The organism is Phenylobacterium sp. (genome assembly GCF_035309685.1).
Taxonomy (GTDB): Bacteria; Pseudomonadota; Alphaproteobacteria; order Caulobacterales; family Caulobacteraceae; genus Phenylobacterium.
The window spans coordinates 56,885-114,555 of sequence record NZ_DATGEX010000064.1; the positions used below are offsets into that span (position 1 = coordinate 56,885).

Genomic DNA, 57,671 nt, shown 5'->3' on the forward strand with positions numbered 1-57,671 from the left:
CGCCCAGCCCCTCGCGCCCGGCCGGTGCGTCCACGATGCTGAGAGCTTCGAACAGCGCCGCGGCCTCGATCGGCTTGGCCACATGGGTGTCCATGCCGGCGGCGGCATAGTCGGCCACCTGGTGGAACATGGCGTTGGCGGTCAGCGCCACGATCGGGGTCCGCGCCCGGCCGCTCTGGGTTTCCGCCGCGCGGATCGCGCGGGCCGCGGTCGGCCCATCCATCAGCGGCATCTGTACATCCATCAGGATCAGGTCCCAGGGCTCGCGCGCCCAGGCGTCCACCGCCGCCTGCCCGTCCGACACCAGCTCCGGCTCGAGGCCCACCTGCGCCAGCAGAGTCTTCAGCACCAGCTGGTTGACCGCATTGTCCTCCGCCGCCAGCACCCGCAGCGGCCGGTTGAAGACCGGCAGGACGGCGCTCCCCGCGCCGCGCGTGGCCTGGACGTCCGGCGTCGCCGCCTCGCCGGCCGCCGGCCTGCGCCCCGCGCGCAGGTTCACCGCGATGCTGATCGCCGCCTGCGCGACCGCGGCCAGCAGGGTGGCTTCGACCAGGATCTGATCGGTCCCGTGAAAGTGCGGAACGACCAGCGGCGCGACCGCCGGCGCGGCCAGGCCCGGCAAGGCTGGAACCAGCGCGCCCATCGAGCGTCCATGCAAGGTGTTCAGGTAGAGCAGGTGCGCGCCGAAGAACCCCACCGCGGCGATCTGGCAGGCCACATGGCTCGACGACCACAGGATCGCGCCGGCCGAACTCCAGGCGCAGACCGCGACCCCATAGACCGCCATGCAGACGAAAGCCTCGGAGCGGCTCAGGTCCAGCCCCCGCGCCATGGGCCGCGTCAGCTCGCGCATCGGCCACTCGATCAGCAGCACGGCTGCGACCCAGAACCCCGCCGCCGGCCAGCCCGCGCCCAGGCCCAGCACCGCCCACAGCACGGCCGCCATGGCCAGCCGCACCGGCGAGAAGAAGAAGCTCCTCGCGCCGGCCGCCCTGAACCGCTCGTCGAACCAGTCGCGCAGCATTCTCGCCTCGGAGGATCGGTCGCGCAGATTGCCCGAGGCTTCGCCAAAGCCGCGTTAATGCGGACTGCGAACGCTCGGTCGCCACCTTGGGCGGGATCAAGGTTTCGTGGATTTCAGCGTGGGGGTGGACACATCTTCAGGCAGAATGGCGCGAGCCCGGAGTTGATATATGGATCCGCGCCCCGCCCTGACGCCAGCGGCTCAATACGTCCGCATGTCGACAGATCACCAGCGCTACTCGATCGAGAACCAGACGCGGGTCATCGGGGAATACGCCGTCTCGAGGGGCTATGAAGTCGTCCAGACCTATACCGATGATGCGCGGAGCGGACTGACACTCAGAGGCCGCCCAGCGCTCTCGCAACTGCTGGCCGATGTGGTCGCCGGTGACCTGCCCTATTCGACCATCCTGGTGCAGGACATCAGCCGCTGGGGCCGATTCCAGGACCTGGATGAGTCCGCCCACTACGAGTTCATCTGCCGCTCGTCAGGCGTCGCTGTCAGATATTGTGCGGAGCCCTTCGATAACGACGGAAGCATCTACTCGTCCATCGTCAAGCAGCTGAAGCGGGTGATGGCCGCGGAGTATAGCCGCGAGCTCAGCGCCAAGGTCGCGAGAGCCATGCGACTACTGGCATCGAAGGGATATCGAATGTCAGGCTCGCCAGGGTTCGGCATCCGACGGCTGGTGCTCGACGAGTGCGACTACCCGCTGGTCACCCTGGAACAAGGCCAGCGCAAGGCCGTCCAAGGCCACCGCATAATGCTCGTGCCGGGGCCGCCAGAAGAGGTCGCCGTTGTGCGCCAAATCTTCCATCTGAGGGTCGTATGCAAGCTGAGCATGGTCGCCATCGCAGATCAGCTGAACGCCAATGGCGTCCAGAACGAATTTGGGCGCCCCTGGGGTGAGAAGGCTGTCAAGACGGTCCTCACGAACGAAAAATACATTGGAAACAATATCTTCGGATATCTGAACAAGCGATTGGGCGGAAAGGCGATACCTCAACCACCTGAGACCTGGGTCCGGTTCGACGAGGCGTTTCCGCCGATCGTCGATCGCAAGCTGTTCATGCAGGCGCGGCGGCTCATCCCGCCGCCGAAACTGCTCCTGACCGATGACGAGTTGCTGAAGCGACTGCGGGCGCTGTGGCAGCGGACAGGGATGCTCAGTCGCAAGATCATCGGTGACTGCAAGACGATCCCGAACGCCAACACCTACATCAAACGGTTTGGAAGCCTCAGCGCGACCTATCGCCTGATCGGCTACGATCACAAGCTCGCACTCCAGGCTCGCCACCGCGGGCTCACCGATCAGGAAATGCTTGAGCGCCTGGCGTGGCTACTGGCCGAACGCGGAAAGCTCTCCCACCGGATCGTCGATGGAGAGACAAGGGTGCCCGCGTCTATCACCTATGCCGAACGGTTCGGCAGCCTTTACGCTGCATTCCGGCTCATCGGCCACTTTCCGCCCTACCCGTCCGAGTCCCGGCGGCGGCTCGCGTGGAAGTACAGCGATGCGGGGATGATGGAAGGCCTTAGAGCGCTCTATGAGCGCCACAACTACCTGAGCCTGCGCCTGATCAACGCCGACCCCGCCATTCCTTGCTACAGCAACTACCAGCGTCGGTTCGGCAGTATCAAGGACCTCTATTTCTACCTCGGCGTAGGGTATCAGCCCCGTCAGATCGCATCGCGTGAGCGAGGCGCCGATGGAAAGTTCCTAGATCGCGCCAGGGACGCGAAGTTGCGCAGAAGGCGAAGGCCGCCCAGCGCATCCTAGATTTCTACCCGGTCGATATTCATGTAGAGTCAGGCGATGGCACCACCGCCGCCCAACAGGTTCGCCGCGTTCGTAGGTCAGCGAATGATTGCCCACGGCGATCTCAAGACGGTGGCCCGCGCGGCCCACGCCCACCTTTCTGAGCAGCCGACCATTCTCGACGACGCGACGGGCCGGACGGTTGACCTCAATCTTCAGGGTTCGACCGTCGACATCGAGTCCAGATTCTCGTTCCTTCCGGAGGTGCCAAAGGCGCCACGTGGCCGACCTAAGCTCGGCGTGACCAGCCGTGAAGTGACACTGCTGCCGCGACATTGGGACTGGCTCTCAGGGCAGCCCGGGGGCGCCTCGGCAGCGCTGCGCCGCTTAGTCGAACAGGCGCGGCGCACCGCGGACGACGGCTCAGAGCTCCGCGCCGCACAAGATCGAATCTACCGGGCGATGACCACGCTTTGCGGCGACCAACCAGGCTATGAGGAAGCCATTCGCGCACTATTTGGTGGGGATGGCAAAGCCGTTGATCAGCTGAGCGCGGCGTGGCCAGCCGATTTGCGAGACTACCTGCTCAGTCTTTGGAACTGAGGTGGCGACGCGCTAAGGAACTTGTTCCAGCCCGCGTTGGGCCGGCCGTCGCCAAGTTCGATGTCCCAGTGGAGGTAGAAGGGTTAGCTGAAACTGTCGGTCCCGTTGCGGCTGCGTGTGTCGCCATAGGTGACGAATGTGCCGCCGCCGGTCATCGCCCAGTTCAACGCGACGCGATCAAAGCGGAGGTAGTCCTCAGCGGATCGCTGTTGATGGGCTCGCCCCGCAGCCGATGTTAGCGATCTCTGAGCTCGAAGGAACTCCACCCAGCCGCGGCGCGGCGCGCCGACTGGAAACCTCGCGCCAATCTCATTTTTCAAAATCAACATGCTGAGCCCATCAGCTGTCGTCTTGAATGGCTCTCGCCATGCGGCGCCATTAGGCTGCCGTCCTATGACCGACGCTTTTCTCACGCCGATTCCCACTCGGCATGGCCCGATGCTCGCCCTGCCGGGCGACCAGTACGTCACCCGCTCGCTTGAGCTCTATGGCGAATATTGCCCCGAGGAATGGGCGGCGCTGGCGCTGTTGGCGAAGCCAGGTATGACCATCGTCGAGGTTGGCGCGAACATCGGCGCACACTCCATCGCCTTGGCGAGGGCCTGCGCGCCCGGTCCGATCTATCTGTTCGAGCCGCAGCAGCGAATCTTCCAAATCCTTTGCGCGAACCTTGCGCTCAATGGCGTTACCAACGCTTTCGCCTACCCCGACGCGTGCGGCGAGGCAGATGGCGTCGCGCTGGTCCCACCCATCGACTACGCGGCTTCTGGAAATTTCGGCGGCGTCTCCGTCAAGGCGGCTGAGGCCGGCGATGTCGGGATTGCTACGAGGCTTCGCACTATCGATGGTCTTGAGCTCGCCCACTGCCATCTGATCAAGGCCGACGTGGAGGGCCTTGAGGAGCAGGTGCTGCGCGGCGCGGAAAGGACAATCCGGCGATGCCGTCCGGCGCTATATGTGGAAAATGATCGAGTGGGCCGCCAGCAGGCGTTGATCGATCTCATCACGGAATATGGCTACGACCTTTACTGGCACGCCCCGCGGCTCTTCAGCCAAAGCAACTTCAACGCAATCGCAGAAAACGCCTTCGGAACGGTGGGGAGCCTGAACATGTTCTGCACGCCGTCAGAGCTTGGCACCAATGTGCGCGGCCTTGAACGCATCGATCCAGGAAACTGGAAATCGCCCGTCAAATTGGTTCGGTAGCCGGCTTCGGCGAGCAATCTGGCGCTAGGCTGGCCACCCGCTCGGGAGACATTCACCCCGTCGCGCAGCTTCGACCGCCTCGACGAGGAACCGCTCAAATTCATCGATCGCGCGATGGTCACCGAACAGCTCACGGTGCGCGGCCTCGCGCAGTCGATCGCGTAGATCCGGCAGCGCACCGCCGGCGATCGACTTGGCCAGTTCGACATAGGCCTGGCGGTCCGAGGCGACGGGTGCCCCTTCCAACGACATCTGAGTATAGGCCCCCGCGACCACCCGGCCCCGCGCGAACGCGCCCGGAAGCGTGACCGTCGCCACGCCGACGGCGGCGGAAAGATAGAACGTGTGCCCGCTGCCGAAGTACAAGGGATCGAGCAGTACGTCGAAATTTGCGAGTTGGCCCAGGAAGACCTCGCGAGGGCTGCGAGGGAGGAATACCACGCTTTCGAGCAGGATCGGGTGACGCTCCTGCCAACGCGTCCGCAGCCGATCGGTCCATCGAGCCTGTTCGGCCGCCGGCACAACAATGCGGCCGGTCCGATCCGCCGCAGCTATGGCGGCCAGCACCTCATCGAAGTCAGGATGGAACTTGAACAGAGTTTGCGGACAGCCGTAGAGGGCGCCCCGCTCCGGAAGCCCGACGGCCGCGCGCTCCGGCCTTTGGACCTTCTGTCCCTCGAAGGGCCACCCCAAGAGGCAAGGGATGCGCCGCATCCGGATCAGCCGCTCCGTATATTCCGCCTCAGCGTGCAGCGGTTCAAATCGGTCGGCCGAAAGGAAGTAGTCGATGGTCGCGAGCCCCGTCGTGTCAGGGTGTCCCCAAGCGGTAGCCTGCACAGGCGCCAGCCGGCTGAAGGCCAGTAGATAGGTCTCCGATTCCATGCCGATATCGGGGTAAAAGAGCACGTCCAGACGGAGGTCCTCGATCATGCTGCGCTTACCCGCGAGATCGCCGGGCAGCACCACGGCCGCATCGGCGCTGCCGTCGATTCGATCGCGAAATTCGTCGCGGATCGAGCAGGCGCCGTGGATAACGAACACCTCGAAGCGGCTTCGATCGAGATGCTCGATGTGACCTCGGTACAGACGCCCGATCGTGTGATCGCGAAACAGGTTTGAGATGAAACCGACCCTGATCCGCGGACCGGTCGGCGCTGTCCAACGGCGAGCGTGCTCGGCGACATGGTTGAGGTCCGGCGCAGCTATGCGCAGAGCGGCGCTCTGGTGTTCCATCAGCGCTCGATCGCCCGCGCCGTGGTAGGCGAGATAGAACGAGGCCAGTGAAAAATCCCTACCGTCATCCTCCAGGGGCCCCGCGCCCTCGAGCTCGTGGAGGTCAGCGCCATAGTGCTCTCGAGCCTGCTCAATCTGGTCTTGGGAATCGCAGATCGGCGGCAGCACTAGGCGCTGCATTGCGCCCGCAATGGTCCGATCGCCCCAGGTCAACTCTTTCGCCGTGGCTCTGGCTTCCGCCGACCGTCCTTGGTTGCGTAGGAGCGTCGCAAGATTCTGTAGAGCGCCGGGATGCGACGATTTCAGCTTCAAGGCCGAGCGCAGGCTAGCCTCTGCCTCGTCGTCCCTGCCCAGACGGACGAGCGTCGCGCCTAGATTGGCCCAGCTATCGGGCCTCGCAGGATCGAGCGAGAGCGCATCGCGGTAGGCGGCCTCCGCCTCTGCCATCCTCCCAAGCTGATTCAGCGCCACGCCCAGGTCTTCGTGGACCTGTGGCGCGTTGGGAACGAGCGCCGCGGCCCGCGCCAATTCGGCTGCAGCCTCACTCGCATCTCCCGAGCCCAAGAGCTCAGCGCCCCGGCGGTGGCGGACAGTGGCTTCCGCCTGATCGGCCACCGGCCCTTGCAGCCCCTGTTGGCGCACACGGTCAAGGACTTGCAGCGCGGCCGACGCCTGGCCAGTCTCGGCCAGAGCACGAATATAGGCCAGCCAGTTGAGGGCGCGGGACTGGTTCAAGCGGGCGGCCAAGGCGAGATAAGGCAGGGCCTCGGCCGCCCTTTGGCTATCAAGAAGAAGGACGCCGAGATTGAAAGCTGCGCGATCGTGCTCGGGCTCGGCCGTCAGGACGGCGACATAGAGCCTCTCTGCCTCGGACAGATCCTTTGCCCTGTGGCGTTGTGCTGCCTTTTCAAAGACGGCTTCCAGATCTGCGCCGCTCACACGTCCTCACCGGCATTGCCAACCCTGCGCGCCTTGCGTCTCAGCAATCCGACGAAGCGGCAAGGGCCTAACTTCCTTTCAGGATGATGCGGCCCGCACTGCCTGAGGCTGTGGTGCTGGCGGAGCCGGCTCCGCCGCGATCCGAGTCCCCCGAGTTTCCCGGAGTCGCGCCCGAGGCGGCGGTCAACACGCCGGACGTGACGTCACTCGACGAAACGTAGCCGGAACCGCCGCCTCCGGCGCTCGAGCTCGTTACGGTGAAGCTGATGTCGTCGTCCCAATAGGCGACGTTCGCGCCACCAAAGCCGCCATAGTAGCCGCCGCCGCCGCCGCCCGCTTGGCCTATAGTGCTAGTAGATGCGGCAGAACCCGCAAACTGCGCTGCGCCCGTCGTTTGCGTACCACCAGCGCCACCGGTCGTATGGCCATCGGGCGGGCTTGCGCCGGCGCTCCCCGAGGCGCCGCCGCCGGCGCCCCCGCCGCCCACTCCGGCGTAGCTGCCGTCGCCACCCCCACCCGCGCCGGCGATCAAGACGGCGGCGCCAGAGCTCTTACGAAGGCCCGTGAAGCCCCCGCCGCCGCCGCCATACCCCGGGAATTCCCAGCTGCCACTGCTGCCGCCGCCGCCGCCCGGCGCGCCGCCCGCGCCGCCTCCGGCGCCGTTGGTGCCGCCCGCGCCAACATCGATCCGATAGGCGACCCCCGCTTGAAGCTGGATCGTACCGGCCGCATAGCCGCCACCGCCGCCAGCTCCGGCATTGGAGGCGGCGCCGCCGCCCGCGCCCCAAGCCTTGGCTTGTACCGAAAAGGTGTTTTGCGGCGTGATCGTCCAGGTCCCGGAAGTCCCCAGATTCAAGGGGCCGTTCACGTCAATGTTCCAAGTAGTGACGCCGCCGACTGCGGGGCTGATCGTGAAGGTTCGGGCGGGCGTGACGGTTACGTTGACGCTTGCCGAAGCACTTCCGCCTTGGCCATCGGAAATCGAATAGTTGAAGGTGTCTGACCCACTGTAGCCGGCGCTGGGGGTATACGTGATTGAAGCGCCCGCGCCGGTGATCGCGGCCGTCCCGTGCGGGGGCACGGTCACGGTTGCGACCGTCAGAGGATCGCCATCGGCGTCCATATCATTGGTGCGCGGGTCGAAGGTGAATGCAACGCCGGCGACCGCGGTGATGTTGTCATTGGCTGCGACAGGCGCATGGTTGGTGATGACGCTTACCGCCGCCCCAGCCATGCCCCCGCGTGCATCGCGCACTGTGTAGTTGAAGCCGTCCGGCCCGATATAGCCGGCTAACGGGGTGTAGGTGATCTGCGTCCCACCGCCGCCGATGACAGCAGTGCCGTGGGTCGGCGAAGTTACCGAATATACGGTCAGTGCGTCGCCATCTGGATCGCTATCGTTGATCCTCGGGTCGAAGGTGACAGCACTGCCGCGAGCGACGATAACGTCGTTGACGGCGACCGGCATGCTATTGCGCGTGAAGGTCCCGTTGGCGGTGAAGGTGTGGATTGTATAGCCACCCGCCTGGGTGATCGTGCCGCCGACGGCCGTCATCGTCCCGGTCGGGTAGCGGATAATCACAACGCCGCCAGTGCCCGCACTAGATGCGACATAGTAGCTGGCCCCATGCCCTCCTATCCCGAACCCGCTATTGGACGCGCTGCCGACGCTTAGGCCCGCGTAGTAGGCGGAGGTCCCAGTGATGCCGCTCGCCAGCCCAGACCCAGCGTTGTTTGTCGTGCCCGCCGAGCCCGCGCCGCCGCCGGCGCCGGTAACGCCAGCTCCAGAGCCGGCACCGCCATCGTTCCCTTGGCCCGGGATTCCGCGACCTGCCAACGTGACCTGTCCCACAGACGATCTGGCACCGGCACCGCCGCCGGATCCGCCATCGAGTCCGCTGCCTCCATAGCTGCCGCCGCCACCCCCGCCTGAGACAGCCAATGATCCGCCGAGCGACGAACTCCCGCCGTTTCCGCTGTCGATGGTGCCGCCGGCGCCAACCACAACGGAGAACGACGTGACACCGTCCGTCAGGGTGAAGGACCCGGTCTTCATACCACCGGCCCCGCCGCCGCCGGCGGCTTGATTGACGACCCCTGTGGCGGCATCGCCGCCGCCGCCGCCGCCGCCGCCGACCATGAGATAGTCGATCGCCGAATTGACGCGGATCGTCGCAGTGCCCGTGCCGCCCTGACCATCTGAGATGGTGTAGGTGAAACTATCCTGCCCAACGTAGCCGGAGATTGGCGTGTAGGAGACCGCCGCGCCGCCGGTGACTACCGAAGCTGTGCCGTGCGTCGGCTGCGTGACAGAGATCACCGTCAGCGGATCGCCGTCGACGTCGCTGTCGTTGGTGCGGGGGTCGAAGGACACGGCGGCAGTGGCCGCCACTGTGTCATCCACCGCGACGGGGGCGGTGTTCGGATAGACGGTGACGAAAACGCCGGCGGTCGTTGCGCCACCGTGGCCATCGCTCACCGTGTAGGTGAAGGTGTCGGGGCCGATGTAGCCGCCGGTCGGCGTATAGGTGATCGACGTTCCGCCGCTTGCAATCGTTGCGACGCCGTTCGCCGGCGCCGTGATGGCGCTGATGGTGAGTGGATTGAGCTCGATGTCGCTATCGGCAGTCCGCGGATCGAAGGTCACCGCGTGGTTCACCCGGACAGATTCGTTGGCATTGGCCGCCGTGGGTGCGGTGTTGGTGGGCGCCGTCACGGCGACCGTGATGGTGGCGCTGGCGGTCCCGCCGCGTCCGTCGCTGATCGCGTAGGTGAAGCTGTCTGTGCCCACATAGTTCGGCGTCGGGGTGTAGGTCACCGAGGCGCCGCCATTCAGCGTCGCCGTCCCGTGGGCCGCAGGCCCGATTGTTGTGATTGTCAGTGTGTCGCCGTTCGGATCGTAGTCGTTCTCCCGAGGATCGAAGGTTTTGGCCGCCAGCCAAGTCGTACTCACTGAGTCATTGTAGGCGACCGGGGCCGTGTTCGAGTTGCTGACGCCCACAAGGATCACCTCACCCGGCGCCCCCGCGGCTCCGGAGCTGGCGGCGCCGCCGCTTGCTGCCCCACCACGGTCCGGATCGGCGCCATTTGCGGGCGCCGACGCATTGCCCGCCGCCAACACAGCTGACGTCACGTCGGACGAGAGCGCATAGCCCGACCCACCGCCGCCTCCGGTGCCATCTCCCTGCCCATCGCCACCACCACCGCCGCCGCCGTAGTAGCCGCCGCCGCCACCACCCGCCGCCCCGCCGCCGTTGCCGGCCATGAAAGGGCTTCCGCCGCTCGTCTGCGTCCCTGCCGTCCCACCGGCGTAGTAGGGGAAATTCGGGTTGTTGATGAGACCCAAGCTCCCACCGGGCTGCCCGCTCAATCCGCCACCCGCGCCACCGCCAGCGCTCCCGCCGCCGCCGCCGCCGCCTGCGATCAGAACTGCAGCGTTGGAGAGACTCTTGCGGAGGCCGGAGAAGCCGCCACCCCCGCCGCCGAAGGATTGATTTTGGTAGACTCCGCCGGAGCCGCCGCCAGGCGCACCCCCTGATTGGATTGTCGCCACGCCGCCGCCAATCCCGACATCCAGGCGATAGGCCACATTGGCCTGGAACTGCACTAGGCCGCCGGCGTATCCGCCCCCGCCACCGGCCGAATTCGTCCAACCCGCGCCGCCGGCGCCCCAAGCCTTGGCCTGCGCCACGAAATTCGCCTGCGGCGTCAAGGTCCAGGTCCCGGCGGTCGGCAGGCTCAGCGTTCCGTCGATGTCTAGATTCCAGGTGGTCTTGCCGTTGACGGCGGGACTGATCGTGAAGACGCGCACCTCGGGCGCGACGGTGACATGGACTGTGGCTGTGGCCGTTCCGTCCTGACCATCGCTGATCGTGTAGGTGAAGCTGTCTGCCCCGGTGAAGCCGGGATTGGCGGTGTAAGTGACCGTCCCATCCGGATTCAGATGGGTCAGACTGTTGGGCGAGGTCCCCAAAAACGTGATGCTGAGCGCATCGCCTTCGGGGTCGGTATCGTTGAGCCGCGGATCGAAGGTCAACGGCCAGCCTGCAGACGCGGAGATAGCGTCATCGACAGCCGTTGGAGCGGAATTGCTGCGAACCGTCACTGAGACGGTCCCGATCGCGGTTCCGCCGCGACCGTCGCTGACGATGTAGGTGAAGCTGTCCGCGCCCAGGTACCCGGCGTTGGGCGTGTAGGTCACGCTGGTTCCATCAGCCGCCGCGGAGGCGACACCATTGGCTGGAGCGCTGACCGAAAGGACAAATAGCGGATCGCCGTCCGGATCGGAGTCGTTGACGCGCGGATCGAAGGTTCGCGAGAAGCCGGGCCGGACGTTGATCACATCGTTGGCCGCGAACGGCGCACGATTGGTCGGCACCGTCACAGCGGTGGTGGCGGTGAAGGTGTGAATGGTATAGCCGCCGACTTGAGTAACCGTCCCGCCGTAGGGCCGCGCCGGTCCTTGGTAGCGAAGGATGATCACGCCCGAGCCGCCGGCGCCGCCTTCTCCCTGGATTCCGGCGCCTGCATCGTAGCCGGGCGACCCGCCGCCGCCACCGCGGTTCGGCGGCGCGCTCGGAACGTCGTAAGTCGGCGCCGATCCGCCCGCTTGGGCGCTCGAGTCGCCGGCGGCCCCGGCGTATTCAGCGTGGTAGCCCGTCACGTCCGTATAGGAGAAGGCGCCGGCGCCGCCGCCCGCGGCGTAGGTCGTGGTGGTCCCCGAAATGCTGCTGCTGATTCCGGGCCCGCCGCCTCCGCCTTGGCCCGGCGCCGTGGCTTGGTTTCCGGGCGCCTCCGGGATACTCGCGCGGCCCGGACCACCGGCCCCGCCGCCGCCGCCATATGAGCCTTGGGCGGTCAGGCTATTGGCCGTACCCGCGCCGCCGGGATAACCTTGTCCGGGCGTGCCCGCGCCTCCGGGGCCGCCCGGGCCGCCCGCGCCCGACCCACCCGCCTGGCCACCGGCCCCGCCGCCGATTGCGGTGATCAACGTGCCGACTGAGGAATTGCCGCCATTGGTCCCGCCGGCGCCGCCGGCGCCCACGGTCATGGTGTAGGTCGCTGGCGGCAACAGCATGACCCCGCTCCGCACGCCGCCGCCGCCGCCGCCGCCGCCGGTCAGCACGTTGGTTCCATAGGGATTGTAGACGCCGCCAGCGCCGCCGCCGGCGACGACCAGATACTCGACAGCGTCAGGGGAGACCGTGATGGTGACCGTGGCCTGAGCGGTCCCACCCTGTCCGTCGCTGATCTCGTAGGTGAGGCTGTCCGGCCCTGTGTAGCCGGCGGCCGGCGTGTAGATGATCGCCAAGCCCGCCTGGAGCGCAGCGGTGCCATGGCTTGGCGTCCCGATCGCGATGATGGTCAGCGGGTCGTTGTCTGGATCACTGTCATTGACCCGAGGATCGAAGGTGAAGGGTCCGCCTGCTGGCACAGTGACGACGTCGTCCACCGCGACGGGCGGCAGGTTGAGCCGATCGGTAACCGAGACGGTGGCGGTCGCTGAGCCGCCTTGGCCGTCGGAGATCGTGTAGCTGAAACTGTCAGGGCCGAGATACCCAGCCTGGTCGGTATAGGTGACGCTCGTTCCACCATTGATGGTCACGGTCCCGTGGCCCGCGGGCCCCACCGCAACAATCGTCAGCGGATCGCCGTTGGCGTCGCTGTCATTGGTCCTCGGATCGAATGTCACCGGTAGGCCGGGCCGGGCCGAGATGGCGTCAGGGTTGGCGACTGGCGGAATATCCGAGGCGACCGCGATGTGGATGACCGCGCTCGACGTCCTGCCGCTTGGATTCTGCACGGTATATTTCAGGTATTCGTCACCCGCCCAGTACTGCCAGGGCGTGTAGGTGATCGCGCCAGTGACAGGGTCTTTCGAAATCGTGTTCTGGGGTACGGCTGGTTGATCGAGGCTGATGATCTGCAGCGGCTGCCCGTAAGTATCTAGAGCGAAGTTGAGCGGGTTGAAGGTGATGGTGTGTCCAGGCGCGGTCTTCTCTTCCATTGCGACCGCAAAAGGATAGTCGGTCCCCGACTCGGTAGAGCCGGGATTGATCGCGAAATTCACCGTGCCCATGACCGTGGCGCCGGTGGCGTCTTGGGCCGTGTAGGTGAGCTGGTCTGAGCTGACCCCGCTAGCAGGGGCGGTGTAGTTCACGGTCACCGCGTCCGGCATGTAGACGACGCCGCCGCCGGCGGTCGACGTCGCGAGCGGTAAGAGGCTCAGGGGTGCGGAGCCGCCGACCACATTGTCGAGGGGATGGAAGGTCACCAATCCACCGGGAGCGAGTGTGAAACCGACGGCGGAGGCGGTCATCGGCCCGCCGCTGGGCGCTCTCGGCGGACGGGGTCCACTGAAGAAGCGGAACTCCCCAAGCCCCAATTGGCCGGACGCGGTGCGGCGGATTCGCCAGTACTGCGCCGTGATACCGCCGATGTTGATGGTCAGGTAGGCGTTGGCCTGCACAGTGCTGATGGTTGCCGCGTAGACCCAGTTGGTGCCGTCGAAATACTCGATCACCGAACTGTTGGTGTTATCCGCGCCAATGCCCGAGGCCGTGAGACTCGCGGCAGCGATGTCGATGGAGCCGACCGGCTGGGCGGACCCCAGATCGGCCTTGATCCAGGCCGCTGTCTCCGATTGCGTGACAAAGACGGTGTTCGCCGCCGCCACGCGACCGTCCGCCATACCGGTCGGCGTCAGCCCTGTCCCGAGGCCGCTGTCGGAGGAGGGCGTGAAGCTGCTGACGGCCAGCTCACGGACACCGTCCAGGCTGTTGGCGATGTCGGTCCGGTTTCCGGCCGGATCGTAGCTGTAGTAGATCGACCGCTGGGTGATCTGCTCGGTCGTGTCCTGTTTTTTGACGAGCCGACCTAGGGCGTCGTAGGCGTAGGACGTGCTGGTCTGAGCTACCGCGCCGGAGGGCGTCAGCACCAGCAGCACGGCAGCGAGCCGCAGCCATCGTCCAACACGGGACGCGATCACCCCCACTCAGCGCCCCCCAGCTTCATGGCTAAGCTTGTACTCGCGCTACAATCCGCAATGGTGGTGAAAACGCAAGGCTCATCTTTGGCGTGAGTCTCGTAATAGTTGCGGGCGCGATCGACGGCCTGGGGAGCCCGGCCCTCAACGCGCTCTATCCAGCTGCGTTTTGGGGCGACTGGAATTCTAGGCGATAGAGCCGTCCGCTGAAGCGTACATCGCCTTCTGGTAGACAAGCGGCTAGCGCGGCCAAGGCGTTGGCCTCGGCTCGCAACCGCGCCTCATTCGCGGGACCAGCCTCCCGCAAAATGCGCGGCGGCGTAGATAGTCTTCCGCGCGCGTCCAGGGTGACCTCCAGCGTGACGGGCACAGAACTGGCCCCGGCCAAACGCGTCCAACAGGGCTCCACCGCGCCCCAGAGACCTCCCGTCGAGCCGGGGGCGCCAGCGTCCGATCCATGGCCTCGACCTCGGGCGCTCGCCGACCGATTTTCGACGGGGGCGATCGACGGCGCTTTTCCGGCGCCCGCGGTCGATGACGTGGCCGATTGCCCAGCCTCGGCGCCCTGTAGTTGCCCAAGCAGTCGGCTCATGGCGGAACGATGCGGGTCGTCGGCGATCTGCACCGGCGGCTGGTCGGCGCCATATTTCGCGAACAGGGGTCGCAGGCCGTCACGCGTCGTCGACGGCGCGCGCAGACTCGACGCCGACACCACGCTGACGGCCATCGGCGGCAAGCCGCCGGCCGCAGCCGGCGCGCCCTCATCGGCGAGCAACTGACCGGACGCTGTTCCCAACAGGGCGACTGCCGCCAACAGATGCAACACCACCGAAATCGAGCCGGCCAGCATAGCGCGCCGTCGATCAGATCCGAGAGGCGCGAACCGAGGTCCCGGAACACTGGTCGGCGATAACGTCATGCGAGCGTGTAGCCAGCTGGAAACTGCAAGTTGCAGGCCCCTCTCTATATGATACCTATTCAGGCGCAACGCTGGGGGGCGGCGCTTTTGTATCCACACCCAAGGCTTTTAGGACATCTGCTTCGAACCCAGTTCCCCATTGCCCTGTTCGGTCCCGCTCCATGGCGGCGTTCGAGGGCCGGCGGCAAGGTGGCGGAGGCGGGTTACATTGTCGTGGACGCCCTGGTCGCCTTGGTCGTCATCACCTTGACGGTGAGCTTGACCTTGGCGGCGGCGCAGCAGGCCGCCCAGGCCGCGAAGCAAGCGAGAGACATCCGGCAAGCTGACGCGCTGATGCGCGATCTTCTGGTCTCAGGTCCGCGGCGCCTTGAGACGACGACAGGGACCACCGGGACCTTCACTTGGAGTCTGCAGACGCAGCTCACCGGCGCCGAGCAACCCATCTCGGTCTGTCGACGGTATGTCCAGCTAACCTCGACGGCGTCGGCGCGCCACTACTGGGCCTCCACGCTTGAGACCTGCCCGACGGCGGACGCGACATGAACGATGATGGCTACACCTTGGTCGAGACCCTGGTGGCGCTCGCCATCCTCGCGCTTGCCGTGGGTGGCGTGACCTCCGGCCTTAGCGTCTTCGAACGCCAGCAGCAGCGGGTAGCCCGTCAGGTCAGCGACACCCAGGCGCTGCGATCAGTCCAGGCGAGTCTCGAGCGGCTTCTTGCGACGCAGGGCCCCGATCGCTCTGACCAGCCGACCCAGCTGGCGGGTTCCGAGACCAGTCTGCAGTTCAACTGTGGTGGGGGGCAGCCGTGCCAAGCCCAGCTTATCGCGCCGGCCGCGCCAGCGAGCCTGGCGTTGCAGCTGAGCGACAACGGACAGGTTCGACAGCTCGCGCTCAACACCACAGGCCCAGCCCACTTCAGTTACGAGAGCGAGCTCGGCGTCAGCACGACCTGGCCGCCGCCCGGCAACGTGCGCCAGCACCTTCGGACAATCGCGATCATCCGCGATGGCGACGGGGCGCCTGCGAGCTTGGTGCGGGCGCGCCTGTGGCAGGAAGAACCCGTCACCTGCGTCTTCGATGTTGTGTCCGGGGATTGCCGCTGATGGCCAGTGCCGCATTCAAGGAATTCCCCGAAACAGAAGGTCCAGAGCCGGTGGCGCCGATGGTGTTCGTGCGCACCATCGCCGTGCCTGCCGGTCTTCCATGGGATCAAGCCCGCGCGGCTCAGCTTGAGGCGCGCCACGGCGCACCCCTGCCAATCCCCGAGGTGATGCATCGGCTGCGACGGCTCGAGACCTGGGGGCCGGGTCGGCCGGGCCGCTATGCGGTGTTCTATGTGCGACGGCGGGACTACACTGGCCCCTTCGAGACCGTCGAGGAGGTCGACGGTCAATCCGTGCGGGTGGCGTTCGGGGGGGGGGCGCGCACATCGAGTGACACGCTTCCGCGCCTCCAGCGCCTCGTATTTCTCGGTCTCGGCGCCATCGCTCTCCTGCTGGCGGTAGGTTACGCCACCGGCGAGGTCATCAACACGCGGAACCAGGCGGCGCAGCGGCTCGACCTCCTGGAACACAATGTTGCGGCCAAGTTGCGAGCCGGGCGCCGGCTGGAGGCTGACCATCTGCGGCTTCTGGCGCTGACCCAAAGTCATCCCGACGCAGCGATCCCACAGGAGGTGGTGGATGACATCGCCTGGGTGGCGCAGGCCAAGGCTCCCGACGCTCGGATCGTGGCGCTTCATTGGGACCGCGGCCTGATCGCAATTGAGGCGCGGGGGGACACCCCGCCCCTGACCTCAGGCGACCGACCGATCACGCGGGGGCCCCACCCGCGGCCCGGGCTGACCTTGTGGGGCGTTGGCCGGCCGCAGCTTCCCCTTGCAACTCAGCGCTCCGAGAATCGCCGATGAGCGTGCGCCCGCTTTCGGCCCTTGAGCTCGCGGGCGGCGCGGCCATTGCGCTCGTCTGCGCGCTCACCGGCGCCGTCGCGCTCATGAGCTTGGCCAAGCCGGGCCACTTCGACACGCGAATGGCGGCGGTGGAACGCGATGCTGGGCTCGCCGCCAAACTGCTTCGCCAACGTACCCCGACGCAAGGCCTGACGGCCGATGCAACCTGTTCGTCGGCCTTGCCGGCGGAGGCCGAACGGTTGCGCGCCCAGCTCTTCGCCTTGGCCTCTGTCTTTCCGCTGCAGAATGTCAGCATCGAGGTTACCCAGGAGCCACAGGCGCGGCTCGGGGTGTTGGCGCCGCTTCGCCTGCGCCTTTCCGGCGCTGGGTCTTACGAGGCAGCACTGACAGCTTTGGGGCGATTGGGGGCGGTGCGCCCGCTGGTGTTCATCGACTCGGTCGACCTCTCGTCAAAGACCTCCTTCGTCACCTTCAGCATCTCAGGTCGTGTGTTTTGCTCCGCCTCTCGCTAACGCCCATCGCCATCGTCGGCGGTCTCGTCGCCGGGTTCCTCGCCTGGCTCGCCGGCGGCGGTCCGTCGGCCGCCGACGCGCGGCTCGGTCCGATCGAGGATCAGGTCGCAGCGCTTCGCGCCCCCTCAATGACGGTCGCCCCGGCCCGTGCCGTGGACGTGGCCGCCCTGACCGCCGAACCGATCTTCTTCCTGACCACCGGACCCGGCGCGGTCCCGCCGCCCGCCTTGCGGCTGGACGGCCTGGTCCGCTCCCGCACGCGCATCGCGGGCTTGCTGTCGATCAACGATCACCCGGCCGAGTGGATGATGCTGGGCGAAACGCGGGATGGCATCACTTTACAGGCGGTGGGGAACTCGAAGGTCGTGGTCGACACCATCTACGGCCCGGTCGAGATTGGCCTCGGCCAGCGATTGGGCAATGACCCAGCTAGCCCCACGTCGGGGCCGACTCCGCCGGCCTCTCCCACGCCGCCTTCCGCGGCCCTATCGGCGCCAAATCCGCCGCTCACCCCTGCGCCGCAACTGGACGGTATTCCGCCCGGATTTCGCCGGCCGCCGCCGCCGGCCAGCGCCCCGAGGCGGCCATGATGCGACCGTCGCGTCGCGGGGACCGCGGCGCGCCCCGCTCATGCCTCTCAGGATTCGCAGCCGGGGCTGCGGCCGTCCTCATGCTCGCCGGAGCCGCGTCGGCGGCGCCGCCGCATCGCGAAGCTCCGATCGCCGAACCCAGGCACGGCGGCAAGGTAGGGGCCGCGGATGCCTACACCTTTGCGTTCCAAGACGCAGAGATCACCCAGGTGGTGCAGGAAGTCCTTGGCGCCACAGGCACGGCGTTCTCCATCGACCCGGCGGTCAGCGGGCGGATGTCGTTCCGCATCGAGCAGACGCTGACGCGCGAGCAACTGTTGGCCGCGTTCGAAGCCGTGCTTGAGACCAACGGCATTGCCCTGGTGCACAACGGCGACGTGCTCCTCGTCACCCCCCAGGCCAAAGCTAAATCCGCCGCGGTGATCCGCCGTCGCGATCAGGCGGCGACCTCGGCGGGCTATGAGATCGTGGCTGTTCCTCTGGCCTACGCGCAGCCGAGTGAGGTCGCCAAGGCTCTAGAGGCGATCTCCAACGCCAACGGCGTGGTCTACACGAGCGACAAGCTCGGCCTGTTGCTCTTGGGCGGCACTGGTGGCCAGCTGAAGACGACCATGGAGACGCTGAAGATCTTCGATCAGAGCGCTTTCGAAGACAGCAAGATCCGCTGGTTCGAGCTGACGCAGACGCAGGCGATGACGGTCGCCCCGGAACTCGAGCATATCATTCAAGGCGCCGGGCTCGTGGGCGTGAGCGTCGTGCCTCTGCGCAGGCTGAATGGCCTGATCATCTTCAGCCGCTCCGGAGAAGCTCTCACGGAGATGGCGAAGTGGGTGGCGCGCCTGGACACGCCGGGCAAAGAGTCGGCGACAGCCATGTGGATCTACCGGCCGAAGGCCACTTCGGCCGACGCCCTCGCCAAGACCCTCAACAGCGTCCTCGGCCTGCAAGGCGCCGTCGATACAGGCTCAAGTCGAGGTCAGTCCGGCGCGACGACATCCAACTTTCAAGGTGGCTTCAACTTCAATTCAGGTCTGCAAGGCGCGCCGCCCAGGGAGGCCGCCCAGGCTCCGCCGCCGGCGCCGTCGACTCCCGCTGTGTCTAGCGGCGCTGGGGGCGCGGGCGACGATCCCGCGCGCATTGGCGTCGATAGGGACACCAACACCCTGATCATCTTCGCGTCGTCCGGACGATGGCTGCAGATTCAGCGGATCCTCACCGAGATCGACCGCACGCCGGCTCAGATTCTGATCGAAGCTTCAATTCTGGAAGTCACGCTGAGCAAGGACTTCGAGTTCGGCGTCGACTGGTCGGTGCTGTCCAACGACACCAAGGTAAGCTCGATCAACAACGCCAACGGAACCATCGGCCCGAGCTCACCCGGGATTTCGGTGACCTTCCTCAACAACAACATCAACGCCGCCGTCCACGCCCTGGGATCGCGCACCGCCGTCGAGGTGGTCTCGGCGCCGAAGATCATCGCCCTCGATGGGCGTACCGCGCACCTGGAGGTCGGCGATCAGGTGCCGGTCGTCACCCAAGCGTCGCAGTCGACCTCGGCGGCCGGGGCGCCGGTGGTAAGTTCGGTCGATTACCGCAGCACCGGTGTCATCCTGACGGTCACGCCGCGGGTCAGCGGTGATGGGCAGCTGACCCTGGAGGTCAGCCAGGAAGTCAGCTCAGTCGCCCAGACCACCAGTTCCGGAATCGATTCTCCAACCATCCAGCAGCGCCGCTTCGAAAGTGCTTTAGTGATGCACGAGGGCAGCGTTGTCGCATTGGGCGGCCTCATCAGCTCGACGCGCAACGATGGGGACAGCGGTATCCCCTACTTGAAGGATGTTCCGCTCGTGGGGTCACTCTTCAAGTCACAGTCCCACACCCAGGACCGAAGCGAGCTGATCGTCTTGCTCACGGCCCGCATCCTCCGCGACGCGCCGGCCAGCGACAAAGCCATGGCCGACTTGGAAGGTGACATGCATGAGCTGCAGAGCCGTGGTCTCATCCCCACCCGAAAGTAGCGAGGCAGGGTTCGCCACGCCGGCGGCTCTGGTCTTTTGCCTGGCGCTCACTCTGTTGGGGTCGGCCCTGGTGCTGCGCAGCCTCGATCAGCTGACGCTGACCAAGGCCGAACTCGAGCGCTCGCGCCAGGAATACGCCCTCGACGGGGCCCATCTCCAGGCCGTCGCTGCCATTATTCGGAGCGGCGCGCCGGGGCCTTTCGCCTGGAGCCTAAGCACCGACTTCGGTTGGATGCAGATCACCGCTGAGCCCGAGGTCGACAAGCTGACCTTGAGCGCCGCCGCGGCCCTGCCAGCGACCACGCTCGCGCAGTTTGGCGTGGCTGCGCCGGCGACCCTCGCCGCGGCTCTTGCCCGGCCCGACGTGGCCTCGGGCGCGACCGCGGTCGGCGATCTCGACCCTGCGCCCCTCTGGCGGACCTGTGGCCCGAGCCTGACCTCGCCGCTCGGGCAAGAAGCGCAGTTTGCCTACGTTTCGCGCCAGGCGCCGCAGGACGGCGGGACGCCGGCCTGGCACATCGGAGAGGCGTGGAGGATCACCGCTACAACCGATGCGGGTTGGCGAGACGACAGGATCGTGAGATTTACAGGTGACGCGCGGCATCCCGCCGCGGTGGTCACGCGACGGCTATCCCGGGGGGGACTTCAGATATGCGACGGCCTGCTGGCGGCGCTTCCAAGCGCCTGAAAAAGGACGAAGGCTATACCCTCACCGAAATGATGGTCGTGCTGGCCATCATCGCGCTCTTGGTCGCGGTGCTCACGCCTGGCATCATCGGACAGCTCGGGCGTGCCCGCGCGAAGACAGCTCAAATGCAGCTCGATTCCGTCGCCTCGTCCGTCGAGATGTTCCATTCTGACGTCGGGCGTTATCCAAGTTCCGGTGAAGGTTTGCAGAGTCTTCTCGCTCAACCGGCCGGCGCCGACGGCTGGACTGGACCCTATCTCAAAAGCACTCAGCTTCTGAATGACCCCTGGGGCCGTCCCGTGCAGTACACGGTCTCGCCCGACGGCCAATCGTTCACAGTCACCAGCCTTGGACGTGACGGCGCCCCGGGCGGGACCGGGCTCGATAAGGATCTCACAGCCCCGGCCAGCCAATGACCGCGAACGGCGGCCTGCTTGCCTTGGCCGCCGTCAGCGGTCTCGCCTTGGGCAGCTATGCCGTCACCGCCGGCGTGCGCCTGAGCCGAGCCGAAACCTCCCACGCTGGACGCTCCCACTGTGATTACTGCGATGCGCCGCTGAGCTACCTGCAGACCGTTCCGGTGATTTCCTACCTGCGCGCCGGCGGCATTTGCGCGGTTTGCGGCGCGCGGATCGATCCGATTCATCTGGCGGGCGAGCTCGCGGGCGCCACAGTGCTCGTTACGGCGATTGCGACAGGCGCGCCGCTGCGCGCAGCGCTCATGGCGATCATCGGCCTATGCCTGGTGGCCGAGGTGGCGGTGGACGCCAAGGTCCAACGTCTGCCCAACCGCCTGACGTTGGCGGTGGCGCTCGGCGGCGCGACGCTTTCGGCGCTCTCTGGGTGGATGGCGCTCGGCATGGGGCTGCTCGCCGCCCTCGCCAGCGGCGCCATATTGCTGCAGCTCCGCCGAAGCTTCGCACGCCGGCGCGGTGATCCAGGCCTGGGGCTGGGCGACGTCAAGCTGATCTCGGCGCTGGCGCTGTGGCTTGGCGTTGCGACCCCGCTCATGGTGTTGGGCGCTGCGGTGTTGGGCTTGGCCGCATCGCTGTTGGTTCGCCCGGCCCGCCAGCGAACGCCCTTCGGGCCGATGATCGCGGCCTCAGGTTGGGCCCTTGGCGTGGCGCTTGAACAGGGATGGCGGCCGTGGGCGGTTTAGAGACCGGCTTTGGAGCCGCAGTCCGCCCGCGTCGCGACGCGGTGTTGCAGAAGCTGCAAGACGAGGCTGTCGTCGACGCCTCCGCCATCGCCCGCGCCGAGTTGATCGCCGCCCAGACCAAGCAGCCGGTCGAGCAGGTGCTCAACCAGATGGGCAGCCTTTCGGACGACGATCTGGTGATCGCCTACGCCGACGCCACCGGTTGCCAAGTTTGGGAGCCGCTGCAGGCGCCGGTCGAACGCGATCTGACCTTGGTTGGCGTCTCGGCGGAATTCCTGCGACGGGCGAGGGTGCTGCCCCTACGCCGCGACGGTGGCGATCTCACCTGCGCAGCCTGCGACCCGCTCGACGATGAGGCGTTTGCCGGACTGGTGTTCGCCACCGGCTGCAATCTGACCATCCTGGCGGCGCGTCCTGCAGAGTGGAAGAGGGAGTTCGAGAAGGCGTTCGCGGCGCCGCGCGACCTAAAGATCGCGCCCGATCAGAGGCGCCTTGAGCGCGAACTCGACCTCGTCACCGACAGTTCGGCGGACGGCAGCGGGGCGCGGCTGGTGGCCTCGGCCTTCGAGGCTGCGATCGCGCTGGGCGCTTCGGACATCCATTTCGAGCCGACCCGCAACGATCTGCGCGTGCGGCTGCGGGTCGACGGACGCTTGTTCGAGCACCAGGTGGTGTCGATTGACCTCGCGGCGCCGGCTGTGTCCCGGGTCAAGGTCATCGCCAACCTGAACCTCGGCGAGCGGCGCATGCCGCAAGACGGCCGCACGACCTTCATCGTCCAGGGTAAGCAGATCGATGTGCGCGTCGCGACCTCGCCTACCGTGTTCGGCGAATCTGCGGTCTTGCGAATCCTCGACCGGTCAAGCGTGCCACTTGACCTGGATGCACTAGGGCTTAGCCCGCACGTGTCGCAGGTCTTGCGCCAAGCGGCCAAGGCCGCACACGGCCTATTCCTAGTGACGGGCCCGACGGGCAGCGGCAAGACCACCACGCTCTATGCTTTGCTGGAGACCTTCCGCGATAGCGGCAAGAAGGTGCTGAGCATCGAAGATCCCGTCGAATACCATTTCGAGCACGTCTCTCAGACGCAGGTGGCGCCGCATGTCGGCCTTACCTTTGCGGCCGCCCTGCGCTCCTTTCTGCGGCAGGATCCCGACGTGATCTTGGTGGGTGAGATCCGCGATCCGGAGACGGCGGCCGTCGCGGTTCAAGCCGCGATGACCGGCCACTTCGTGCTGGCCTCGGTCCACGCCAACGATGCGGTCGGCGTCATTGCGCGACTGCGCGATATGGGCGTGGAGCCGTATCAGCTGGTGGCCGGCTTCAAGGGCGCTGTCGCGCAGCGTCTGGTGCGCCGGCTCTGCAAGCGGTGCGCTGAGGCGGCAGCGCCCTCTGACACCGAACGGCTGTTTGCAGAGTCACTTGGTGTCGGCGTGCCGGCGCAGCTTAAGCAGCCCAAGGGATGCCCGGCCTGCAAGGGCACGGGCTTCAAGGGGCGCATCCCGATCGGTGAGGCGTTTCAGGCCGACGACGTCTTGCTGCGCGCGCTGGCTGACCATGTCTCACCGCTCGGCATCCAGGAGATTGCCGGCCGCGCAGGCATGAAGAGCATGGCTGAGGATGGCTACGACAAGGCATTGGCCGGCCTCACGACCCTCGAGGAGGTGGCCACCACTCTGCATGGCTGAGAGTTCGCAGTTCCGCTACTTGGCCGTCGACGCGACAGGCCGACGGATCCGCGGCGCCCTCGACGCCGGGGACGAAGGCGTGGCGTTCGAGACGCTGCGCTCCCGCGGCCTCGCGCCGCTCTCCTTGCGGCGCGCCTCGCGACCTGCCGCGCCGGCCAAGGTCCGCTCTGCGCCAGCCCGCGAAAGCGCCGACTTCCTGGCGAGCCTGGCGGACCTGTTGCGCGCCGGAGCCGACATCCGCACCGCGCTCAACATCCTCGGCGGCCGCTCCGATCGCTCGCCGGTCAAGCCTCTGTCGAAAGCGCTGAGCGATGCGATCTCCAGCGGTGAGGCTCTCGACCGCGCCTTCGCCCAAAGCTTCAAGGGCTCGCAAAGCTTCGTGGCTTCGATGATCGCGGCCGGTGAAGCCTCCGGCGACCTGCCCGGCGGCCTTCAGCGTGCCGCAGAGATCTTCTACGCGCGCATCAAGCTGCGCGATCAGCTGATCTCGGTCCTCTCCTATCCGGCCTTCGTCCTAGTGAGCGCCATCGCCGCCGTCTTCGTCATCCTGCTGTTCATCGTGCCGACCATCGCGCCTCTGGCGCTCGACTCCGGCACCACGCCGCCGCCGGCGCTCGCCATGCTGATCGCGGCCAGCAATTTCCTCAAAGCCAATCTCACGGCGCTGGAGGTGTTGACCCTCGCTTCGGTGGTGCTGCTGGCGATGGCCGGCCGGCTGGGCCTGCTCAATGGCCCGCTGGAGGCCGCGGTGCTGGACGGACCGGCCCGGCGCACGGTCCGTGGCCTGGTGTTCGGGGGGTTCGCCATTTCGCTCGGAACCATGCTGAGCGCCGGCGCGCCCGTGACCGACGCCCTGCGCCTCGCCAACCGCGCGACCATGACGAAAGCGGCGCGCCGGCGCATCGAGCCGATGCTGCAGGCTGTGCGCCAAGGCCAACCCCTGTCGGCCGCACTGGAGACCGCCAAGGGCTTTCCACCCTCCATTGTCCGCCTGGCGGCGGTCGGCGAAGCCTCGAACGCGCTTGGCCCAATGCTGCTGCGGGGCGGCAAGTTGGAGGAGGACGCCGCCATGCGGCGGATCGAGAGCTTCGGCCGCATAGCCGGGCCCGTGTTGATCGTCGTCCTCGGTCTCTTGCTCGGCGCCCTGATGGGCAGCGTGCTCTCCGGCGTCAGCCAGCTTGGCTCATCGGCTCTCAACTAGACCCCACGAAACGCGCGAAGTTATCGCAGGCGCAATTGACGGTTGCGCAAGCTTGGCCTTAGGGTTTGTGCGCGGGTGGCCCTCGACGGGAACCGCCTGAGCGAGAAGCGTCGCGCAACCGGGGGGCCGTTCGATGTGGGGGATTCGGCAGGGCCTTTGCGCCCTGGCAACGGCGCTGTGGCTAGGTTTTGGCTTCTCGACTGCGCAGGCCCAGTTGCCGGCAATGAAACTGGTCGCGGCCGACTTGGTGTCTCCGAGCCAGGCGTGGTCATTCTATGGATCGGCCACGACGCATACCCTGGGTTTGGCGCTCGCCGCGGACCCCGGGCCCGAAATCCGTGCTGTTTCCCGCAGCCTCGGCGCGAGCGGCAATGGCAAGGACAGCTACACCCAGAATGTATTCGACTATGTGCGCAACAATATCGAGGTTGAGTTCCGCTTCGGCCTCGCCAAGGGTGCCCGCGGGGCTCTGATCGACCAGTCCGGTACGCCGTTCGACCAAGCGGATCTGATGGTTAAACTGCTGGACCAAGCCGGCGTTCCGAACGTCGCCTACAAGGTCGGTACGATCACCTTAACCGGCTTGCAATTCGGCCAGTGGACGGGCCTCGTCACCAACCCGGGCGCGGCACCCGCCGCACTCGCTGTCGATGCCCGCGCGGCCTGCCAGCTTCTCGCCGACGGCGGGATCCCTGCCATCGTCAACAACCAAACAACCTGCGCTGCGGTGACCGGCACACTCTCCACCGTGACGCTCGCCCACATCTGGGTCGCGGCGAACGGCAACCTCTATGATCCATCATTCAAGCGCCACACCCTGAAGCCCGGTCAAGACATCGCGAGCCTGATGGGATGTGGTCCTTCGTCGGCCTCGACCTGCGGAGCGGGCGTCTTGGCGCAGATGATGGTCAACGCCACCCAGCCAACGGTAAATGGCTTCGTGGGCGTGAAGGACGCCAACCAGGCGCTGGCTGTCGGCGCCGTGCAGACGTGGGCTGCAAACCTGCAACACAGGCTTGAAACCAACAATCCCGGGCAGGGACTGGACGATGTCATCGGCGGCAAACGGATCGACGCCAGCTACGCGCCGGCGGTGTCGGCGAGCCTGCCCTATCCGGCACTCGAACAGATCAACTGGAGCGATGTCAACGGGATCCCGGACAAGTACCGCTCGGTCCTCAACGTAGTGGCCGGATCTATCAATCAGACCTTCTTCAGCGACGAGATCTCGACTCGGATCGTGCGGCTGGCAGCGGGCACGCTGTACGCTGACGACAGTCTGGTCCAGTCCTGCGGCACCGGCTGCATCACATACCCGCACGGATTGTTGACGCTCCAGATCACTCTGACCGCGAGCCATCCCTACGCCTACCAGCACGGAGCATTCGCCAGCAACAGCATCACCGGCCCCATGGGCGACCTGGTCACGGTCATCCAAGGCTGGGGCGACGGCTCGCCACAGACCCAGAAGTTCTTCAGCGATCTGCAGGCTGTGGACAGCAGCCCCACCAGCCAGGGACGGGACGAGGTTCCGTTCGCGGTGAATTTTCTCGTGCAGAGGAGCATGTTCAATCGGCTGGCGGCGCAGGTCAGCGGATCTACGATCGGAACCCATAACACCATTGGCATGGTCACAGCGCAGCTCCCGCCGGAAACCCTCCCTGCGACCTCCTCTCTCGATCCCAACTACGACATGACGGCGATCAGCACCGTGAGTGTGACGCCGGCGACCTATTCCACCGCAGCGGCTTCCGCGGCCTTCGAGACATCATCCCTGGTCCAGGTCGCGATCGAAGGGTCGGTCAGCCAGCAGGCACGCCATGCCCCAGTGACGGTCTCCGCGATCGCCGCCTTCGTTGACCAGAATCGACAGCACTCGCCGTTTGTGCTGGTGCCGAGTGCATCAGTTGTCAGCTTCGGTCAGGCTCAAGGCGGCGATCCGTCCTTCTATCAGATGCTGTCAAATGGCCGGTACGACTACATGACAGCGACAGACCCGGTCCTCTACGTTTGGGGTCAGCCATTTTTGGCGGCCAGCTTCAAAATTGCCCTTAGATCGGATGCGAACGCCTACATCCTCCTTGACGGTTTTGGACTTTCGAAGGGCGCAACGACTCCGGCGCCGACCGGTGCCGACCCCGAGGCCGACATCATCAAATCAGCGCATGCGACCGAGGCCGGCCGCAGGTCCGCCGAAGCGTCGGTGAACGAAGCGACGGGTGGGCTTGCCGTGGCTCCGCCAGCGGACATTGTCACGGGCGTGGGCGACTTTCCGTTCAGTCTACCGTTCAAGCGCTTCTACAGCTCCGACAACGGCACGCTCGAAACTCTTGCGGGTCCGCAGGGCGCAGGCATCTGGCCGCAAGGCCGTATCGGCGTCTGGCGCTACTCGGGGGCCGACGAGGACAGCAATTCGCACCTCGGCGGGGGATGGACCCACAATTTCCAGATCACGGCCAGCATCGTCAGCAACCCTCAAAAGACCTTCGGTCGCGACTCCGCCCTGGACGCCTCGGCCGCGATCGCTGTGGCCTATGTGCTCAACGACCTCTTCAAGACCCCCGATCTTCAGCATCGGATGGCGGCCATGTTCGCCGCATCCTGGCTCAGCGATCAGCTTCCGGACAACGCGGTCGTAGTCTCCCTGCCGCCGACGCAGGAAGTGTTTCTAAAACTCCCTGACGGCCGCTTCAACGCGCCGCCGGGGTCGGCCGCGTCACTCGTCCAGACCAATGGGCGCGCGGGACCCTATTCGGGGCTCAACTCCGGAAGCGGGTCTTCGTGGGACTATTCGCTGATCACATTCACGCGCACGGACAAGGACGGCGCGCGGATCAACTTTAGCATCGGCTCGCTCTCTGCCCTGCTGATTCCAAGCCAGCCCACCAAATGGATCGGGGATCCGGTCTTCAAGGCCGATACCTGGGCGTTTCCAAATGGCCTTACGATCAACTTCAACTACCAGCCCGAGTCGGTGAGCTGGCTTGACGCCGCCGGTCTTGTGGCAGATGCGGGCGGCCTGGGTCCAACCTACCAGCACTACTATCTGACCAGCGTCTCCAACTCCCTTGGGCGAACCCTGACCTTCACCAATGTGCTGACGGGCGGTGCGTTCTCCAACTCGCTCTTCACCGGCAGCCTCGAAGGTTACAACGTGGGACACCGCATCACCGCGGTGACGGACGACAGTGGGCGTTCTGTCCAGTTCGCGCTGGCCGGATGCCCCCAAGTGTCACCTGGCCCCTTCGATGCTTCCGCGGTGAAGGCGCTGGCTTGCAATACTTTCACTGCCACCGATCCGATGACGTTGGTCAGCAAGTACGAATATGCCGCCGACAGCTACTCCCCTGACCCCTCGGTCATCGTGCGCCCGAACTACAAGCTTCGGCGCATCTATTCGGCCGGCGATCCTGCCAACATTCAGACCTACCCTCTGCTGTTCATCGCCTACGACGACCTCCTTCGGGTTGCGACCGAGATGGACGCCCTCAACAGGGTCACCACCCACCTATCGGGGGGCATCGCCGAGGAAATCTGGAAGCGGGCCGTGAAGATCGACGCCCGCGGCAACAGCTGGCTCAGCCTCTACGACGAAAACAACAGCGAATTCCAGTCCGTCGATCCGACCAACGCGGTGACGCAAAAATACTATGACCCGATGCGCCGCCTCACCAAGACCATCAATCCTGAACTCGACACCGCCGAGCAGGCGTATGACGTCCGCTCCAATGTCGTTTCGACATTGCGGACCCCAAAGCCGGGTTCGCCACTGATGCCCCTGAGAACGACGACCACCCTTTCGGAAGGGATAGGTGTGATCACCTGCACCAATCCCAAGACGTGCAACAAGCCGACCAGGATCACCGACGCTATAGGCGCCGTGAGCGACTACACCTGGGACGCAGGATCCGGCGAACTCACCCAAATCCTTCAGCCTGCCGATATCCACGGGGTGCGGCCGGAGCGGGACTTTACCTACACCGCCACAACCATGGGCTCGGACACGGTCCAGCTGCTGACCGCCGCGACGAAGAAAATCTCCTCGTCCCAAAGCGTCACGACCACCTACGCCTACAATTCCGCGAACAAGTTTGTGTTGGGCTCGGCCACGATCGACCCGACCGGTCTCAATCTGACCACCACGCTTGGCTTCGACTCCATAGGCAATGTTCTCCAGATCACCGACCCGCGGACCGACACCACCAACCTAGTGTGGGATTCCGACCGCCGCCTGACATACCTTATCTCGCCTGATCCAGATGGCGCTGGGCCGGCGGCTCGCACCACGCAGCACTGGACCTACGACGACGACGGGCTGTTCACCGCTGAGGAGAAGGGCACGTCCACCTCCGCCCTGGCGGCCGGCTACACGGCGCTTCTGCGGACCGAATTCGCCCACGACGCGGTCGGCAACCGTGTTCAGGAAGCTGTCCGCGATCTAGGCAGCGGCTCCATCATCGCACTCACCCAGTTGTCCTACGACCCCACGGACAACCTGGCCTGCACGGCGGTCCGCATGGACCCCACGACCTTCGGCGCCCCACCGTCAGACGCCTGCACGCCCGTCGCGGCGAACATCAACACGCCGCTCCAGGACCGGGTCACCTTCAACGGTTACAACTTCCGCGGCGAGCTCACCGAAACAGATCGGGGATATTTTGGGCAGGCCGCGACTAACCTCAAAGCGCTGGCCATTGAGTCCTTCGGATATTCGCCGAACGGTCAGCGCACCCAAATCACCGACGCCAACGGCAATCTGACCACGCTGCAATATGACGGCTTCGACCGCCTCGCGAGTCAGATCTATCCCGTGCTCGCCCGGGGAGCTCGCGCCTCAAACGCCGCCGATCATGAGGACTTCAGCTACGACGGCAACGGCAACAGACTCTCGTTCCGCCGCCGCAATGGCCAGAGCCTGACCTACGTCTTCGACAACCTGAACCGCGTGATCGAGAAGCATCTCGAAGCCGATGCGCCTCATGACGTCTACTACGACTACGACCTTGCCGGGCGGATGACCTCTGCGCGTTTCGCGGGCCCTGCGGGCTTGGGCACGATCCTGACCTACGATCTCGCGGGCCGCTTGACCCAGGACCAGACCTTCGGCCGCAGCGTGACCTCAACTCTAGACCCCGCCGGGAATAGGATCGCGGTAACGCTCTTCGACGGCTTTTCGACGCTCTACGACTACGACGCCGCCAACCGCCTCGTCGGGCTGCGTGAGCCGGCTCAGGCCGCCTGCCCGGCGACGTCCGGCGGTGGGGCGGTGGGCCTCGTGTGCATCTTCTACGATCCGCTGGGACGCCGTGCTCACATGGACCGCGGCAACGGCGGCTACGCGGACTACGCCTATGATGGCGCCGGACGGCTGAGCGCGCTGACACAAGCTGGCACCGATACCCAGAAGGTGTCGCTGCAGACCGTCAGCTTCAGTCCCGCCTCCCAAGCGACCTCGTTGGTCCAGCAAAGCGACGCCTACACCTGGGTTGGCCGCCCACCCATGTTGCCCAGTCGCACGTTCGACGGCTTGAACAGGGACGCCACCTATACGGTCCTCAGCGGATACAGCGCGAATGGCAACTTGACGGGCGATGGGGCTCGCGCGCTGACCTATGATCTCGAAAACCGCCTCATCAGCGTTGGTCCAGCGCCAGGCCAAAGTGGCGTGTCGATGGCGCTCACCTACGACCCGCTGGGACGACTCTCGCAGACCACAGCGACCACCGGCAGCTCAAGCACCGTCACGAACTTCCTCTACGACGGCGACCGGTTGCTGGGCGAATATGACAACCTCAACCATGCGGTACGCCACTATGTCCACGGAGGCGGAATCGACGAACCCCTCGTTTGGTACGAGGGATTGGACGAGACTTCGCCGAAGTCCTGGCTGCACGCCGACCGACAGGGCTCGATCATCGCGACCTCGAACGCCACCGGTGCTGTCACGACCTACAGCTTCGGCCCCTACGGAGAGACGAGCTCCTGGGGCCCGATGCGGTTTGCCTACACGGGCCAGATCGCCCTGCCTGAGGCCCAGCTCTACCACGACAAAGCCCGCGTCTATGACCCGATGATGGGTCGGTTCCTGCAAACCGACCCCATCGGCCAGCAGGACGATCCGAACCTGTATACCTATGTGAAGGACGACCCGACGAATCGGACTGATCCAAGCGGAACTGAGTCCGCTCAGACAACACTTCAAACCCTTGCCTCAATCGATGCTGACCAGCGAGAGCATCCCGATCCACAGCGAGCTCGCACAGAGCTCATCGCGACAGGAGTCGTCTTTGGTGGGGCGGGTGGCTGCGCTGCTGGTGGCTGTGAGGCCATAACGGGACGAGTTGTTTTCGCTGCGGCGCGGCAAATTGCGAAGGAAGTGGCCAAAAGGGAGGGGTGGGCTCCTCCCAAAAAGAGCGATTCGGGCGGAGTCAAAGTCGGTGACGGCAAAGGCAATCAGATTCGAGTCGAAAGAAAAGGAGCTGAAGGAGGAGGTCCAGAAGTGAAGGAGACGCGGGGTGGAACTGTTCGCGATGCCAAGGGGAATCCCGTGCAGGGAGATCGACCCTCACATGCACCGGAGGCGCACATTCCTGCGATTGACTGGATCAAGCAGAAGCTGTTTGGGTCATAAGCCATGATACTGAAAGCAGTTGAGACGAGAAGAGAGATCGCATGTCGATTGAGGGATGTTGTTTCTCTTCCCGATGCATCTATGGATCAGAGCGATTCTTATGATACGTGCGATTTCTTTCGAGACGACTTGGCGTTTGATCCGCCCTACGAATCAATGGTGGGTCTTGTCATTTTTCTCGACGAAGTAGAGCAATTTGCAGCGTTTATGGCTCTGCTCAACGAGGCCTGCACACGCTCACGTCTAGGCGAGCCCGGCGAGGAGTTGATACGCAATTTGCAGGTCGCGTCCCGCGAACTCCTAAGAACAATGATCGGTAACGGACAAACCGGATTTGGAGTGACCCCCTGTAGCGAGACAGGGAAATAAGGGACAGTTCTCTTTTGGAGAACGGATGTCCAAGCAGGAACGACAAAGGTTCAGCCGCGAGTTCAGGCTCTCGGCGGTGAGCCCGCTGAAGGCCGGTGAGAGCCGCAGTGCGCTGGCGCTGGAGGTGGGCGTCAAGCGGACGATCCTCTACCGGGGATTACGGTGACACTGTATGAAATGGCAGGCATCCTGAATCGTTCGGAGGTCTTCGGTCCCAAGATATCCGATGGCCCATCTTGCCCGCGTCGTCATCCCCGGTCCGCCGCACGACGCGACCCAGCGGGGCAACCACCGTGAAGCGGCCTTCTTCGGCGATGACGACTACCAAGCCTATCTGGACCTGATCTCGGGCGCGTCGGGGATTCGCGCGCTGGCGGCAGCGCCCCGCCCGCTCCAGTGTGCTTTGGTGCTATCGCCGGCCCGCCGATCACAGCCAAAGAAAGCACGCCCCCTGTTTGGAGCGTGCTTCCGGTCCGCGGGCCGCTATGCGGCGGAAAGATCTTCAAAGATCTGTGCCGCGCCCAGGCGGTAGTGCGTCAGCACGAGCGCGGCGGCGCTGAACAACGCCATCCACCGATCCTCCGGCAGCCATGCGCCCCGACGTCGCGGGAGGCGATGGGCAAGCGCAGGTATCTGGCGCGCCACCGCCGCAGCGATCTCAAGACGCGTGCGCGCGCCGACCTCGGAAAAGCAGTGCTGAACATCGGCACGCGCGAAATGGACCACTTCGATTCCGCGATTCAGCGCGGACGCGATGATCGCCTTCTGCAAGGCGACGACTCGCGAGCCCAGGATGCAAAACGTGCGTCCACCGCAACATCGCTAATTCAAGCGCCGGGACATGGATCAAAATCTCACCCCGCCCAAGAGCGCCCCAGACTCCCCCGAGATTCTCGGCGGCGGCGGACTGTAACCGCCTCGATGTCGACGCCCTGGCGAAGCCGGACGCCTTGCCCTACCCCACCGTCATCGCCCGTCGCGCCGTCGGCTGGCGCGAACGCGAGACCGACGACGGGATCGCCGCAGGTCCGCGGCCCGCCGGGCCCTTCAGTGCAGACTAGCGCTTTTCCACTGTTCTGAGCCGCCCGAACCCCATCCCGTTGGCTGCGGGCCGCCCCTCCCGCGGCCAGCGTCGACGGTCAGCCTTCCAGGTTGCGGTCAGACATATTGCAACCTCCCTACTTTGCTGCGAAGGTTCGCTCGCAACTGCGCACGGGGGTGCAAGTGGCGTTCCGGATTCTCTCGCTCGACGGCGGCGGTGTGTGGGCGCTGATCCAGGTCCGCGCGCTCATTCAGCTCTATTCCCCCGCAACGACAGGCCATGAGGTCCTCGCCGATTTCGATCTGGCGACGGCCAACTCAGGAGGCTCGATCACACTTGGAGGCCTCTTGGAGGACCTCCCGCTTTCCACGGTGCTGGGCTACTTCGAAACCGAGGCCCTTCGCCGCTCGATCTTCCAGCCCACCACAAAAGCGCTGATCGGCCTCATTAGCGGGCTGACCAGCTTCGGGCCGAAGTTCAGCGCGAAAGCCAAGCTGTCCGCGCTCCAGGCGCTGATGCCGAAGACGGGCGCACAGCCGCTCAGTCTGGTGGCGTCTGGGCTGCGCCGGGCCGGCGCGGCCAACGACCTGCATGTGCTCATCACCTCTTTCGACTTCGACCGCAACGGCGCCTGTTTTTTCCGTTCCGCGCAGGCGGGAAGCGCGGCTTGGGGCGTCGGGGCGGCGAGCGACGTGCCGCTGGCGCAGGCCATCCACGCCTCTTCCAATGCGCCGGTGAACTACTTTGACGAGCCCGCCTATATCGGCGACGGCCGGTATTGGGATGGCGCAGTCGCCGGCTGCAACAATCCGGTCCTGGCCGGGGTCACCGAGGCGATCACCCTTGGGGTTTCGCCGGCCGACATCGTCGCTCTCAGCATTGGGACCGGCATCACCCATCTGCCGGGACCGCCTGCTCAGCAACCGGCCTCCGGGCTCTTCGCGGCGCGAAGTGAGCAGGGTTTCCCCATCGACGTCGCGAAGCTCGCCGGCTGCATCACCGACGATCCTCCCGACATCGCGTCATTCCTCGCCCATGTCATGACCGGCGGCGGCGGTCCCGCGCCCGCCGACAGCCGCATCGTCCGCATGAATCCGATGATCAGTCCCACGCTTGACGCAAACCAGAATTGGTCGCCGCCGGGGGATTGGACGATGGATCAATTCGTCTACCTCACCAACATCAGCATGGCGGCTCTCCCTCAGCCAGACGTGGACTACATCTCATCCTTCACCGCCTGGTGGTTGGCGGACAAGGTCTACAACCAGCCGATGCGGATGCAGACGGACACCCTCAGCCCCGAACTTGGCTACCGCACCTTCAGCGGGGCGTGGGCCGCGTGGAACGCGTGCAAGGCGCTCGGATGACCGTCTATGGAAGCTTTGGGAGGGCTCGCCATGCTGCGTAAGCTCCGACACGGACTGGGCGCGCGGCGCTGGCTTCTTGTCGCAATGGCGGTCGTGACCGCCGCCGTTTTGACCGGCGCCGCCTCCAGCATGGCTCAGACGCCAGCCACCCCAGCGGCGAAGCTCGCCGCCGCGCAAGACCCCGGTGTCGTGACGCCAAAACAGGGTGAAGGCGACAAGTCGAAGCCGTCTGCGGCGACGCCAGATTGCAGTTCAGCATCTTATAATGACCTGCTGGGCCAGACGACGGCCGTGGCCAAGGGCTTCGTGGTGCCGGCGTCTGGAATTCTGCCGTCGCAGGCGGCGACCATGTTCACCTACCTGCACCCAAAGGACGCCGCTTCCGACCATCTTGAATTCCGCGCCTTCCTAGCGCCGCAAGGCGAAAAGAACGCGAAGTCCTCGGAAATTCCCCTCCTACAGGTCGTCCACCCAGTGGCTGATCCGAGCGATGATGCGAAGGGCGCCGGGGCGACGGCCGACAACGCCTACGGGCTTAAGGTGAAGATCAACGATGGCGACTCCCTCAAGCTGATCGACCATCATTGGCTGTTCGTCGTGGCGTGCCAGAAGCTCCCGGCGACAAGCGCAGGCGCCACAGCGACCAACCGCCTGGTGTCGTTCGCCGCCCTGCCCGTGCGCGTAAGCGACAAGACCGGTGCGGGATTGACGGCATTTGGCATCATGGTCGTCGTCTATTGCATCGCCGCGCTGCTCCGGTTCTTGGCGGGACAAACGACTCGCGCCGCGAAAGCTCAATTATCGGAGCGGTTTTCGGGTGCGGGCGCTCGGCCGGTCCGCGTGAGCAACCAGGGGGTCCAAATCCCATGGTGGCAGTGCTTCGATCCGGTGGTTTTGAGCGCCGACATCTTCAGCCGAGCCAGCCTCTCCCAGCTGCAGGTCCTGATCTTCCTAATGCTCGTGGGCTATGGCGTCAGCTATTCGCTGCTGCGGACGGGCACGCTGAGCGAACTCTCGCCCTCGATCGTTTTCCTCCTTGGAATTCCCGCAGCGGGGGCCCTGGGCAATACAGCGGTCAACACCACGCGCGATCGATTCACCGCCGACAACTGGGCTTGGCTGGTCAGCCATCATGTCCTCACCGTCGACGATCCGGGGACCGACAAGCCGAAGTGGCGCGACGTCCTGACGACCGGATCAAAGGTCGATCTTTACAAGCTTCAGGCCTTCACGTTCAGCATCATCGTCGGCGTGGCGATGATCTACTCGGGATTCACTAACCTTGAGAGCTTCAAAGTCCCCGACACCTTGCTGCAGATCCTCGGCCTGTCCCAGGTGGTCTTCGTGGGCGGCCGGCTGACACAGCCCACCAGCGTCGGCGACGCGGACAGCCTGGTCACCGAACTCCGCAAACGAGCGGGCGACTTAAAGGTCGCCGCAACGACGGGCGTCGATGTGGACTCGAACGGCAAGCCGCTGGGCGTCCCTAGCCCGGGCGCCGGGCTCAACGTCGTGGCCTCGATGGCTGACGCCCAGAAATTCGCCCCGAACGCCGCCACTCGCTACGCGGAACTCGCCAATGAAGTCACGATCCTGCTGAAGGGTCTGACCTATCGCGACGTGGTGACCGATCGATTGGAAGACCCCTTCACTTGGGGCCAACCGACGCTCTCCGCGCCGGCCGCGACACCGCCCGGCGCGCCGCCTCCCGCGCCGGCTCCAGTCGCACCGCCGGCGGCTCCGGCCGCGGCACAGGGCCCCGCGAAAGCACCGTAACTGCCGAGACTGCAGCCCTCGGCCGACCTAGTCGCGGCGAGTCTCGCCCTTTGGACTGATCCGGCGCTGGCCTGCGCCCCACCGTCGGAGCTGAGATGGATATCGAGTTCCACTACTACATGACCTACCTGATCGCGGCGCGGGCCGGCTTCAGCGCAGGGCAAGCCGAGACCCTGGCGCATGCGGCGCAGAGCGTCGACGACAATCACATCAAGTACCAGATCACTGGCGCCCCAAATGGCGGGTACAACAACTACATCAGCCAATCGATGAACATTCTGAAGCCGACGACGCAACTGCTTCGGATCTATCCGATCTTCCATTTCATTCCTGGGGATCCGGACGCCCCGAGCGCGCAACGATCTGACGGCCAGCAAGACCTCTGGGTGACGACGCCAGACAGCGCGGTCGCTCGCCAAATGATCGACGAGGCCCTTGCATCAGACGATCTCTACCGGATCGGCGTCGCAGCGCACGGATACGTCGACACCTGGGCGCATCAGAACTTCGTCGGCCGCCGCGCCGCGTTCAACGACATGCCCGACGGGGGTCTGGTGGGCGCGTTCTTGAGCGTTGGACACGGGGCGGCCGGCCACCAGCCCGACCACCCGGCGCTGGTTTGGCAGGATCGTCGGCTGAGCGCGCCCGACGTGGATAATCGTCTGCGCTTCCTCGATGCCGCAGAAGCCCTCTTCAGGCGCCTGGCGCGGCACATCAACAACGCCGCCGACGATGCCTTCCTGACCTCAGAGGCCGCCATCCTGCGCCAACATCTCGATGCCGATATTGGACCGTCCGATCCGACAACCGACGACACTCTCAGGGCTGCCCGCATAGCCCGTTATCAGGCCCGCGCATTGCAGCCAGCCTATGGAGGCGCAGCGCTCCCCGACTATGACGAAGATGCTTGGTTCAACTCTGCAGTCTTAGAGCGCGACGCGACGCTGCGCCAACGCGCCGACCGGCTGTTGGGCATGATGGCCGACTATGTGGACCAATCTGACGCCCTCCCCTGCGCGTGGCGCGATCCAGCTACTTATAGCCAGAGCGACTGGTTCCGCTTCGTGGAAGCGGTGAAGGCCCACCAGAATGCCTGTTGGGCGTTACTTGAATCCGAAGGCCTGCCTGGGCTCGATGCTCCCGGCATGTGACGGCGCTGGGAGAGGAATTCAGACGCGGGGAGGCCTGAAATCAGGGGGCGCTAGGGTCCGTGGCGACCGAGCTACTCAGATCGACAAGAAGGACGCCCGATGGCGCTCCCGGTACAGCGATTTGGCAGTTCTGTCCCAACTGCCACATGTAGGCGCCGGGATAGCCGCATCCCGCGGGTGCTGAGTCCGGGAAATTTGTCCCGGGAAACGGGTGTGGTGCTGCCGTCTCCACTCGGTACGCCCAGATCCGCACGGCGGGCAGCGCCACATGCACGTCCGCGGCGAACGTGTGGGAGCAGTAGACACCAGCCCGGTAGCCGGCGGACTGCACGCTGGCGACCCATGCCGCGACATAGTCAGTTCGCGGCGAGACGAACGGTGGGCCGTCTTCGAGGTCGAGGTAGACGAAGCTGCCTTGGACGAAGCCTTCATTGGCCATCATCTCGGCCGCATCTGCGCCATCGATCGTGCCCTGGGCGCCGGAGACCTGATGGCTGCCCAATCCGCCGAGTTGCTGCCCCAGGTAAGTGGGAGCCAAACCCCATCCCGCAGCCTGCAGGGCTTCGCGATTGCCCATCCATCCGATGTCGTGATGGCTTGGGGCCGGAGCAAGGTAGTAGCCGCACCAACTGAGATTGCTGTTCGCTTTAAGCCAAGCGAGCACATCTGCGCCTGGAAAGCTTGACGTATCAACCCCGGCAAATCCTGGCATGGTCTTCTCCTACTGGCGACCCTGGTCGTTGCGCCGCGCTGCCATGCTGGCCTCGATCTTCCGCGTGTTTGATCGATGAGATTCGACACGGTGTCAGGGTCGCCATATCAGTTGCGTGCATCAGACATATTGACACGTTATGGTTGATTGTTAGCCTATCATCGGTGGGCGAACAATGGTCCATTGAGCTTGCTTTCTCGACCGAAGATGGCCTTCCCGCCACGCCGAAACAGACGATGATAACAGAAGAAGAACTGCGGCTTGCCGGCGCCGACAAGATGCTGATGGCGATTGTACCGTGGCTCACAGACAGGGCCGTCCTCGACGTCAACGCCACCCTGCGCGCTGAACTTGTGTGTGCCCGAGATCCAGAAGAACGAATGGCCTGTCTCTATGCCCTGGACCTGTTGTCAGCGGGCCGAGAGCGGCTGAGCGCATTTGATTTCGGAGCTTGGACAAGGAAGCGGGCACCCGAACGCTAAGCGTCCATCGTCGATCGATGCCAACAAAAGCCACCGCCACGCGAGGGACAATTGGTTTGCAAGGCCGTCACTAAATATCTGAATTCGTTGAACTACAAAAAGGCCTGGTTTTCCGACAACCGATTGAATCATTGGGAGACACGAGGGCCTGCAAATCCGTGAACCCGGGTTCGATTCCCGGTCAGGCCTCCAAATCTTTCGAAGTACCCTGCCCTACCCCGCGTCGCCCCATTGGCGGTGTAGCGACGCCGTGACGTGGCTTAGCCGCGTGCGGGCCTCCCAGGAGAGCTTCTCACCTTCCTGGGCGATCACGTCGTTGAGCTCGAACAAGAGTTCGCGGCTGACGCGGTCGACGATCTCGCTCTCGATGAAGGTGATGCCGCACAGGCGCTCGCCGCGGGTCACCGGCTTCACCTGGTGGATGGTGGTGGACGGGTAGATGACGGCGGCGCCCGGCGCGAGCTTGAAATCGACCTCGCGGCTGCCGAGCCGCACCGACAGCTCGCCCCCGTCATAGTCGGCGATCTCGTTCAGGAAGACCGTGCAGCTGAGGTCGGAGCGCAGCGGGCGCGCGCCGATCGGCAGGAAGGCGTTGTCGGCATGCGCCCCGTAGTTCATCCCCGGCCGGTACTTGGTCAGCACCGGCGGCGCCATGCGCTTGGGGAAGGCGTAGGCGACGAACCGGGCGCTGCGGCCAAGGGCGCGGCCGAGGATCTCCGACGAGGCCTTCTGCCGCGGGTCCTGCTGGTCGGCGTGCAGGTTGTTCTTCACCTTCGAGTCCGGGTTGGTCGCCCGGCCGTCGACGAAGTTCAGCGTGGCGCCGAACTCGCGCAGCTGGGCGACCTCGGCGGCGGTCAGAAGGTCGGGAATCTCCAGGAACATGACGCCGTCTTCTAGTTCATCAGCCCCGGACCCATAAGTCTTTGGGCGAGGTAGGTGTATTCCAGCGCCACCCGCATCGCCTGCTCGTTGAGGTTGGCGCTGGCCGCGTGGCCGCCATCGACGTTCTCGTAATAGAGGTAGTCGTAGCCGTACTCCTTCATCCGCGCTGCAGCCTTGCGGGCGTGGGCCGGATGCACCCGGTCGTCCTTGGTGGAGGTCTCGAAGAACACCTTCGGATAGGGCTTGCCGGGCGCCAGCAGCTGATAGGGCGAGTAGGTGTCGAGCACCGCGCGCTCGGCCGGGACCGCGGGGTCGCCATACTCGCCGACCCAGGAGGCGCCGGCGCCGATGTGGGTGTAGCCGATCATGTCGAACAGCGGCACCTGGATGACGATGGCGTTGTAGAGTTCCGGGTGCTGGGTGAGCGCCACGCCCATCAAGAGGCCGCCGTTCGAGCCGCCGCGGATGCCGAGTTTCTTGGGCGAAGTGATCTTGCGCGCGATCAGGTCCTGGCTGACGGCGAAGAAGTCCTCGTAGACCCGCATGCGGGTGAGCTTGAGGCCGGCGTTGTGCCAGCGGGGGCCGAACTCGCCGCCGCCGCGGATGTTGGCGACCACCAGCACCCCGCCCTTCTCCAGCCAGAGCTTGCCGGTCGTGCCGGAATAGGTCGGCGTCTGGCTGAGCTGGAAGCCGCCGTAGGCGGTGAGCAGGGTGGGCGCGGTCCCGTCCAGCTTCAGTCCCTTGGGCGCCACCACCCAGTAGGGGATCTTGGTCCCGTCCTTCGAGGTCGCCCAGAGCTGCTGGACGGTGTCCTTCGAGGCGTCGAAGCGCGCGGGCGAGGTCTTCAGCATCGCCGCCTTGCCGGTGGCGCCGTCGGCCAGCCACTGGCTGGAGGGGGTCAGGAAGCTGGTCACGGTGACGATCATCTGGTCGCTGGATTCCGACGTGGAGGCGACGCTGATGGTGGAATCCTTCGGCAGGGCCACGGCGGACGAGGTCCAGCCCTTCGGCCCGTGCCGGTAGGTCACGAGCTTCGCCTTGACGTTGTCGTAGAGCACGACGTTCAGGCGGCCCTTGGTCGAGCTCACCTCGTCCACCGCCTGGCTGAGGCTCGGGCGCAGGATCAGCGTCCCTTTGAGATCGCCCGGATGGGCCTTCACCGCCGCCAGGCTGAAGGCGATCAGGTCGCCCTCCTTGAAGCCCTTTTGGGGCCAGTCCTGCTCCAGCGTCACCACCAGCTGCCCGCCGACATAGGCCTGGACCGTCGCCTTGGTCGGAAGCTCGATCTTCGCCGTTCCTGAAGGCCCGATCAGCCGGTGCTCGGTGTTGAAGAAATCGAGGCCGCGCTGGGCCATAACCGCGGCGACCTTGCCGTCCGGCTCGCGCAGCACCAGCGGATTGACCGACACGTCGGTCTTTTCGCCGCGGTAAACCTCCTGGGCGGCGCTCAAGGGTTGGCCGCGTTTCAGGGTCTTGAGGATGTAGGGATAGCTCGACTGCGTCAGGTCGCCGGGCGCCCATTCGGTGGCGACGGCCAGCGTGTCCTTGTCGATCCAGCTGAAATTGGCCTTGGCTTCCGGCAGGTGGAAGCCGCCGGCGACGAACTGGCCGGCCGAAACGTCGAACTCGCGCACCTCGACGGCGTCCTTGCCGCCGTTGGAGAGCGACACCAGGCAGAGCCGCGAGTCGGGGCGCAGGCACTGGGCGCCCTTGAACACCCAGTTCTTGCCCTCCGCCTTGGAGAGCGCATCGAGGTCGAGGATGGTCTTCCAGACCGGCGCCTTGCCGCGGTAGCTGGCCAGCGTCGTCGAGCGCCAGACGCCGCGCACGTGGTCGGCGTCCTGCCAGAAGTCGCGCAGCGTGCCGTCGCCGGCGATCGCCACGTTCGGGATGCGGTCCTTGGCGGTGACGATCTTCAGCGCGTCGGCGTAGAAGCCGGCGTAGCGCGGATCGTTCTGCAGCTGCGGCAGCGAGCGCGCGTTCTCGGCCCTGGCGAAGTCCAGCGCCTTCGCGCCCTCCGCCTCCTCCATGTAGGCATAGGGGTCGTTCGCGGCGTTTGGGGCCGAATTGGGGGACGGGGCGGCGCCCATGAGAAATGCTCCTGCCAAGAGGGCGGCCATCGCGCGCACGATCATCGTCTAAGGAACTCCCCGACTGCCTGCGCCCGATAGAGAGTGATGCGCGGCGGAAGCTCAAGGCCTGTTTCGCCGAAACCGGCGGGCGCCCTTAGGTGTTTGCCCTGAATTGATCCGTGGGCGGCGGCGGGCGCAGAATACCGGGCGTGCGGCAGGCCGGCGCGAAGGCAAGCCTATGAATAAAATGTGGTCTCCTCCGGAGGCGGCCCGCAAGGCGGCTTCCGAGGCGCCCTCGGTGACGATTCCCCCGACGCTCCCCGAGGCTGGTTTTGGGGCCGGCGCGGCTGATGGCGCGATTTCGCTGCGTGGCTTCTTCCTGGGCCAGGCGATCGCCCTGCTGGCCGCGGTCGGCGCCTTGGCGCTGCATCTGCTGGTCGGGCCGCTGTTCAGCCACTCGGTCTATCTGTTCTGCCTGCCGGCGGTGCTGATCTGCGCGGCCTTCGCCGGCTTCCCCGCGGCGATGAGCGCCACCGTGCTGATGACCGTGGGCGGCTTCCTGGCCGACGCCTATGCCGCGATCCCGCCCTCCGAGCAGTTCGCGCGGGCGGCGCTCTTCCTGTTCGCGGGCTCGGTGATCGCGCTGGTCGGCGGCCAGCTGCGGCGCACGCTCGCCCGCCAGGGCCGCGCGCTGGACGAGCTGGCCGAACGCGAGGCCCTGCTGCGCGCCAGCCTCGACGCCGTCGCCGAGGCCACCATCGTCATCGACGAGGAAGGCGGCATCGTCGGCTTCAGCCACGCCGCCGAGCAGCTGTTCGGCTGGAGCGCCGCCGAGGTCATCGGCCAGAACGCCAAGGTGCTGATGCCGGCGGCCCACGCCGAGGCGCACTACCGTCACGTCCGCCGCTACGTCGAGACCGGCGAGCGCCGGGTGATCGGCTCCTCGCGGCAGGTGAGCGGCCAGCGCCGCGACGGCGCGGAGTTCCCCCTGGAGCTGCGCATCGGCGAGGTGAAGATCGGCAAGCGCCGCTACTTCACCGGCGTGCTGCGCGACCTTTCGACCATGCGCGAGGCCGAGCGCCGGTCCGACGAGCTGCACGCCCAGCTGACCCAGGTCTGGAGCCTCAATTCCATGGGCGAGATGGCCTCGGTCCTGGCGCACGAACTCAACCAGCCATTGTCCGCGGTGGCCAACTACCTGCGCGCCGCGCGCACCCTGATCGCCCATCTGGAGGTCGATAACGACGACCTGATCGATGCGGTTTCGCGGGCCGGAGACCAGGCCGTGCGGGCCGGTGAAATCATCCGTACAATGAGGGATTTGGCGACGCGCGGCGGCACTGAGCAAAAGAGCGAAAGCTTGTCCGGCATCTTGGCCGAGATCGAATTCATCATAGGGTTAATGGTCCGCGACGCCGGCGCCCGGGTATTTTACGACCTACATCAAGGGCCGGATACTGTCCTCGCCGACCGTATCCAAATCCAACAGCTTGTGGTTAACTTGGTGCGCAACGCCATCGATGCAGTCGCCAAGTTCCCGGACCGTGAAATTAAAATTTCAACGCGGCCGGATGCTGACGGTAAGATTCTGACCACAGTCGAGGACAGTGGACCCGGCGTCGATATCGCGGTTATGGGGCGAGTCTTTCAACCCCTCGCCAGCACGAAACCCGCAGGAATGGGGCTAGGCCTTTCGATTTGTCGCGCTATAGTCGAGAACCACGGCGGACGGATTTGGGTTGAATCCAGTCCGCTGGGAGGCGCTGCTTTCTGTTTTGTACTAGCGCGGACAGGTGTGATTGGTGATGGCGCAAGCGGCCGACAGGACCGTGTTCGTCGTCGATGACGACGCCGCAGCCCTCGATTCGCTTGTCATGCTGCTAAGGTCGGATGGACTCAACCCTAGCGGGTTTTCTTCGGCCATAGAGTTTCTCGACGTCCTGCGCCCCGACGCCCGCGGCTGTATCATCAGCGACGTGCGCATGCCCGGCATGGACGGGGTCGAACTGGTCCGCGCGCTCAAGGAACGCCACTGCCTGATGCCGGTGATCCTGATCACCGGCCACGCCGACGTGACCGTCGCGGTCCAGGCCATGAAGGCCGGCGCGGCGGAGTTCGTGCAGAAGCCCTTCGAGAGCGAACTGATCCTGCGCCTGGTCCGCGCCTGCCTCGAGGAGAACGACGACGCCGTCGACGCCAGCTCGCGCCGCCTGCGGGTCCTGCGCCGCATCGAGAGCCTGACCGCCCGCGAGCATCAGGTGCTCGGCCTGATCATGGAGGGCGCCAGCAACAAGCTGATCGCGTCCAGCCTGGATATCAGCCCGCGCACCGTCGAGATCTACCGCGCCAACGTCATGTCGAAAATGCGCGCCGACAGCCTGTCCGACCTGATCCGCATGACGCTCGCCGCCGGCGCCGCCTAAGCGCGCGCCACGCACTAAGGGCATGTACCTAGGTAGTCACGCCGAAGTGAAATCGTGGCGGGATTGTGGTTGATTCGCCCTCGATGCGCAGCGTAGCCACCCAGTCCCCGCCGCTTTCGGCCGCCCTCCCCGCCAATGAAGGTTTTGGGGGCGAGGGCTCCGCGTCTGCGGCGGAGCGGCTTGGCGCCCTGCACCGGGCGTCCGGCGCGCTGACCCACGACTTCAACAACCTGCTGGGCGTGATCCTGAGCGCCAGCGAACGGCTGGCCGGGGAACTGACCGCCGGCGGCGAGCAGCAGAAGCTCGCGCTTCTGGCGCTCGAAGCCGCCGAGCGCGGCGCGGAGCTGCTGCGCCGCACGCTTTCGCTGGGCCACGACACCGCGGCGGCCGCCGAGACCCTCGACGCCGCCGCCTCGATCGCCACGGTGCGCCGCATGGCGCGCCAGGCGATCCCGGCCAGCGTGCGCCTGCGCGCCACCAACGCCGCCGAGCCGCTCAGCTGCCTGGCCGACCGCACGGGCCTGGAGATGGCGCTCTTGAATCTCTGCCTGAACGCCGGCCAGGCCATGCCCTCCGGCGGCGCCCTGTTCCTCAGCGCGCGGGAAACCCGCATCAGCGGCTTCGACGCCCGGCGCATGGGTCTCACCCCCGGCGACTACGTCGGCTTCACCGTGCGCGACACCGGGGCCGGCATGTCGCCCGAGACCCTGGCGCGCGCCACCGAGCCGCTGTTCACCACCAAGGCGACCGGCACGGGCCTGGGCCTGAGCTCCGTCCGCGACTTCGCCGCGAGCTGTGGCGGGGCGCTCTCCCTATGGTCCCGCGAAGGCCACGGCACGACGGCGACGCTGTACGCGCCGGCAGCCCCTGCGGTCGCCGTGGCGGCCTGAGGCGCCAGCGCCGAATTGACGAAGTAGCTCCGCGCCATTGTGCCGGGGGTCGCGGCGCGTGCGGCGCCGCCTCATCTCGATGACTTAAACCGCGCGCCCGGCGTCAATGCGAGCAGGTCCAGGGTCAAACCGCATCTGAAAGTCGTGCGCGTGTCCCCTTAGGTCGTCCGGCGTAGGGCGAGCTTCGCTTCCCGGCCTGCAGCCGGATCGCAACCGCCACCGTTGACGACGCAGCGGCGACTCTCTAGCGGGATTCGATCTTAGGGAGAGAATTGCAACCATGGATCGTCGAGGCTTCCTGACCACCGCCGCCATATCCGTAGCCGCGGGCGGGGTCGCCGCCTGCGCCAAGACGCCCGCGCCCTCCGCGTCAACGTCCGCCGCCACGTCCGCCGTGGAAGCCATCACCACCGCCAAGCCAGACGGCCTCAACCCGGTCGGAATCCGCACCGCGGGCATCCGCATGCTTCCGGTGGTGGGCGGCAAGCACAAGGTCTGGACCAAGCAGATAGGTCAGGGCCCGGTCAAGGTGCTGCTCCTGGCCGGCGGTCCGGGCTGCAGCCACGAATATCTCGAGGCCATGGAATCCTTCCTGCCCCAGGCCGGGATCGAAATGATCTATTACGATCAACTCGGCACCGGCAATTCCGACCAGCCGAACGATCCCTCGCTCTGGACCCTGCCGCGTTATGTCGAGGAGGTGGAGGAGGTCCGCAAAGGCCTGGGGTTGGAGCAGTTCGTGCTCTACGGCCATTCCTGGGGCGGCCTGCTCGCCCTGGAATACGCCCTGAAATATCAAAGCCATCTGCGTGGTCTGGTGATCTCCGACATGGCGGCCGGGATGCAGGCCTATCTGAAACGCACCGCCGCCCTGAAGAAGATGCTGCCGGCGGACAAGCTCGCCGAACTCGAGGCTCTGGAGGCCAAGCAGGCCTACGACTCGCCCGCCTATGCGAAGATCATGATGGAGGACCTCTACCCCAAGATGATCTGCCGGATACAGCCCTGGCCGGAGCCTGTCGTCCGGGGTTTCCGAACCCTGAACCAGACCATCTACAACCAGATGCAGGGCAAGAGCGAATTCCTGGTGACCGGCAACCTGAAGGACTGGGAGCGTTGGGACCGGCTGCACGAGATCAAGGTGAAGACCCTCACCATCGGCGCCGCCCACGACGAAATGGACCCCGCCGACATGCAACGCATGGCCACGCTCATTCCCGGCGGGACGTCAGTCATCTGTCCGAACGGCAGCCACATGTGCATGTGGGACGACCAGGCATACTATTTCGAGCACCTGCTTGGGTTTTTGAAGACGATTTGAGAAGAGCCGCCCCCCTTCGCTTTCGGGCGCCGAGCCGATGACCGCTTTCGACCCATAGCGGACCCTCGGAGAGTCCACTGTTGGGCGGCAAGCGTTGTGAGCAACTGACGGGGAGCGGGCCTCCCCGCGGCCAGGCCCACGAAAACCCCGTTTCTCACGCGGAAGAACGGCTTTTTCCGACCCCCAAAACGCAAAAGGACCGGACACCCTCTCGGCGTCCGGCCCCTTGCGCAGGGGATGTTCCGGCCGGTCAGGCGGCGAGCGGCTGCGGCTCGGCGTCGATGCGGCGGGTCTCGGGGCCGTCGCGCAGCATGTAGCCGCCGCCCCAGACGGTCTCGATCTGGTTCTCGCCCTGCGAGGCCTGGGCGAGCTTCTTGCGCAGCTTGCAGATGAACACGTCGATGATCTTCACCTCCGGCTCCTTGAGGCCGTTGTAGAGGTGGTTGAGGCACATCTCCTTGGTCAGGACCGAGTTTTTCCTGAGCGAGAGCAGTTCCAGCACCTTGTACTCGCTGGGCGTCAGGTGCACCGGCACGCCGCAGACCTCGGCGGTGCGGGTGTCGATGTTGAGCGCGATGTTGCCGGTGCGGATGATCGATTCCGAATGACCGCGCGAGCGGCGCACCACCGCGTTGATGCGCGCGGCGAGCTCGGCCTTGTGGAACGGCTTGGAGATGAAGTCGTCGGCCCCGGCGGAGAGCGCCTTCACCTTGGTCTCGATGTCGCTGGAGGCGGTGAGGATGATCACCGGGGTGCGGATCTTCTTGGCGCGGACCGCGCGCAGCACGTCGAGGCCTTCCATATCGCTGAGGTCCAGGTCGAGCAGCATCAGGTCGTAGTCGTAGACCGCGGTCAGCTCGATCGCGTCCTCGCCCAGGTCGGTCACGAAGACGTTGTGGCCCTCGGCGATGAGCTTCAGCTCGATGCTCTTGGCCGCGACCGGATTATCTTCCACCAGAAGGATATGCATTGTCAGCTCCCACGCTTCATTAAGTGATTGGAATGATTATCGATCAGCCGACCCGCGAGGGTCAGGATCTGCGACATGCGGAAGGGCTTGGCGAGGACCTCGTCGGCCCCCAGGTGCTTGGCCCAGCTCAGGTAGTCACGGCGCCCGCCGGGACCCGCGCCGCTGATCGCGATGATCTTCGGGGGCTTGGGCTTGCGCTTGATCTGCAGGATCGCCCCGATCCCTTCCATCTCCGGCATGACGATGTCGGTGACGACCAGGTCGGGCTTGAAGGTGTCGACAGCGAGCAGGCCCTTGCGGCCGTTCTCGGCGGTGAAGATGGTGTAGCCGGCGGCGTTGAAGGCGTGGGCCATCAGACCCAGCAGCGCCGCGTCATCGTCGATGAGCAGGACCCGGCCGCTGGCGCGGCTTTCGGTCTCCGGCTGGACGAGGCGAAGGGCGGGCATCGGGTGAACTCAGCGGCTTGACTTATGGTTAATGTTTTTAACCACGCTGATTCGAACGAATCACCCTGAGGCGACTACCTACGGGATTTCCCGTACCGGTAGAGTAGGTAGAAACCCCTACCCCTGGCTGGGAGACCGATGTTCGCCCGCCTGGGTAGAATTTGTCGGTTTTGTCAGTCGCGCTCGCGCCAGATCGAAATCGCAAGCCTCGGACGGATAAGGAATAATCCGGCCCAGACGCACAGCACGCCCAGGTAGCGAAATCCACGACGCTTCGGGCGGATTTCGGTCTCGTACAACTGGGCGTAGTCTGCGATGACGCTCATGGCGGTCTCCTCGTTCGGTGAGGAGAGGCTAGGAACCGGCTACGACAGTTCCGGACGCATGGGCGTTTCGGGCGATCTCGATCTGCGCTGCGAGCGTCGTCTTGAGCACGTCCGGCGCCAGAATCTCGATCTTGTCGCCCCAGGTGAAGAGGTGCCAGGCGAGCTCCAGCATGCCGCTGGCCCGGAAGCGCACGATGACCGAGCCGTCCGCGCGGGCCTCCAGAGTCTGATTGGCGTGGAACCGCCAGCGCAGCGCGTCCTCGGCCCCGGCCGGCGTCGCGCGCAGCACCACGTCCTCGGTGTCGTCGTGGAAGATGCCGAAGCTCTCGTCGGCATAGTCCTGCAGTGAAAAACCCTCGGGCCGCGCCGCCGGCCGATCGGTGACCTCCACGTCGCGCACGCGGTCGAGCCGCCAGTTGCGCGCGCCGTTCCCCTCATTGGCCACCAGATAGTTCGACCGCCCGAACAGCACCCCGAACGGCGTCACCTCGCGGACCCGGCCGGGGGTTGCGCCGCCTTCGTAGCGGAAGCGCAGACTCCGCATGGACAGCAGCGCCTCGCGCACCGCGGCCAGCACCGTCTCGTCCTCGAAGGGCCTGGGCCCGGCCTGCACGGCGATGGTCTCGGCCTGCAGCAGGGCCTCCAGATCCGGCGCGAGCTTGCGCCGGGCCGCCGCCCGGGTGGCCGACAGCACCTTCTGCTCCAGCGACTTCAGCGCGCCGGCCCGCGCGCCCGCCCCCTGCTGGGCGAAGACCTCGGCCGCCGCCGCCAGCGCCGCCAGCTCCTCGGCCGTGGGCGCCTGGAAGAGGCCATCCAGGCCCGCGGGGATGCGGAAACGCCGCGTCGGCGGATCGTCCACCTCCTCCAGCTGGGGAAAGACGTCGCGCACGGCGTCGCGCATCCGCTCGGCGGTGCGCCGCCCGACGCCCAGCCGCCGCGCCATCTCGTCGAGGGTCAGCCCCTCCGCGGTGCCGGCCAGCATCCTCGCCAGTTCCAGCAGCCGGCCGGCCTTTTCGTGTCGCATTTGGAGCTGCGTCCGATTCTGTCGTCGCAGCCGATCAGACCTGAACGCGTTGAAACCCGCAACGGAGTTCAGAACGATGTCCGCCTACCGCCGCTTCCGTCCCCGCCAGGCGCCCCGTCCGATCGAGACGGCCGCCTTCGAGCGCCCCGCCCTGCCCGGCTCCGTCGTCGACGCCGTGCTGCGCTATCACGACGAAGTGCAAGACCAGGGCGGCGGCGCCACCCTGCTGCGCCTCTCCGAGAAGCGCCTGCGCAACAAGGAGGTGAAGAAGGCGCTGGGCAAGCTCGCCGCCCGCGCGGCCGGGGTCGCGGTCCTCTGGAACGAGGACGAGAGCCAGATCATCCGGGTGCTGGAGGCGGCCTAGGGCTGCGCCAGCCCCTCGTGCCGGTAGTTCGGCTGGTCGATGGCGAGCTGGTCGAGGACGTTGGCCTTCAGCGTCGCGATCAGGCCGGGCGTGGTCACGTCCATGTCGCCGGCCCGCAGGCGGTCACAGAGCTCGCTGTTCAGGCCGGCATAGTCGCCGCGGTGATCCAGCAGAACGGTGAACCGCTCGACGGCTGCGGCTTCGGCGGCGGGGCCGAGCTGCTGCTGGCGGGCGACGACGCCCAGGATATTGGCGGCGACGCGGGCCAGGAAGGCGTTTCGGGGGTCGAGGCTCGGACGCACCGCGTCGATCCAGCGCGAGACCGCTTCGGTCAGCTCCTCGGCCCTGGGATGGGTGATCAAAGCCCCGCCTCCAGCAAGAAGACCAGGTCGACCTCGGTCTCCGAAACCCGCCGCCCGATCATAGGCCGCTCCACCGAGGCCTCCAGGCCGCCGGCCCAGCTCTGGTACATCATCAGGCACATGACGCCCCACTTGAGCGAGCCCAGCGCCTGCCAGGCGCGCAGGCGGCTCAGCGTCACGGGACGCCCGCCCGCCGCCTCGTAGCCCGCCAAGAGGTCGGCGTAGTCGCCAAAGCCGCCCACCGGACGGTCGGGCCGGCCGAACCGCCAGCTGTTGACGCAGATCCAGCCCAGGTCCTCGGCCGGGTCGCCGATGTGCGACAGCTCCCAGTCCAGCACCGCGGCGACCCCGATCTGCGGGTCGATCATCAGGTTCCCGTTGCGGAAATCGCCGTGCAGCAGGGTCAGCGGCGCGGGCTCCGGCGCATGCTTCTTCAGATGCTGGAAGGCCAGTTCCAACACCGGCCGCTCGGCGCCCGAGGCGCGGTAGATCTCCTCATAGCGCGCCAGTTCGCCCAGGAAGTCGGCGCTCTTCAGCACCGCGGCGTCGGGGACCGGCGTCGCGTGGATCTGCGCCAGGATTTCCCCGCACTGCCGCGCCAGCTTCGGCCGCACGGCCTCGAACCGTGGATCCGAGACGATCTTCCGTCCAAGGGTCTCGCCGGAGACCCGCGCGGTGACGTGGGCCTCGCCGAGCCCGTCCTGCGCGTCGCAGAGATGGACCAGCGGCGCGGCCGGCGCGCCGCGCGCCCGCACCGCCTCGATCAGCGCCGCCTCGGCCGCCAGGCTGACCGACCGCGAGGTGTCCGGGTCGAAGGGCGCGGAGCGGCGGCGCAGGATCAGGTCCCGCCGCTCGCCCTTCAGCGTCTCCACGGCGAACGCCCAGGTCTCCATGCTGGCGCCGCCCGACAGCCGCTCGGCGGCCGCCAGCACGGCGCCCTCGCCGCCCAGGCGCTGGGCAAGCTTCGGCAGGGCGGCGAGCACGTCGACCGTCATGTCGCCCCCCAATTCACGCCCCGCGCCTCATGACCTTGGGGAACTCCCCGTGTGATGCAATTTATCCGATCAGGCGGGTGTTCCGGCGGCTTGTAAATGGCCGCGATGCACTAAGCTCGCCGCAAAGAACATCAGGGACCAAACGCCATGGACTTCGATCTGCCCGCCGACCTCGTCGCCTATCTGGCCGAACTCGACGCCTTCATCGAGGCCAAGATCAAGCCGCTGCAGGCGCAGGACGACAACGAACGCTTCTTCGACCACCGCCGCGAGCACGCCCGCACCGACTGGGACAACAACGGCCTGCCCCGCAAAGAGTGGGAGGAGCTGCTGGCCAAGGCCCGCAAGCTGGCCGATGACGCCGGACATCTGCGCTACGCGTGGCCGCCGGAGATGGGCGGCAAGGGCGGCACCCAGCTCGCCATGGCGGTGATCCGCGAGCACCTGGCGGCCAAGGGCCTTGGCCTGTTCAACGACCTGCAGACCGAGCACTCCATCGTCGGCAACAACCCCTTCATCCTGATGTTCAAGGAGTTCGCCACCAACGCCCAGTACGAGCGCGACGCCGACAAGCTGCTCGGCGGCAAGATGCGCACGGGCTTTGGCCTGACCGAGCCCAACCACGGCTCCGACGCCACCTTCATGGAGACCACCGCGGTCCGTCAGGACAAGGACGGCCAGCCCGGCTGGCTGATCCGCGGCGAAAAGATGTGGACCACGGGCATGCACGTGGCGACCCACGTGATGGTCTTCGCCCGCACCTCGGGCAAGGACGGCGACGCCGCCGGCATCACCTGCTTCATCGTCCCGGCCGATGCGCCGGGCGTGAAGATCGAAGAATATATGTGGACCTTCAACATGCCGACGGACCACCCGCGGGTGAGCTTCACCGACGTGTGGATCCCCGAGGACAGCTACTGGGGCCAGATCGACCGGGGCCTGGGGCTGGGCCAAAGCTTCGTGCACCAGAACCGCATCCGCCAGGCGGCGTCGTCCCTGGGCGCGGCGCAGTTCTGCGTCGACGAGAGCGTGAAATACGCCCGCGAGCGCAAGCCGTTCGGCAAGGCGCTGGCCGAGAACCAGGCCATCCAGTGGCCCTTGGTGGAGCTGCAGACCCAGTGCGAGATGCTGCGCCTCCTGATCCGCAAGACCGCCTGGCAGATGGACCGGATGGAGCACAAGGAGATCGAGCGCACCATCTCCGACAAGGTCTCGATGTGTAACTATTGGGGCAACCGCCTGGTCTGCGAGGCGGCCGATAGAGCCATGCAGGTGCACGGCGGCATGGGCTATTCGCGCCACAAGCCCTTCGAGCACATCTACCGCCACCACCGCCGCTACCGGATCACCGAAGGCTCCGAGGAGATCCAGATCCGCAAGGTGGCCGCCTACCTGTTCGGCTACGCGGGGCCCAAGCGCCGCGAGTTCGAGGCCTTGGGCATCGGCACGCCCAAGGGCGACTACGTCCAGCCTGTTCCGGCCCGCCCTTGAGCGCCGATCAGCGCCTGGTGGTCTACGGCTCGCTCGCGCCCGGCAAGTCGAACCACCACCAGCTCGCCGGCCTTTCCGGCGAGTGGCGGCCCGGCGTAGTGCGCGGCCAGCTGAGGAACCAAGGCTGGGGCAGCGGCCAGGGCTTTCCGGGTCTGACCCCGGACCTGGCCGGGCCGGAGGTTCAGGTCCAGGTCTTCGTATCGCCGGACCTGCCGGCCCATTGGGACCGCCTGGACGCCTTCGAAGGCGCCGACTACCGCCGCGTGCTTATCGAGGTCGCGACGCCGGACGGGCCGCTGGAAGCCTACATCTACGCCGTCGAAGCCTAGGCGGCCGCGACGCCGCCGTAGAGCCGGTCGAACACGGGCGGCAGGCTGTCCGGCAGGCCCAGCAAGGGGCCGGAGGAGAGCAGCAGGACCACCTCGTCGCCCTTGAGGTGCGAGAGGGCGCGGGTGGCCTCTTCGGCGGTCCGTGCGCCTTCGACGGCGACGCCTGTGGCCGCGGTGCGGGCGAGGATCTCCTCGAAGCTCGACTGGTGGTGGCTGGCGGCGCCGTGGGTCGGCGGCGGCGCGATCAGCACCCTGGCCGCGCCCGCGAACACCGTGTCGTACCAGCTGAGCGCATCAGTGCTGCGCCAGGAGAAGGTGTGCGGCTCGAAGACCACGGTCAGCGGCCGGCGCGGATAGTGCAGCAAGAGCGCCTCGATGGCCGAGCGGGCCTTTTCGTAGGACGAACCGAAGCCCTCGATGACCGGCACGGCCGAGCGGGTGGTCAGGCGGTCGAGCCGGCGGCGGATGCCGGCGAAGCTCGCCACCGCCGAGGCCAGGGCCTGTTGGCTCACCAGGCCGCGCTCCAGCAGGTAGGCGCTGACGCCGACGATGTTCTCGATGTTGTGGGCGCCCAGCAGGCTGGTGGCGAGCGCCACGCGCCCGCCGTCCGGCCGCACCAGGGAAAAGCGGGTCGTCTCGCCGTAGACGATGTCGTCGGCCCACCAGCCCTCGCAGCGCGCGGTGTCGTACCAGACGATCCGGCAACGGGCCTCGCCGGCGATCGCGCGGATGGGCGCGCTTTCGCGGGCGACCAACAGGCCGTCCGCCGGGATCAGCCGCAGCAGCTCGCGGAACGGCGCCTCGTAGTCGGCGAATGCGGGAAAGACGTTGACGTGGTCGTGGACCAGCGAGGTCAAGAGCACGTCGCGCGGGTGGTAGAGCACGAACTTGGACCGCCGGTCGTCGGGGCCCGCGATGTACTCATCGCCCTCCAGCACCATCTCCGGCGCGGCGCCCCAGTGGCCGGTGTCCGGCAGCGAGGGCGAGATCGCGCCGACCATCCAGCCGGCGTCGCGTCCCGCCTCGCGCAGCGCATGCGCCATCAGCGCCGAGCAGGTCGACTTGCCGAACGAGCCCGCGACCACGGTGTTGGCGCGGCCTTGCGTCGCCTCACCCACCAGCGCCGGGAAGCTGGTGACCCGCACGCCGCGCCGTCTTGCCTCGGCGACCTCCGGATTGCCCTCGCCGCCCAGCTTGGCGCTGGCCCCCAGCACCAGCAGGTCGAGATCGGCCGGCAGGTTGGCCGCGTCGAAGCGCTGATGGAACGGAAAGCCCAGGCCCGCCACATAGGTCGACATCGGCGGGAAGACGTCCTGGTCGGAGCCCGACACCCGATGCCCCGCCTCGCGCATCATCAGCGCCGCGGCGCTCATGCCGGCGCCGGCCAGGCCGGTGAAGTGGATGCGCAAGGCGCTTCCTTTCGATTCGATCAGCCCCATCGGCCACGACTTAGCCGATGGCCCGCGCGGCTCCAATCCGGCTGCGGTCAGGTGCTCCGTTACGGAGTCCTGACTCATGGCTGAGCCTGTTAACCCCGACTTAACCACGCGAGTCCAACCTGCGAGCGTCTTCTCTGAAGACACCCCACCATCACCGACTTTAATAGCCCGGCGCTCGCGCCGGGCTCTTTTTTGAATGCGTCAGCCGGCGGCGGCCAACCCGGCTTGCATGGCGGCGAACTGTAACTTATACCCCCCGGCTCTCGACGGCCCTGATCCCGGATAGCTCAGTTGGTAGAGCAGTCGGCTGTTAACCGACTTGTCGCAGGTTCGAGTCCTGCTCCGGGAGCCAGCCTTTTTCCACGCCAGAGCGCGCCAGCGCGCCCTGGCTTGCGAAATCCCACCTCGCCGAGCGGCGCTGCGTTGCGGCTCACCGCGATCAGACGGTTGGGATAGTCCCGCCATCCAGAACATAGTTGGCGCCGCTGACGAAGGCGCCGCGGTCGGACGCCAGGAACGCGACCAGCTCGGCGACCTCCTCCGGCCGGCCGGGCCGACCGACCGGGATGCCGCCCAGCATGTCGACGATCTGCTGGCGCGCCGCCGCTTCGCTGGCGCCCGTGTTGCGGACGATATCGGCGATCATGCCCTGGGCGCCGGACGTCTCGATGAAGCCTGGCGAGATCATGGTCACGCGCACGCCGTGGGGCGCGACGGCCTTGGCCAGGCCTTTGCTGTAAGTGGCAAGTCCCGCCTTGGCCGCGGCATAGACGAGCGTGCTGTTGGCGGCCAGCGGCAGGCGGGCCGCGACCGAACCGATGTGGATCACCACGCCCGATCCCCGTTCGATCATGCCGGGGACGAAGCCGCGGTCCAGCCGCGCCGGACCCATCAGATTGAGGTCAAGGATCGCCTGCCAGTCGGCGTCGGACAGCGACTCGAATCCACCGGGCTTGGTTTCCACGCCCCCGGCGTTGCTGATCAGGATGTCGAGCCCGCCCCAGTCGGCCGCCAGCCGAGCGGCGACGGTCTCGACGCCCGCGGCGGTTCCGACATCGGCCGGGATGAACAGGACGCCGTCCATCGCCTGGGACGGCGCCGACCGCGCGGTCGCGGCGACACGGGCGCCGGCGAGCTGGAAGCGGCGGACGACCGCCGCGCCGATGCCGCGCGTGCCGCCCGTCACCAGCACGCGCCGGCCCGCGAACTCGTCCGCAAAGGTGGCGAAGGGATAGGGCGCGGTCATGCTCAGGCCCTCGCCTTGTTGTGGATGATGATCAGCTGAGTGATCCGCCCGTCCCGGACGCTGAAGTAGAGGCTCAGGATCAGCGGGTCGGGCAGGCCGGTCTTGTCGTAGGTCCCGTCGGTGCGTGCGTGGATGGTGATGTCGCCGTGGCGATCCACGGCCTGCACGGGGGTGAAGGTGACGCGGTCCCCGAAGATCTCCTTCGCCGCGAAGGCGCGGATCGCCTCGGCTCCGGCGAATTCTCGTCCGACATCATTGACCAAAGCATCCGGGTCGAACGTCGCCATCCAGGCATCGATGTCGTGGCCGTTGCAGGCCGCGAGGTGGCGAGCGACCACATGCGGTAGATCGTTGGTTATGTCCTTGGGCACGGCTGGCTCCCGATGGTTGTTTGCGCCAGCGCGAAAACTATCGGTTCCACGGAGGAGGTGTCAGACGGACAGATCGGATAGTATCGATCCCATTGGGGAATAGATGGCCCTCACCTTCTATTCGTAGAGCCAAGGCTTATAGGCGATCTCGATGTTGTATCCGTCCGGGTCGCCGACGTTTGCCGCGAAGTAGTCGGCGCGCCATTCGGGCCTAAGGCTCGGTTCCTTCTTTGAGGCGGCTCCGGCGTCGATCGCCGCCTTGTAGCAAGCCCTGACAGCGTCCGCGCTCTGGGCGGTGAAGGCGACGTAGAGGTCTTTGGCGACGTCGCCAGGCTTCAGCCAGAAACCCGGCTCGCCATGGGTGGCGAAACCGCGAATGGGCGGTTGATCGAACTTGTAGGGCATGTCGATGCCAAGCGGCTCAAGCAGCTTCCTGTAAAAGTCGCTCGACCGTTCCAGGTCGGAGACGGGGAGATAGATATGATCGATCATGGCTTTCTGCTTTCGTTTGGCGGCAGGACCGTCATCGCGGCGATGCACGCCGTCGGCAGGCGGCCCAACCGGACCTTCAGGCGAATAGGTTGTTCGGATCCGCGCCCGGCGCGTCCATGCTCAACGCACCTTGGCGAAGCCGTCGCGGACTTCTTCTCCGCTAGCTGACACCCTCAGCAATGAGCCCGTGATAGATCGCCCCGTGTTTGCGGCGCCTGGCGATGTCTTGGTAGGCCTCGCTGTCAATCCAATCCTTTGCGGCTTTTACGCTCGGGAACTTCACAATGACCATTCCCTCGATCGGATCACCTTCAAGGATTTCATGCTTTCCATCGGCTACGAGCACTTCGATCGGACGATCTTTCATTGTTGCTTTGATTCCAGTCCGATATTTTTCGAGCTCTTCTTGATCGGTGGTTTTCATTCTCGTGAAGACAACGTAAGCGGACATGAAAGTTCTCCTTACTTGTTGCCGCCGTTCGCGAAGATGGCTTCACCCGTGAGCCAGCCCGCATCATCCGAGGCCAGAAATACGGCCACGCGCGCGATGTCCTCGGGCTGGCCGACGCGGCCCAGCGGCGTGCTCGCGATGATCTGCTTCTTGAACTCCGTTCCCATGACGCCCGCCGCGTGGGCGCCCTCCGTTTCGGTTCCACCGGGATTGAGGGCGTTGACGCGGATTTTTCTGGGCCCGAACTCTTTTGCGAGCACGCGCGTCAAGCCATCGACGGCGCTCTTTGACGCGACGTAGATCGAAAGGGTCGGGTCGGCGGCGACACTCTCCGTCGATCCGATGTTGATGATGCTGCCGCCTTCCGCCCCGAAGGCCGGCAAGGCGGCTTCGATCATGAGGCACGCGCCCAGCACGTTCGTGTCGAACTGACGGTGAAATTCCTGCTCGCTGAACTGCTCGAAGGGCGCAAACGAGAAGACGCCCGCGTTGTTCACCAGCACGTCCAGGCGGCCGAAGGCTTCTTTCGCCTCCGCGACCAGGCGTTGCGCGTCGGCCCTCTGCGCCACGTCGCCTTGCAGGGCCATGGCGCGTCCGCCTTTGCCGGTGATCTCGCGCACCACCCGTTCCGCGGCTTCATGGTCGCGCGCGTAGTTCACCACCACCGCCGCGCCTTCTGCGCCGAAAGCTTTGGCGATGGCCGCGCCGATTCCCTTTGAGGCGCCGGTCACTATCGCAACCTTCTCGTCCAGGCGTTTCATGATCTGATCCCTTGTCGTCGGTGATGCAGACCTATGAATTCGGCCAAACGGGGATTAGGCGTTCAGTTCGGATAGCATCGATCCCTTTGGGGAATGGATCAGTCGTCCGTTTCGGCAAGCAGCTCAGCCAGGAAATCGACGAACACGGCGACCTTGCCGGGCTGGCGGCGGGACGCGGGCCGCACGACGCTGATCGGAATTCCGGGCGGTTCGCGATCGCGCAGGATTCGCCGCACCGTTCCGGCGCGGATGTCGGCCGCGAAAAGCCAGTAAGGCGCCTGGGTGATACCCAAGCCGGCAAGCACCGCGGCGCGGAGCTCTTCGCCATCGTTGCTGCGAAACGCCGCCGCCGGCTGATAGGAAATCACCCCGGCGCGGCTGGCGAAGGTCCAGGGTCGCGGCCCATCCTGCGAGACGAAAATCACGCCGTCGTGGTGGTCGAAGTCGCCGGGGCGCATGGGCTCTCCCCTGCGGTCCAGATACTCGGCCGATGCGACGGCGACGACGGCCGACTCGCCGATCTTGCGCGCCACAAGGCTGGAGTCCGAAAGGGCGCCGTTGCGGATGGCCAGGTCGATGCCGTCTTCGACGAGATTGCGCGTCCGCTCGGAGACCAGCATCTCGACGACGACCCTGGGATAGCGCGCGCGGAACGCAGGCAGTTTCGGCACCACATAGCGGCGGGAGAAGCCGGGCGCGGCGGTGACGCGCAACACGCCGGACGGCGAGGCCTGGCCTGAGCCGACGCGGGATTCTGCGGCCTCGAGATCGCTGATCAGCGGTACGGCGGACTCGTAGAAATCCCGCCCGGCCTCGGTCAGGCTCAGGCTGCGGGAGGTGCGCATGAGCAGCTGCGCGCCGAGGCGTTCCTCCAGCGCGGCGACCTGCTTGCTGATCGCCGGCTGCCCCGTGCCAAGCTCGCGGGCGACCGCCGAAAAGCTCCCGCTCTCGACGACGCGCACGAATATCTTGATGCCTTCGAGCCGGTCCATCCACCTCTCCGCAGGGGAGTGTCACGGGGTTCAGGAATGATTCCGGTATCGCTTGGGC

The 57,671-nt window shown here is 66.1% G+C and carries 48 protein-coding genes and 1 tRNA gene (1 of these 49 cut by a window edge); 28 read left to right on the forward strand and 21 right to left on the reverse strand.

Features of this window, described 5'->3' with window-relative positions:
• Positions 1-1,024 carry the 5' portion of a response regulator gene (locus tag VKQ35_RS19330; RefSeq protein ID WP_324364357.1) on the reverse strand. The gene continues 14 nt to the left of window position 1, outside the view, so only the first 1,024 of its 1,038 coding nucleotides appear in the window; the start codon lies at positions 1,022-1,024; the stop codon falls past the left edge of the window.
• A 169-nt stretch (positions 1,025-1,193) separates the two neighbouring features.
• Between VKQ35_RS19330 and VKQ35_RS19335 the strand changes: the two genes are divergently transcribed.
• From VKQ35_RS19335 to VKQ35_RS19345, 3 genes are all read left to right on the forward strand, one after another.
• On the forward strand, positions 1,194-2,804 hold the full coding sequence (locus tag VKQ35_RS19335; RefSeq protein ID WP_324364358.1) for a recombinase family protein: 1,611 nt from the start codon (positions 1,194-1,196) through the stop codon (positions 2,802-2,804).
• Between the two features lie 36 nt (positions 2,805-2,840).
• On the forward strand, positions 2,841-3,386 hold the full coding sequence (locus VKQ35_RS19340) for a DUF2239 family protein (RefSeq protein WP_324364359.1): 546 nt from the start codon (positions 2,841-2,843) through the stop codon (positions 3,384-3,386).
• 393 nt (positions 3,387-3,779) lie between these two features.
• A complete protein-coding gene (locus VKQ35_RS19345) occupies positions 3,780-4,592 on the forward strand; it encodes an FkbM family methyltransferase (RefSeq protein ID WP_324364360.1) in 813 nt (270 codons plus the stop codon).
• A 24-nt stretch (positions 4,593-4,616) separates the two neighbouring features.
• Here the strand turns inward: VKQ35_RS19345 and VKQ35_RS19350 are convergent, their stop codons facing one another.
• The 3 genes from VKQ35_RS19350 to VKQ35_RS19360 form a co-directional block, all read right to left on the reverse strand.
• The gene (locus VKQ35_RS19350; protein ID WP_324364361.1) at positions 4,617-6,764 is read right to left on the reverse strand and encodes a tetratricopeptide repeat protein; all 2,148 of its coding nucleotides are present in this window, start codon (positions 6,762-6,764) and stop codon (positions 4,617-4,619) included.
• Between the two features lie 67 nt (positions 6,765-6,831).
• Positions 6,832-13,710 (reverse strand): Ig-like domain-containing protein, encoded by a 6,879-nt coding sequence (locus VKQ35_RS19355; protein ID WP_324364362.1) that lies wholly within the window; start codon positions 13,708-13,710, stop codon positions 6,832-6,834.
• Between the two features lie 193 nt (positions 13,711-13,903).
• On the reverse strand, positions 13,904-14,599 hold the full coding sequence (locus VKQ35_RS19360; protein ID WP_324364363.1) for a hypothetical protein: 696 nt from the start codon (positions 14,597-14,599) through the stop codon (positions 13,904-13,906).
• Positions 14,600-14,881: 282 nt separating this feature from the next.
• Between VKQ35_RS19360 and VKQ35_RS19365 the strand changes: the two genes are divergently transcribed.
• From VKQ35_RS19365 to VKQ35_RS19425, 13 genes are all read left to right on the forward strand, one after another.
• A complete protein-coding gene (locus VKQ35_RS19365; RefSeq protein ID WP_324364364.1) occupies positions 14,882-15,211 on the forward strand; it encodes a hypothetical protein in 330 nt (109 codons plus the stop codon).
• Entirely contained in the window at positions 15,208-15,774 is a 567-nt protein-coding gene (locus VKQ35_RS19370) for a prepilin-type N-terminal cleavage/methylation domain-containing protein (protein WP_324364365.1), read from the forward strand. Before VKQ35_RS19365 ends, VKQ35_RS19370 begins: the two co-directional genes overlap by 4 nt.
• Positions 15,774-16,580, forward strand: coding sequence for a hypothetical protein (locus VKQ35_RS19375; RefSeq protein WP_324364366.1), 807 nt, complete (start codon positions 15,774-15,776; stop codon positions 16,578-16,580). The genes VKQ35_RS19370 and VKQ35_RS19375 overlap by 1 nt, the downstream gene beginning before the upstream one ends.
• The gene (locus VKQ35_RS19380; RefSeq protein WP_324364367.1) at positions 16,577-17,092 is read left to right on the forward strand and encodes a hypothetical protein; all 516 of its coding nucleotides are present in this window, start codon (positions 16,577-16,579) and stop codon (positions 17,090-17,092) included. Before VKQ35_RS19375 ends, VKQ35_RS19380 begins: the two co-directional genes overlap by 4 nt.
• Positions 17,074-17,682: a hypothetical protein gene (locus VKQ35_RS19385; RefSeq protein ID WP_324364368.1), complete on the forward strand. Its 609-nt coding sequence runs from the start codon at positions 17,074-17,076 to the stop codon at positions 17,680-17,682. Before VKQ35_RS19380 ends, VKQ35_RS19385 begins: the two co-directional genes overlap by 19 nt.
• Before the next feature lie 80 nt (positions 17,683-17,762).
• Positions 17,763-19,700: a type II secretion system secretin GspD gene (gene gspD / locus VKQ35_RS19390; RefSeq protein ID WP_324364369.1), complete on the forward strand. Its 1,938-nt coding sequence runs from the start codon at positions 17,763-17,765 to the stop codon at positions 19,698-19,700.
• Between the two features lie 70 nt (positions 19,701-19,770).
• Positions 19,771-20,388: a hypothetical protein gene (locus tag VKQ35_RS19395; RefSeq protein WP_324364370.1), complete on the forward strand. Its 618-nt coding sequence runs from the start codon at positions 19,771-19,773 to the stop codon at positions 20,386-20,388.
• Positions 20,352-20,804, forward strand: coding sequence for a type II secretion system major pseudopilin GspG (gene gspG, locus VKQ35_RS19400; protein WP_324364371.1), 453 nt, complete (start codon positions 20,352-20,354; stop codon positions 20,802-20,804). Before VKQ35_RS19395 ends, gspG begins: the two co-directional genes overlap by 37 nt.
• The gene (locus VKQ35_RS19405; RefSeq protein WP_324364372.1) at positions 20,801-21,547 is read left to right on the forward strand and encodes an A24 family peptidase; all 747 of its coding nucleotides are present in this window, start codon (positions 20,801-20,803) and stop codon (positions 21,545-21,547) included. Before gspG ends, VKQ35_RS19405 begins: the two co-directional genes overlap by 4 nt.
• Complete coding sequence (locus tag VKQ35_RS19410; protein WP_324364373.1) at positions 21,526-23,235, forward strand: GspE/PulE family protein; 1,710 nt, start codon at positions 21,526-21,528, stop codon at positions 23,233-23,235. The genes VKQ35_RS19405 and VKQ35_RS19410 overlap by 22 nt, the downstream gene beginning before the upstream one ends.
• On the forward strand, positions 23,228-24,436 hold the full coding sequence (locus VKQ35_RS19415; RefSeq protein ID WP_324364374.1) for a type II secretion system F family protein: 1,209 nt from the start codon (positions 23,228-23,230) through the stop codon (positions 24,434-24,436). The genes VKQ35_RS19410 and VKQ35_RS19415 overlap by 8 nt, the downstream gene beginning before the upstream one ends.
• Positions 24,437-24,569: 133 nt before the next feature.
• On the forward strand, positions 24,570-31,067 hold the full coding sequence (locus tag VKQ35_RS19420) for an RHS repeat-associated core domain-containing protein (protein ID WP_324364375.1): 6,498 nt from the start codon (positions 24,570-24,572) through the stop codon (positions 31,065-31,067).
• Positions 31,068-31,461: 394 nt separating this feature from the next.
• Positions 31,462-31,602 (forward strand): hypothetical protein, encoded by a 141-nt coding sequence (locus tag VKQ35_RS19425; protein WP_324364376.1) that lies wholly within the window; start codon positions 31,462-31,464, stop codon positions 31,600-31,602.
• 317 nt (positions 31,603-31,919) lie between these two features.
• On the opposite strand, the gene VKQ35_RS19430 is transcribed toward VKQ35_RS19425, so the two are convergent.
• On the reverse strand, positions 31,920-32,207 hold the full coding sequence (locus VKQ35_RS19430; protein WP_324364377.1) for a hypothetical protein: 288 nt from the start codon (positions 32,205-32,207) through the stop codon (positions 31,920-31,922).
• Positions 32,208-32,660: 453 nt separating this feature from the next.
• On the opposite strand from VKQ35_RS19430, the gene VKQ35_RS19435 reads away from it, so the two are divergent.
• The 3 genes from VKQ35_RS19435 to VKQ35_RS19445 all read left to right on the forward strand — a co-directional run bounded on the left by VKQ35_RS19435 (position 32,661) and on the right by VKQ35_RS19445 (position 36,772).
• Complete coding sequence (locus VKQ35_RS19435) at positions 32,661-33,845, forward strand: patatin-like phospholipase family protein (protein ID WP_324364378.1); 1,185 nt, start codon at positions 32,661-32,663, stop codon at positions 33,843-33,845.
• Positions 33,846-33,875: 30 nt separating this feature from the next.
• Positions 33,876-35,621, forward strand: a complete 1,746-nt coding sequence (locus VKQ35_RS19440; protein WP_324364379.1) for a hypothetical protein — start codon at positions 33,876-33,878, stop codon at positions 35,619-35,621.
• Positions 35,622-35,716: 95 nt separating this feature from the next.
• The gene (locus VKQ35_RS19445) at positions 35,717-36,772 is read left to right on the forward strand and encodes a DUF6765 family protein (protein WP_324364380.1); all 1,056 of its coding nucleotides are present in this window, start codon (positions 35,717-35,719) and stop codon (positions 36,770-36,772) included.
• A 40-nt stretch (positions 36,773-36,812) separates the two neighbouring features.
• On the opposite strand, the gene VKQ35_RS19450 is transcribed toward VKQ35_RS19445, so the two are convergent.
• The gene (locus VKQ35_RS19450; protein WP_324364381.1) at positions 36,813-37,484 is read right to left on the reverse strand and encodes a glycoside hydrolase domain-containing protein; all 672 of its coding nucleotides are present in this window, start codon (positions 37,482-37,484) and stop codon (positions 36,813-36,815) included.
• A gap of 68 nt (positions 37,485-37,552) precedes the next feature.
• Between VKQ35_RS19450 and VKQ35_RS19455 the strand changes: the two genes are divergently transcribed.
• Positions 37,553-37,966, forward strand: coding sequence for a hypothetical protein (locus VKQ35_RS19455; protein WP_324364382.1), 414 nt, complete (start codon positions 37,553-37,555; stop codon positions 37,964-37,966).
• Between the two features lie 213 nt (positions 37,967-38,179).
• Here the strand turns inward: VKQ35_RS19455 and VKQ35_RS19460 are convergent, their stop codons facing one another.
• Positions 38,180-38,848, reverse strand: a complete 669-nt coding sequence (locus tag VKQ35_RS19460) for a Fe2+-dependent dioxygenase (protein ID WP_324364383.1) — start codon at positions 38,846-38,848, stop codon at positions 38,180-38,182.
• An 11-nt stretch (positions 38,849-38,859) separates the two neighbouring features.
• Positions 38,860-40,938, reverse strand: a complete 2,079-nt coding sequence (locus tag VKQ35_RS19465) for a prolyl oligopeptidase family serine peptidase (protein WP_324364384.1) — start codon at positions 40,936-40,938, stop codon at positions 38,860-38,862.
• Between the two features lie 280 nt (positions 40,939-41,218).
• On the opposite strand from VKQ35_RS19465, the gene VKQ35_RS19470 reads away from it, so the two are divergent.
• From VKQ35_RS19470 to VKQ35_RS19485, 4 genes are all read left to right on the forward strand, one after another.
• Positions 41,219-42,766 carry a PAS domain S-box protein gene (locus VKQ35_RS19470; protein ID WP_324364385.1) on the forward strand — a complete coding sequence of 516 codons (1,548 nt, stop codon included), beginning with the start codon at positions 41,219-41,221 and terminating at the stop codon, positions 42,764-42,766.
• Entirely contained in the window at positions 42,726-43,343 is a 618-nt protein-coding gene (locus VKQ35_RS19475) for a response regulator transcription factor (protein ID WP_324364386.1), read from the forward strand. The genes VKQ35_RS19470 and VKQ35_RS19475 overlap by 41 nt, the downstream gene beginning before the upstream one ends.
• Positions 43,344-43,426: 83 nt before the next feature.
• The gene (locus VKQ35_RS19480) at positions 43,427-44,233 is read left to right on the forward strand and encodes an ATP-binding protein (RefSeq protein WP_324364387.1); all 807 of its coding nucleotides are present in this window, start codon (positions 43,427-43,429) and stop codon (positions 44,231-44,233) included.
• A gap of 280 nt (positions 44,234-44,513) precedes the next feature.
• A complete protein-coding gene (locus tag VKQ35_RS19485; RefSeq protein WP_324364388.1) occupies positions 44,514-45,554 on the forward strand; it encodes a proline iminopeptidase-family hydrolase in 1,041 nt (346 codons plus the stop codon).
• Positions 45,555-45,804: 250 nt separating this feature from the next.
• Here the strand turns inward: VKQ35_RS19485 and VKQ35_RS19490 are convergent, their stop codons facing one another.
• From VKQ35_RS19490 to VKQ35_RS19505, 4 genes are all read right to left on the reverse strand, one after another.
• A complete protein-coding gene (locus tag VKQ35_RS19490; protein ID WP_324364389.1) occupies positions 45,805-46,524 on the reverse strand; it encodes a response regulator transcription factor in 720 nt (239 codons plus the stop codon).
• A 2-nt stretch (positions 46,525-46,526) separates the two neighbouring features.
• Positions 46,527-46,970 carry a response regulator gene (locus tag VKQ35_RS19495; protein WP_324364390.1) on the reverse strand — a complete coding sequence of 148 codons (444 nt, stop codon included), beginning with the start codon at positions 46,968-46,970 and terminating at the stop codon, positions 46,527-46,529.
• A 173-nt stretch (positions 46,971-47,143) separates the two neighbouring features.
• Positions 47,144-47,296, reverse strand: a complete 153-nt coding sequence (locus VKQ35_RS19500) for a hypothetical protein (protein WP_324364391.1) — start codon at positions 47,294-47,296, stop codon at positions 47,144-47,146.
• A 28-nt stretch (positions 47,297-47,324) separates the two neighbouring features.
• A complete protein-coding gene (locus tag VKQ35_RS19505) occupies positions 47,325-48,320 on the reverse strand; it encodes a helix-turn-helix transcriptional regulator (RefSeq protein WP_324364392.1) in 996 nt (331 codons plus the stop codon).
• 76 nt (positions 48,321-48,396) lie between these two features.
• On the opposite strand from VKQ35_RS19505, the gene VKQ35_RS19510 reads away from it, so the two are divergent.
• Positions 48,397-48,684, forward strand: a complete 288-nt coding sequence (locus tag VKQ35_RS19510) for a hypothetical protein (protein ID WP_324364393.1) — start codon at positions 48,397-48,399, stop codon at positions 48,682-48,684.
• On the opposite strand, the gene VKQ35_RS19515 is transcribed toward VKQ35_RS19510, so the two are convergent.
• Complete coding sequence (locus VKQ35_RS19515; RefSeq protein ID WP_324364394.1) at positions 48,681-49,046, reverse strand: DUF6285 domain-containing protein; 366 nt, start codon at positions 49,044-49,046, stop codon at positions 48,681-48,683. The genes VKQ35_RS19510 and VKQ35_RS19515 overlap by 4 nt on opposite strands.
• Positions 49,043-50,041 (reverse strand): phosphotransferase family protein, encoded by a 999-nt coding sequence (locus VKQ35_RS19520; RefSeq protein WP_324364395.1) that lies wholly within the window; start codon positions 50,039-50,041, stop codon positions 49,043-49,045. The genes VKQ35_RS19515 and VKQ35_RS19520 overlap by 4 nt, the downstream gene beginning before the upstream one ends.
• A gap of 147 nt (positions 50,042-50,188) precedes the next feature.
• On the opposite strand from VKQ35_RS19520, the gene VKQ35_RS19525 reads away from it, so the two are divergent.
• Together VKQ35_RS19525 and VKQ35_RS19530 are read left to right on the forward strand one after the other, a co-directional pair.
• Positions 50,189-51,532 (forward strand): acyl-CoA dehydrogenase, encoded by a 1,344-nt coding sequence (locus VKQ35_RS19525; RefSeq protein ID WP_324364396.1) that lies wholly within the window; start codon positions 50,189-50,191, stop codon positions 51,530-51,532.
• Entirely contained in the window at positions 51,529-51,861 is a 333-nt protein-coding gene (locus VKQ35_RS19530; protein ID WP_324364397.1) for a gamma-glutamylcyclotransferase family protein, read from the forward strand. The genes VKQ35_RS19525 and VKQ35_RS19530 overlap by 4 nt, the downstream gene beginning before the upstream one ends.
• On the opposite strand, the gene VKQ35_RS19535 is transcribed toward VKQ35_RS19530, so the two are convergent.
• Positions 51,858-53,270 carry a Mur ligase domain-containing protein gene (locus tag VKQ35_RS19535; RefSeq protein ID WP_324364398.1) on the reverse strand — a complete coding sequence of 471 codons (1,413 nt, stop codon included), beginning with the start codon at positions 53,268-53,270 and terminating at the stop codon, positions 51,858-51,860. The two genes, VKQ35_RS19530 and VKQ35_RS19535, sit on opposite strands and share 4 nt — an antisense overlap.
• A 306-nt stretch (positions 53,271-53,576) precedes the next feature.
• Between VKQ35_RS19535 and VKQ35_RS19540 the strand changes: the two genes are divergently transcribed.
• Positions 53,577-53,652, forward strand: a tRNA-Asn gene (locus VKQ35_RS19540).
• 87 nt (positions 53,653-53,739) lie between these two features.
• Here the strand turns inward: VKQ35_RS19540 and VKQ35_RS19545 are convergent.
• From VKQ35_RS19545 to VKQ35_RS19570, 6 genes are all read right to left on the reverse strand, one after another.
• On the reverse strand, positions 53,740-54,546 hold the full coding sequence (locus VKQ35_RS19545; protein WP_324364399.1) for an SDR family oxidoreductase: 807 nt from the start codon (positions 54,544-54,546) through the stop codon (positions 53,740-53,742).
• Positions 54,547-54,548: 2 nt separating this feature from the next.
• Positions 54,549-54,917, reverse strand: coding sequence for a nuclear transport factor 2 family protein (locus VKQ35_RS19550; protein ID WP_324364400.1), 369 nt, complete (start codon positions 54,915-54,917; stop codon positions 54,549-54,551).
• A 117-nt stretch (positions 54,918-55,034) separates the two neighbouring features.
• The gene (locus tag VKQ35_RS19555; RefSeq protein WP_324364401.1) at positions 55,035-55,457 is read right to left on the reverse strand and encodes a VOC family protein; all 423 of its coding nucleotides are present in this window, start codon (positions 55,455-55,457) and stop codon (positions 55,035-55,037) included.
• A 112-nt stretch (positions 55,458-55,569) separates the two neighbouring features.
• Positions 55,570-55,860: a DUF1330 domain-containing protein gene (locus VKQ35_RS19560; RefSeq protein WP_324364402.1), complete on the reverse strand. Its 291-nt coding sequence runs from the start codon at positions 55,858-55,860 to the stop codon at positions 55,570-55,572.
• 11 nt (positions 55,861-55,871) lie between these two features.
• Positions 55,872-56,621: a glucose 1-dehydrogenase gene (locus VKQ35_RS19565; RefSeq protein WP_324364403.1), complete on the reverse strand. Its 750-nt coding sequence runs from the start codon at positions 56,619-56,621 to the stop codon at positions 55,872-55,874.
• 98 nt (positions 56,622-56,719) lie between these two features.
• Positions 56,720-57,613 (reverse strand): LysR family transcriptional regulator, encoded by an 894-nt coding sequence (locus tag VKQ35_RS19570; RefSeq protein ID WP_324364404.1) that lies wholly within the window; start codon positions 57,611-57,613, stop codon positions 56,720-56,722.
• Positions 57,614-57,671 lie beyond the last annotated feature (58 nt).

Excerpts from the sequence above, each read along its gene's own strand:
- VKQ35_RS19415 (WP_324364374.1), top strand. The coding sequence starts at position 23,228 with ATGGCTGAGAGTTCGCAGTTCCGCTACTTGGCCGTCGACGCGACAGGC.
- VKQ35_RS19450 (WP_324364381.1), bottom strand. The coding sequence starts at position 37,484 with ATGCCAGGATTTGCCGGGGTTGATACGTCAAGCTTTCCAGGCGCAGAT.
- VKQ35_RS19500 (WP_324364391.1), bottom strand. The coding sequence starts at position 47,296 with ATGAGCGTCATCGCAGACTACGCCCAGTTGTACGAGACCGAAATCCGC.
- VKQ35_RS19380 (WP_324364367.1), top strand. The coding sequence starts at position 16,577 with ATGAGCGTGCGCCCGCTTTCGGCCCTTGAGCTCGCGGGCGGCGCGGCC.
- VKQ35_RS19460 (WP_324364383.1), bottom strand. The coding sequence starts at position 38,848 with ATGTTCCTGGAGATTCCCGACCTTCTGACCGCCGCCGAGGTCGCCCAG.
- VKQ35_RS19570 (WP_324364404.1), bottom strand. The coding sequence starts at position 57,613 with ATGGACCGGCTCGAAGGCATCAAGATATTCGTGCGCGTCGTCGAGAGC.
- VKQ35_RS19420 (WP_324364375.1), top strand. The coding sequence starts at position 24,570 with ATGTGGGGGATTCGGCAGGGCCTTTGCGCCCTGGCAACGGCGCTGTGG.
- VKQ35_RS19520 (WP_324364395.1), bottom strand. The coding sequence starts at position 50,041 with ATGACGGTCGACGTGCTCGCCGCCCTGCCGAAGCTTGCCCAGCGCCTG.
- VKQ35_RS19405 (WP_324364372.1), top strand. The coding sequence starts at position 20,801 with ATGACCGCGAACGGCGGCCTGCTTGCCTTGGCCGCCGTCAGCGGTCTC.
- VKQ35_RS19375 (WP_324364366.1), top strand. The coding sequence starts at position 15,774 with ATGGCCAGTGCCGCATTCAAGGAATTCCCCGAAACAGAAGGTCCAGAG.
- VKQ35_RS19525 (WP_324364396.1), top strand. The coding sequence starts at position 50,189 with ATGGACTTCGATCTGCCCGCCGACCTCGTCGCCTATCTGGCCGAACTC.
- VKQ35_RS19495 (WP_324364390.1), bottom strand. The coding sequence starts at position 46,970 with ATGCCCGCCCTTCGCCTCGTCCAGCCGGAGACCGAAAGCCGCGCCAGC.
- VKQ35_RS19475 (WP_324364386.1), top strand. The coding sequence starts at position 42,726 with ATGGCGCAAGCGGCCGACAGGACCGTGTTCGTCGTCGATGACGACGCC.
- VKQ35_RS19340 (WP_324364359.1), top strand. The coding sequence starts at position 2,841 with ATGGCACCACCGCCGCCCAACAGGTTCGCCGCGTTCGTAGGTCAGCGA.
- VKQ35_RS19360 (WP_324364363.1), bottom strand. The coding sequence starts at position 14,599 with ATGCTGGCCGGCTCGATTTCGGTGGTGTTGCATCTGTTGGCGGCAGTC.
- VKQ35_RS19480 (WP_324364387.1), top strand. The coding sequence starts at position 43,427 with ATGCGCAGCGTAGCCACCCAGTCCCCGCCGCTTTCGGCCGCCCTCCCC.
- VKQ35_RS19445 (WP_324364380.1), top strand. The coding sequence starts at position 35,717 with ATGGATATCGAGTTCCACTACTACATGACCTACCTGATCGCGGCGCGG.
- VKQ35_RS19560 (WP_324364402.1), bottom strand. The coding sequence starts at position 55,860 with ATGTCCGCTTACGTTGTCTTCACGAGAATGAAAACCACCGATCAAGAA.
- VKQ35_RS19370 (WP_324364365.1), top strand. The coding sequence starts at position 15,208 with ATGAACGATGATGGCTACACCTTGGTCGAGACCCTGGTGGCGCTCGCC.
- VKQ35_RS19490 (WP_324364389.1), bottom strand. The coding sequence starts at position 46,524 with ATGCATATCCTTCTGGTGGAAGATAATCCGGTCGCGGCCAAGAGCATC.
- VKQ35_RS19505 (WP_324364392.1), bottom strand. The coding sequence starts at position 48,320 with ATGCGACACGAAAAGGCCGGCCGGCTGCTGGAACTGGCGAGGATGCTG.
- VKQ35_RS19545 (WP_324364399.1), bottom strand. The coding sequence starts at position 54,546 with ATGACCGCGCCCTATCCCTTCGCCACCTTTGCGGACGAGTTCGCGGGC.
- VKQ35_RS19485 (WP_324364388.1), top strand. The coding sequence starts at position 44,514 with ATGGATCGTCGAGGCTTCCTGACCACCGCCGCCATATCCGTAGCCGCG.
- VKQ35_RS19510 (WP_324364393.1), top strand. The coding sequence starts at position 48,397 with ATGTCCGCCTACCGCCGCTTCCGTCCCCGCCAGGCGCCCCGTCCGATC.
- VKQ35_RS19565 (WP_324364403.1), bottom strand. The coding sequence starts at position 56,621 with ATGAAACGCCTGGACGAGAAGGTTGCGATAGTGACCGGCGCCTCAAAG.
- VKQ35_RS19335 (WP_324364358.1), top strand. The coding sequence starts at position 1,194 with ATGGATCCGCGCCCCGCCCTGACGCCAGCGGCTCAATACGTCCGCATG.
- VKQ35_RS19345 (WP_324364360.1), top strand. The coding sequence starts at position 3,780 with ATGACCGACGCTTTTCTCACGCCGATTCCCACTCGGCATGGCCCGATG.
- VKQ35_RS19410 (WP_324364373.1), top strand. The coding sequence starts at position 21,526 with ATGGCGGCCGTGGGCGGTTTAGAGACCGGCTTTGGAGCCGCAGTCCGC.
- VKQ35_RS19440 (WP_324364379.1), top strand. The coding sequence starts at position 33,876 with ATGCTGCGTAAGCTCCGACACGGACTGGGCGCGCGGCGCTGGCTTCTT.
- VKQ35_RS19465 (WP_324364384.1), bottom strand. The coding sequence starts at position 40,938 with ATGGGCGCCGCCCCGTCCCCCAATTCGGCCCCAAACGCCGCGAACGAC.
- gspD (WP_324364369.1), top strand. The coding sequence starts at position 17,763 with ATGCTCGCCGGAGCCGCGTCGGCGGCGCCGCCGCATCGCGAAGCTCCG.
- gspG (WP_324364371.1), top strand. The coding sequence starts at position 20,352 with ATGCGACGGCCTGCTGGCGGCGCTTCCAAGCGCCTGAAAAAGGACGAA.
- VKQ35_RS19425 (WP_324364376.1), top strand. The coding sequence starts at position 31,462 with ATGTCCAAGCAGGAACGACAAAGGTTCAGCCGCGAGTTCAGGCTCTCG.